A 55,697-nucleotide genomic window follows, 5' to 3' on the forward strand; every position below is an offset into this window, starting at 1 on the left:
CGGGCACGGCACTGGTGAAGTGAATGCCGAAGGTCTGGCGTGGCTCAAGCGCCGGCTGTTCAAACTCGGCGATGTCGACAAGATCGATTTCGAAGGCATCAAGCCTGATCGCCGGGCAATTTTCCCGGCAGGTCTGGCGATTCTCGAAGCGATCTTCGACGCCCTTGAACTGCAACGCATGGATCACTGCGACGGTGCGCTGCGTGAGGGCGTGCTCTACGACCTGCTCGGTCGCCATCACCACGAAGACGTGCGCGAACGCACCCTGACCTCGCTGATGGAGCGCTATCACGTCGACCTGGAACAGGCCGCGCGGGTTGAACGCAAAGCCCTGCACGCCTTCGATCAGGTGGCTGCGGACTGGGAACTGGATGACGGTATCTGGCGCGAACTGCTGGGCTGGGCTGCGAAAGTGCACGAAGTCGGCCTCGACATCGCCCACTATCACTACCACAAGCACGGCGCCTACCTGATCGAGCACTCGGATCTGGCCGGGTTCTCCCGCGAAGATCAGCAAATGCTCGCCCTGCTGGTGCGCGGCCATCGCCGCAACATTCCCAAGGACAAGTTTGCCGATTTCGGTGACGACGGCGACAAGCTGATCCGCCTCTGCGTGTTGCTGCGCTTTGCCATTCTGTTCCACCACATTCGCGGCACGCAGGCGATGCCGCAGGTGGTTTTGCATGCGAAGGGCAACACTCTGGATGTGGAATTCCCGGAAAACTGGCTGGATGAGAATCAGCTGACTCAGGCGGATTTCGGGCTTGAGGCGGATTGGTTGACGCGGGTTGGCATCGTCCTCACCGTCCACTGATAACCCTTGTGGCGAGGGGATTTATCCCCGATGGACTGCGGAGCAGTCCCAGCTTTTTTTGGGGAAAAAGACCGGGGCCGCTTCGCGCCCCATCGGGGATAAATCCCCTCGCCACAGGTGAGTGAACGGCAGGCACAAAAAAGGCGATCCCGTGGGATCGCCTTTTTTATGGGCTGAAGGTCAGCTGCTCACCGGCAAAATCGGGCTGCCCAACCGCTCCAGCAACGTCGCCTGCGCACTGCGCGGGTTCTGGTTGCCGGTTGGCGTGTTGCGGATGTAACGACCATCCGACTGCAAGCTCCAGCTGTGGGTGTTGTCGGTCAGGTACAGCTCCAGCTCTTTCTTCACCCGGGTCAGCAGTTTCTTGCCTTCCACCGGGAAGCAAGTCTCGACGCGCTTGTCGAGGTTGCGTTCCATCCAGTCGGCACTGGAGAGGAACATCTGCTCCTCGCCGCCATTAAGGAAGTAGAACACCCGGGTGTGCTCAAGGAAGCGGCCGATGATCGAGCGCACATGAATGTTGTGCGAAACCCCGGCAATGCCCGGTCGCAGGCAGCACATGCCACGCACCACCAGATCGATGCGCACGCCGGACTGGCTGGCCTTGTACAGCGCGCGAATGATCTTCGGATCGGTCAGCGAGTTGAACTTGGCAATGATGTGCGCCGGTTTGCCTTCGACGGCGAACTGGGTTTCGCGGGCAATCATGTCGAGCATGCCCTTCTTCAGGGTAAACGGCGCATGCAACAGCTTCTTCATGCGCAGCGTTTTACCCATGCCGATCAACTGGCTGAACAGTTTGCCGACGTCTTCGCACAAGGCATCGTCGGAGGTCAGCAAGCTGTAGTCGGTGTAGAGCTTGGCGTTGCCGGCGTGATAGTTACCGGTGCCGAGGTGCGCGTAACGCACAATCTCGCCGGCCTCGCGACGCAGGATCAGCATCATCTTGGCGTGGGTCTTGAAGCCGACCACGCCGTAGATCACCACCGCGCCCGCTGCTTGCAGACGGCTGGCCAGTTGCAGGTTGGATTCTTCGTCAAAACGCGCACGCAGTTCGATGACCGCCGTGACTTCCTTGCCGTTACGCGCGGCATCCACCAGCGCATCGACGATTTCCGAGTTGGCGCCGGAGCGGTACAGCGTCTGGCGCACGGCCAGAACGTGCGGGTCTTTCGCCGCCTGGCGCAGCAGGTCGACCACCGGGGTGAACGACTCGAACGGGTGCAGCAGCAAAATGTCCTGCTTGCTGACCACGCTGAAAATGTTCTCGCTGTTTTGCAGCAGTTTCGGGATCTGCGGGGTGAACGGCGTGTATTGCAGCTCCGGATGACTATCCAGACCGGTGATGCTGAACAGACGCGTCAGGTTGACCGGGCCGTTGACCTGATACAGCTCGGTCTCGCTCAGGTTGAACTGCTTGAGCAGGTAGTCAGACAGATGTTTCGGGCAGGTGTCGGCGACTTCCAGACGCACCGCGTCACCGTAACGACGCGAGAACAACTCGCCACGCAGGGCACGGGCCAAGTCTTCAACGTCTTCGGAATCCAGCGCCAGGTCGGCGTTCCGGGTCAGACGGAACTGGTAGCAGCCTTTTACCTTCATGCCCTGGAACAGGTCATCGGCGTGGGCGTGGATCATCGACGAGAGGAACACATAGTTGTCGCCGGCGCCGCCGACTTCTTCCGGTACCTTGATGATCCGTGGCAACAGACGCGGTGCCGGGATGATTGCCAGACCGGAATCGCGACCGAAGGCGTCGATGCCTTCGAGCTCGACGATGAAGTTCAGGCTCTTGTTTACCAGCAACGGGAACGGGTGCGTCGGGTCGAGACCGATCGGGGTGATGATCGGCGCGATCTCGTCGCGGAAGTAGCGGCGCACCCAGGTTTTGATCTTGGTCGTCCAGTGGCGGCGACGGATGAAACGCACCTGATGCTTTTCCAGCTCCGGCAGCAGGATATCGTTGAGGATCGCGTACTGACGGTCAACATGACCGTGGACCAGCTCACTGATCCGCGCCAGCGCTTGATGCGGTTGCAGGCCATCGGCGCCGGCCTGTTCACGGGCGAAGGTGATCTGCTTTTTAAGGCCGGCAACGCGGATTTCGAAGAATTCGTCGAGGTTACTGGAGAAGATCAGCAGGAACTTCAGCCGCTCCAGCAACGGATAGGACTCGTCCAGCGCCTGCTCCAGCACGCGGATGTTGAATTGCAGTTGCGAAAGCTCGCGATGGATATACAGGCTGCTGTCATCCAGGCCGGGAATCGCTATCACCGGTGCCGCCGCAGCAGGTTCGGTGACCGGCGCGGGTGGCGCAGGCTCCAGTTCCGGCGGGGTTTCGGTGATTTGCTCCACCACCGGCTGAGCTTCTTTTACTGCAACTTCTGTGAGTCCTTCGGTATTCATCGAATGTTCCTGGGAGGGCTATTTCTGCTCTCGTAACAATTGAGCGGCGCGGACAGCAAAGTAAGTCAGGATGCCATCAGCGCCGGCACGTTTAAAGGCGGTCAGTGATTCAAGAATCACCGCCTCGCTCAACCAGCCATTCTGGATCGCCGCCATGTGCATGGCGTATTCGCCGCTAACCTGATAGACGAAGGTCGGCACTTTGAAGGCATCTTTTACCCGGAAAAGAATGTCCAGGTACGGCATGCCCGGTTTGACCATGACCATGTCCGCGCCTTCAGACAAGTCCGCGCCGACTTCGTGCAGCGCTTCGTCGCTGTTGGCCGGGTCCATCTGATAGGAAGCCTTGTTCGCCTTGCCCAGGTTCGAAGCCGAACCCACGGCATCGCGGAACGGGCCGTAATAGGCGCTAGCGTACTTGGCTGAATAGGCCATGATCCGCACATTGACGTGTCCGGCAATCTCCAGCGCCTCGCGGATCGCCTGGATACGGCCGTCCATCATGTCCGACGGCGCAACCACTTGAGCGCCAGCCTCGGCATGGGACAAGGCCTGGCGGACCAGTGCGTCGACGGTGATGTCGTTCTGCACGTAGCCGTCTTCGTCGAGAATGCCGTCCTGACCGTGGGTGGTGAACGGATCGAGGGCGACGTCGGTGATCACCCCCAGTTCCGGAAAGCGATCACGCAACGCGCGCGTCGCACGCTGGGCGATGCCTTCAGGATTCCAGGCTTCGGCAGCGTCGAGGGATTTCAGTTCAGGTGGCGTCACCGGGAACAGCGCCAGCGCCGGAATCCCCAGCTCGACCCATTTCGCCGCTTCTTCAAGCAGCAGGTCGATGGTCAAACGCTCTACACCCGGCATCGACGCCACGGCTTCGCGACGGTTTTCACCGTCGAGCACGAACACCGGCAGGATCAGGTCATCGACCGTCAGCACATTTTCCCGCACCAGCCGACGCGAAAAATCATCACGGCGATTGCGGCGCAGGCGCGTGGCTGGGAATAAACGGTTGGCAGGGGTAAAGCTCACGGCAGACTCCTGAGCCCGCGCAAACGGGCGAGCGTGACAGTTATAGACGGCCATTATGACTAACAGATGACAGTTGTGTGAGACCCGTGACATGTAGCCGCATTCCATTCTCAGTGTAGGAATTGTTCACGTCGAGACACATTTCGACACTTTCATGAATGTGTCCGAAGGGTTAGGCTGCGCGTTCATTTCGCCAGCACCCAGACAATGCTCCAACAATTTCTGCATGACTTTGGCTACTTTGCCTTGTTCCTCGGCACGTTCTTCGAAGGCGAAACCATCCTGGTGCTCGCGGGCTTCCTTGCGTTCCGTGGCTACATGGACATCAATCTGGTGGTGGTCGTGGCGTTCTTCGGCAGCTATGCCGGCGATCAGCTGTGGTACTTCCTGGGCCGCAAGCACGGGCGCAAATTGCTCGCGCGCAAACCGCGCTGGCAGCTGATGGGCGACCGCGCGCTGGAGCACATCCGCAAGCATCCGGACATCTGGGTTCTGAGCTTCCGCTTCGTTTACGGCTTGCGCACGGTGATGCCGGTGGCGATCGGCCTGTCGGGTTATCCGCCGGGACGTTATCTGCTGCTCAACGGGATTGGCGCAGCGATCTGGGCCACGGCGCTGGCCGCCGCCGCTTATCACTTCGGCGCGGTGCTGGAAGGCATGCTCGGCAGTATCAAGAAATACGAGCTGTGGGTACTCGGGGCGTTGCTGGTACTGGGCGTTGGCCTGTGGCTGCGTCGTCGCTTCAAGAACGCCCGTCTGGCGAAGCAGGTCTACGCCGACGAGCAAGCCGCGAAAGCCGCACAGCTGCACCAGGCTGAACAGGCCAAAGCCGCCGAACCTAAGACGCCAGCCGAGTAATTCGCTGGCGACAGCCATACAGCCCGATGCCACTGAGCAGGCTGTAACCGAACAGGCCGGCCCACACCAACGGGCTGGCCGGCCATAGCCCGACCAGCGGCGCCAGCCACACCAATGGCAGGTTCAACGCCAGCCGCAGCAGTTCTACTTTCAGCGCCCACGGGCGATTCTCCAGGGTTACGCCCAACCCAAACACACCGAACGCCACCGCGCCCCAGCCGAGCAACAACGCGGCAGGCGGCAAACTGCGCTCCAGGTTCATCAGATAGCTGCCTAACGCGATATATGCGCAGAACTGCAGCGCCACGTACCACTGCTGGCGGCGCTCAAGCGGCACTTCGAATTTACGGAACCGGGTCAGATCCGGTTTGCTCATCGGATACTTCGCCGCGACGTCCGCTGGCCGCCAACCCGTGCGCATGAACCAGATCCGCAGTTTGTCCCACCGACTCTCGGCCCGCCGCGCGTCATCCCACAACTGCGCATAAAACTGCAGATTCGCCCATAGCGGATTCCAGCTCGCCAGCGGCGTGGTCACGCCGAAAATCACCGGTTCGTTGTCGTCCTCTTCCTGAAACGTGCCGAACAGTCGATCCCAAAGAATGAACACCCCGCCGTAGTTGCGATCCATGTAGAGAGCGTTCTGTGCATGGTGAGCCCGATGATTGGATGGCGTGACAAAGCACCACTCGAACCAGCCGAGCTTGGGAATGTGCTTGGTGTGCACCCAGAATTGATAAAGCAGGTTCAGCGCCGCGACGCTGACGAACACCAGCAGCGGCACACCCAGCACGGCCATCGGCAGGTAAAAAATCCAGCCGAGCAGAAACCCGGTACTGGTCTGGCGCAGCGCAGTAGAGAGGTTGTACTCCTCGCTCTGGTGATGCACCGAGTGCGCCGCCCAGAGGATGTTGCGCTCATGCCCCATGCGGTGCAGCCAGTAGTAGCAGAAGTCGTAGAGGACGAAGGCAAAAACCCAGACCCAAGGGCTGTCTGCCGAAAGCTTGAACAACGCCAGATGCTCCAGGGCAAAGGCGTACGTCAGGAGGCCGACCCCTTTGGTCAAAAGGCCGGTGGTGGTCGACAGCACGCCGGTGCTGATGCTGTTCACCGCGTCGGCCAGGCGATAGTTGCTCACCCCGCGCAAACGGTCGGCGATCAGCTCGAGCACAATCAACACCAGGAAAAACGGCACCGCATACAGAATGAAGTCCATGACGCGTCCCGACTGGAATACCAAGGACAGATCCTAGGTGTAGCCGCCCCTTAACCCTATGGCAACACGCGACAAATTAGTGGACATTTAGCGCCATGAATCTGGAGAGAAACCCATGAGCAAAAAAGTTGCAGTGATCCTGTCCGGCAGTGGCGTATACGACGGCGCCGAAATCCACGAGAGCGTCATCACCCTGCTGCGCCTCGATCAACGCGGCGCGCAGGTGCAGTGCTTCGCGCCGAACATCGCGCAATTGCATGTGATCAATCACCTGACCGGTGAAGAAATGCCCGAGTCGCGCAATGTGCTGGTGGAATCGGCACGCATCGCTCGCGGCAACATCAAGGACATCCGCGAGGCCGATGTCGACGACTTCGATGCGCTGATCGTGCCGGGCGGTTTTGGCGCGGCGAAAAACCTTTCAAACTTCGCCGTCGAGGGCGCGGGTTGCACCGTGCAGCCTGAGGTTCTGGCGTTGGCCGAAGCGTTCGCCGAAGCGGGCAAACCGGTCGGTCTGATGTGCATCTCGCCGGCACTCGCGGCAAAGATCTACGGCCCGGGCGTGACCTGCACTATCGGCAATGACGCCGACACCGCCACGGCGATGAACAAGATGGGCGCGACCCACGAAGACTGCGCGGTGACCGACATCGTCGAAGACAAGGCGCGCAAACTGGTGACCACCCCGGCGTACATGCTGGCGCAGAACATCAGCGAAGCGGCGTCGGGGATCAACAAACTCGTCGACCGCGTACTTGAACTGACCCACGAGAACGACGCCTGACCTTAATTGCTAAACCCGTTGTGGTGAGGGGATTTATCCCCGATGGCCTGCGCAGCAGGTCCCCATCTTTTCAAGATCAAGAGGGGCCCGCTTCGCGAGCCATCGGGGATAAATCCCCTCGCCACAGATGTTCGGATGAATCAGGATTGCCGTGAAAGACGGGTGAGAATCCGGTCCAGCGCATTGGCGAACGCCTGCTTCTCGCGATCGCCGAACGGTGCGGGGCCGCCACTCATCTGACCCTGCTCACGCAGATCGGTGAACAGGTTGCGTACGGCCAGGCGTTCGCCCATGTTCTGCGCATCGAACTCCTTGCCGCGCGGATCCAGCGCCGCCACGCCCTTCTTCACCAGCCGATCGGCCAGCGGGATATCGCTGCAAATCACCAGCTCACCAGGCACCGCGTGCTCGACCAGATAATCGTCCGCCGCATCCGGGCCGCTCGGCACCACGATCAGCTTGACGATGGCCAGCCCCGGTTTGGTCTGCGGCTGCCCGGCCACCAGCACCACCTCGAACTGGCGCTTGAGGGCAAACTTCACCACCAGATCCTTCGCCTGCCGAGGGCAGGCGTCGGCATCGATCCATACACGCATCATCTTTTCCTCTTCCCAAAAAGCATCGCGGGCAAGCCCGCTCCCACAGGTTACGCGCAAATCCTGTGGGAGCGGGCTTGCCCGCGAATGTGAGCGCAGCGAATGCGGTTAAGCGGTGACCCGCTTCTTCTCGGCCACCCAACTGCGCCCGTACAGCACAACAATCGCCAGGATCGCCACAGCCTGCGCCGTCAGCGAATAGGCATCGGCGTGAATCCCCAGCCAATCGAACTCGAAGAACGCCACCGGCCGCGTGCCGAAGATCCCGGCTTCCTGCAACGCCTTCACGCCATGCCCGGCAAACACCACCGACAGCGCGCACAGCAGCGCGGCGTTGATGCTGAAGAACAGTGTCAGCGGCAGTTTCGCCGAACCGCGCAGGATCACCCACGCCAGACCGACCAGCAGCACCAGCGCCGTCGCCCCACCGGCGAGCACCGCGTCATGCCCGGCAGGACCGGCCTGCAGCCACAGGGTTTCGTAGAACAGGATCACTTCGAAGAGTTCGCGATAGACCGAGAAGAACGCCAGGATCGCGAAGCCGAAACGCCCGCCGCCGCCCACCAGGCTGCTCTTGATGTAATCCTGCCAGGCCGCGGCGTGACGACGGTCATGCATCCACACGCCGAGCCACAACACCATCACACTGGCGAACAGCGCCGTCGCACCTTCCAGAAGCTCACGTTGCGAACCGCTGACATCAATCACATACGCCGCCAGCGCCCAAGTGCCGAGGCCGGCCAGCAACGCCAGGCCCCAACCGACGTTGACGCTGCGCACCGCCGATTGCTGACCGGTGTTGCGCAAGAACGCGAGGATCGCCGCCAGCACCAGAATCGCTTCCAGACCTTCACGCAGCAGAATCAGCAGGCCGGAAATGTAGCTCAGCGACCAGCTCAGACCATCGCTGCCGAGCAACCCGGCGGACTCTTTGAGTTTGGCTTTCGCCGCGTCCAGACGTTGTTCGGCCTGCGCCACCGGCAGGCCGTCCTGCAACGACTGCCGGTAAGCCATCAACGACTTCTCGGTGTCCTTGCGCACGTTGGCGTCAACGTTATCCAGCGAACTTTCAACCAGTTCGAAACCTTCCAGATACGCCGCTACCGACAGGTCGTAGGCCTGATCATGTTCTCCGGCACGGTAAGCCGCGAGGCTCTTGTCCAGGGTTGCTGCGGTGTAGTCGAGCAACTGCGCCGGGCCGCGTTTGACCTGCGGCGGCTGTGCACGTTGGGCACGGAACGTCGCAGCGGCTTGCGGACCTTCGGCGGCCTGCACTTCGGCCGGCGTCTGGCGAGCCAGATCGGCGATGTTGTAGGTTTTCTCGGAGGTGGCCGCCGCGGCGTCGGCGCTGAAGCCGGCGATGTAGGTGGCCAGATCCCAACGCTGACGATCATCCAGTTGATCGGCAAACGCTGGCATGTCGGTGCCTTCGACGCCTTGGCCGAGGGTGTTGTAGATCGCGTACAGACTCAGGTGATCCAGACGCGCCGCATCACGCAGATTGGCCGGCGCTGGCGTCATGCCCAGACCTGCCGGACCGTCGCCGGCGCCGCTGGCGCCGTGGCACACCGAGCAGTTTTGCGCATACAGCGGCGCGCCACGGGTCGGATCCGGGGTGATGATCGGCGCCTGGCTGACTTCATACGCCACGGCCAGTTGTGCGCCCAGTTGCCGGGCCTGACGGGCAACGTCGGCGCCGTCCTGCTTCGCCGTGATCGCCGCGTGCAGCGCTTCGATACCCTGCTCCAGCGCCGCTTTCTCGGGTTTGGCCGGCATGTCAGCGATCAAGCCTTGCAGCGCCTGAGTGAACTCGAGCTGCTCGCGATATTCGGAGTCGTCGACGACTTTGCCCGCCGCGACCGTCTGCGGGTAGTCGGCGCTGATGTAATCAAGCAGGTGCAGCGCTTGCGGTGCGCCTTCTACGGTATCGGCCAGCAGGTTGAAGCTGCTCAGGGCGCACAACGGAAACACCAGCCAGGCCAGAAATCGGGACGAGGCAGTCATGAAGAGGTCTCAAGTGGAAATGCGAAGTTACATATTGTTCACTTCGAACACGTTTCCCTCAAGCTTTGTCGGCGTTTCGGCGTTTTTAACGCGTGGGTGTGCTCAGGTTCCGGTAATGCTCGGTCATGAAATCAACGAACACTTTGACCTTCAGTGCGACATGTCGGGCATGCGGATACAGCGCGTAATAATGCCGCTGGCCGAGGGTGCAGTTGGGCAGGATCTGCACCAGCCGCCCGCTCAACAAGTCGTCCTGCACCGTGGCCCGGGTGAATGAGGCGATGCCGACACCGGCCAGCGCGGCAGCATGCAGTGAGCTGATCGAGTTCGCCTTGAAGTGACCTTGTGCCCTGAGCGGCGTGGTTGCTCCGCGCGCATCGGACAACAACCAGTCGCTGCCACCGGCAAACGCCAACAATTGATGCCCGGTCAACTCCCGGGCCTGACGCACCAGACCATGGCGCGCCACATAAGCCGGCGATGCCACCAGCAACATGTCCGAGACCGTGAGCAATCGCGCCACCAATGACGAGTCCGCCAGTGGCCCGCAAATGCGCAGCGCAACATCGAAACCTTCGGCAATCAGATCGACGAAGCGATCATCGCAGGACAGATCAACTTCAATGTCGGGGTAACGCTGCTGAAACGCCGGGAGCCAGTTCGCCAGCTCCAGCGTGCCGATCACCATCGGTGCGCTGATACGCAGGACGCCGCTGGGACTTTCATGGGCCTGACCGACTGCGATGGCGGCTTGATCCAGTCGATCAAGAATGTCCACGCACGCGGCGTAATACTGCTGCCCGGCGGTGGTCAGGCTGAAGCGCCGGGTGTTGCGGTTGATCAAGCGCGTGCCGAGCTCGGTTTCCAACTGCTGCAACTGCCGGGAAACGGTCGAGTGCGTGGTGTCGAGTCGCTCGGCGGCGGCGCTGAAGCCGCGACACTCGACGATGCAACGAAACGCACGCATGGCCAGCAGTTGATTCATTGAAGTCCCGGACTCAGTGAAAGACAGGTGGCCAAGGCTAGCTCAATCCACTCGGCCATCCCACCTGTAACCGTTGCAGGGCACGAAGTGTCGGCGCAAAACAGAGCAGCATATGGCCACTACTCACCTCTATACTGCGTCGACTTGTCGTTTTTCTGCTCAAGGATGACCCCTTCCAATGCGCCAATGCCTGTTGCTGCCCCTGATGATCGCGACCCTTGTGCAACTGGCGGGATGCGGCGCTTACCGCAATTACGACCTGGAACTGCAACAGACCACCGACCAGCTCAAGTCCGGCAACGTCGACGGCTCACTCGCACTGATCGAAGCGCACAACCCCGATGCCGAAAAGGATTTGCTCTATTACCTGGAGAAAGGTGCAGTCCTCAGTGCCGGCGGTGAGCTGCCGCAGAGTCAGGTGGCGTGGCGCAGTGCCGAACAGATGATCATTCAGCGTCAGGACACTATCGAAACCACCGGCGATAAATTGCTCGCCGCGATGGGCGATCACTGGGGCGGCATCATCAACGACAAGATTCGCCGTTACGATGGCTACGACTACGAAAAGGTCATGCTGACCACGCAAATGGCCCTCAACCAGTTGTCCGCGAATGACTTCGACGGCGCCCGTGCCGACATCAAGAAAACCCACGAGCGGGAAACGCTGATCGCCCGTCAGCGAGAGCTGGAATACGAACGCGTCGAAGCAGCGGCCAAGGCTCAGGGCGCGCGCGTGCACTACAAGGATCTGCAAGGTTACCCGATAGTCATGCTCGATTCGCCCGCCGTCATTGCGTTGAAAAACGGTTATCAGAGTGCGTTCAGCCACTATCTCGCCGGGTTCACCTACGAAGCGCTGGGTGAAAAGGATCTCGCGGCACCGGGTTATCGTCAGGCCATTGAGCTGCGCCCGGACATGGCGTTTTTCCAGCAAGCATTGCGCGACCTCGACAGCCCCGGACTCAAAGCCGACGAAAGCGACGTGCTGATCATCGTGCAAAGTGGCCTGGCGCCCGCGCGCAGTTCGGTGCGTGTGCCCTACCCGGTGAAGCTGGCGGACGGGCAAGTCATCGTTGCCAATATCTCCTTCCCGGTGATGGTGCCCGACACCTCCACCCAGCCAATCAGCCAGGTCAGCATCGACGGGCGCCAGAAAAAGCTGATCTCGGTCAACAACATCACTGACATGTCCTTGCGGACGTTGCGTGACGATATGCCGGGGATTATTCAGCGCACCACCTACCGGGCATTCCTCGCAGCAGACGTTCAGGGCACCGACAATCGCCGCGATCCGAGCAAGGCCTCATACGTGACTCACTGGGATGGTTTCGAGCAGGCCGATACACGCACTTGGCGCACCCTGCCCAATCTCACACAGGTCGCGCGTTTGCGCCTGAAAAAGGGCGATCACCTGATCAGCCTGCCGAATGCCACTGCGCCGCTGAAAATCCGTATCGATCAGAACCGTCAGATGATTGGTCTGCGCGTGCTGGGAGACCGTATCTTCGCGAATGGCAGCGCTTTTCAGCCCGGAGCTTCTGCGGACAACCGCGTATCCGGCCTGAAATAACTAATGGCACGAAACTAACAAATGCAATTAAAAAGCTATTACATAGCCAGCACCGCCCGCCTATAATGCCGCGCCCTCGCTATTGCGAAACGGCATTAAAGCTCCTCTGGTTATGAGGAATTGGCAGGAGGCCAACGCCACTGTCGATGGGTCACACCAGCCCGACCAGCATCCGCGGCTGTAGTTACTCCAGGGAAGAAGTACCCCCATGGCATTCCGCGCTCCCACTCTGATCGCGCTCAGCGCCGTCACTCTGCTGTCCGGCTGTTCGGCGTTTCGCAACTACGACTCCGAACTGGCACAGACCAACCAGCAACTGGCCTCCGGCAACGTCGACGCCGCGCTGACCTTGCTGGAAAAGAACAACACCGGCCCTGACAAAGACCTGCTCTATTACTTCGAGAAAGGTGAACTGCTGCGCGCCAAGGGCGACCTGTCCGGCAGCCAGAACGCCTGGACCAGCGCCGATGTAGTGGTCGGTCAGTGGGAAGATTCGGTCAAGCTCGACACCGGCAAATACCTCGCTCAGTTCGGCAGCTTCGTCGTCAACGACAAGGTTCGCCGCTACGAAGGTTACGACTACGAAAAAGTCATGCTGACCACGCAGATGGCCCTGAACCTGCTGGCGGTGAATGACTTCGACGGCGCACGCACCGCGATCAAGAAGACTCACGAACGCGAAGCGGTGATCGCCGACCTGCGTGACAAGGAATACCTCAAGAGCGAAGAAGAGGCCGAGAAAGAAGGCATCAAGACTCAATACAAGGATCTGCAAGGCTATCCGGTCGCCAGCCTCGACGCGCCGGAAGTGGTCAGCCTGAAAAACAGCTACCAGAGTGCGTTCAGCCATTACCTGGCCGGCTTCGTCTATGAAGCCCTCGGTGAAAAAGATCTGGCTGCGCCGGGCTACCGCAAGGCAGCCGAACTGCGCCCGAACACGCCGCTGCTGGAACAGGCGCTGGTCAACCTCGACAAGCCGAGCAAAAGCGACGACAGCGACATCCTGATCGTCGTGCAAAGCGGCCTGGCGCCGTCCCGTGATTCGATTCGGGTGCCGCTGCCGTTGCCGATCTCCAACAACGTGGTGATCACCCCGCTGTCGTTCCCGATCATCAAGGCTGACACCTCCACCGCGCCATTCGCGCAGATCGGTGTCGACGGCCAGCAGGTCAATCTGACCGCCCTCAACAGCACCACCGCCATGTCCCGCCGCGCCTTGCGCGATGACATGCCGGGGATCATCGTGCGCACCACCGTGCGCGCGATCACCAAAGGCGTAGCGCAGAAGAAGATCAACGAATCCAACCCGCTGGCAGGTCTCGCGGTCGGTATTTCTTCAGCCGTGCTCGAAGGTGCCGATACCCGTACGTGGCGCACCCTGCCGGACAACACCCAAGTAGTGCGTCTGCGCCTGAAAAAGGGTGAGCATCAGGTTACCCTGCCGAGCGCCGTGGGCGGTTCGGTGGTCAAGGTCACCGTTGACCAGCGCTATCAAGTGATCAGCCTGCGCGCCGTCGGCAATCAGGTGTTCGCTGGCGGTCTCGCCGCCAATGTCATCCCGAGCGCCGACGCGACCAACGTTGCCAGCCTCAAACAACCTTAAGAACGGAGTCTTTGCATGCGCTTCAAACTCATCGCCGTCGCCGCCCTCGCCTTGCTGGCGAGCGGCTGCGCCACCCCGCCGCCACCTGAGCCGGGCAGCGCCGCGAGCAAAGTCGTGGCCATGGGGCCGCAGAAACACATCGTCGTCGGCGCCATGCGCGTCGCCCGCGAAAACGGTTTCATGACCGTCAACGTGCAGTTGAGCAACACCCTCAACAGCAACAAGACGTTCTACTACCGCTTCGCCTGGCTCGGCCCGGAAGGTTTCCCGATTGCCGAGGAAGAAGTCTGGAAGAGCCAGATGATGTATGGCGCCCAGACCAGCTTCATCCAGGGCATCGCCCCGACCCCGAAAGCCGTGGACTTCCGTCTGGAACTCAAGACGCCGTAAGCCCGCCACCCTATTTCTGATTTAGAGAACACTGCCATGTTTGTACGCTTTTCCTGCATCGCCGTTATCGCCCTGCTGGCCTCCGGCTGCGCCAACACCTCGCCGACCCTGGGCAGCAAGAACATCAGCTACGGCGACACCAAAGCGGTTGAAACCGTGACCAACGAATTCGGTTCGACCGACCTGCAAATGATCGCCGAGTCGATGACCCGCTCGCTGGCTCAGTCCGGCATTCTGCAGAACCGTCCTGTGGTTCAGGTCTACGACGTGAAAAACAAGACCAGCGAGTACATCGATACCCGCGAAATCACCACCAGCATCAAGACCCAGCTGATGAAAACCGGCGTTGCGCGTTTTGCCAGCGACAACAATGCGATGCAGAGCCAGGTTGACCAGCTGAAGCTGCAAAACCAGAGCGGTCTGTACAAGAAGAGCACCGTGGCCAAGACCGGCAACATGGTGGCTGCCAAGTACCGCATCGAAGGTTCGATCAGCTCGATCGTCAAGCGCAGCAGCGATTACAAAGACGTCTTCTACAAATTCAGCCTGCAATTGATTGACGTGGAAAGCGGTCTGGCCGAGTGGATGGACGAAAAAGAGATCCGCAAAACCACGGAGCGTTAATCGATGCGCGCATGGATTGGCATGATGGCCCTGGCTTGCGCGTTTGGCGCGCAAGCGGCCCCGAAAGTCGCGGTGACGGATCTGGCGTACCAGGAGCGTGTGGAGCAATACATCCACATCGTTTCGGCCCAGAGCAATCATCGCGAGAGTTATTACAGCGCCAGCGGTTCTTCGAGCTACAACGAGATCGAAGCGACCACCAGCTACATCGAACAGGGCGAGCTGCGCAAATTCACCGGCGACATCAAGGGTGAAATTCTGCGTACCGGCATGTTCCAGCTGGTGCAGGGCACGCCGTACACCGCGTCGTCCAAGGGCGATGTCTATGACGTGATCAAACGCATCAAGGCCGGCAACTTCAAAGGCGCCGACTACGTACTGTTTGGCACGGTGTCGGACATCGACTTCACCCAGGACATGAACGAGCTGGCGCACACCGACAGCTATTCGGCGGTACTGGGCCTGACGCTGGTGGCGGATTTCAGCCTGATCAACACCAAGACCTTCGAAATCACTTCGGCCTTCACGGCAATGGGTGAAGCGCAGGACACCAAACTGGTGAACGGCCGCGACATCAAGATCTCGCTGAACCGCCCACGGGTGGTGCGTGAGGTGTCGAAGGCGCTGGGCGAAGACGTCGCCGGGCAACTGAGCCAACAGCTCGGTGGTGGCGGCTACGAGCAGCCGCGTGAAGCACCGCAGCGCAACAATCTGCCGCGTGATACTGCGCCGGTGATCTTGCGCTGATTGATTTGGAGAAATGCTTTCCTGTGGCGAGGGGATTTATCCCCGTTGGGCTGCGAAGCGGCCCTTTCTTTTAAGATCAAGAGGGCCCGCTGCGCGAGCCAACGGGGATAAATCCCCTCGCCACAAAAGCTCACTCCAGAAAGGGCAATAAAAAAGGCGACCTCACGAGGTCGCCTTTTTTCTGGCCGGGGCTTTTAGACCGCCGCTTTACGCAATGTCGCCATAAACGCCGCCGCGCCAATGAACAAACCGGCAAAGGTGCGGTTCATGCGTTTCTGCTGCGTTGGCGTGCGCAGCAGGCGCAGCACTTTCGACGCCAGTCCGGTGTAGCCGGCCATGACGACCAGGTCAACGGCGATCATGGTCACGCCGATCACCACGTACTGGATCAACAGCGGTGCATGCGGATTGATGAACTGCGGCAGCACCGCCAGCATGAACACCAGTGCCTTGGGGTTGCTGATGTTCACCAAAAAGCCACGGAACACCAGCGCCAGCGGCTTGCCGATCGGCCGCACTGCCGCGTCGTCGCTCATGTCCATGGGCAGTGCGCGCCATTGCTTGATCGCCAGATACACCAGATAGGCCACGCCGAACCATTTGATCGCATGGAACGCGGTGGCTGAAGCAGTGAGAATCGCGCCGACACCGGCGCCGACAATCGCAATCTGCACCGCGAGGCCGATTTGCAGGCCCAGGGCATTCCAGTAGCCACGCCAGAAGCCGTATTGCAGACCGCTGGACATCGACGCAATAGCGCCGGCGCCCGGAGAAAGACTGATCACCCAGCAGGCGGCGAAAAACGCCAGCCATGTTTGAAGCTCCATCGCACACCTCGACTCTGAATCGTCACAGACGTCCAAGCTAATGCGGTTTGGAATGGTTGACCATTAATTTTTTGCAGGATGGTGCAGCAATCACGGCTGGTGGACCTTTTCGCGAGCAGGCTCGCTCCCACAGGGAAACGCATTTCAAATGTGGGAGCGAGCCTGCTCGCGAAAGCGTCAGAACAGACGCCCCGAAATCTACTTCTCGAAGCCGCTCGACGGAAACACATCCGTCCCGCGCCAACGCCGCACCGAGCGCTGGAAGAACAAACTGTTCGGCACCTGCACCATCGCGCTACCGGTGCCCAGTTCCTCAGCCTCGATCAGCGTGGTGTAGAGCAGATTGATCGCCACCACTCGCCCCTTCACACCGGGCTTGTCCGTGGTGTCGACCAACTCGACGATATCCCCCAGGCGAAACGGCCCGACGGTGAAGATCAGAATCGCGCAGAGCAGGTTCGACAGCACACTCCACATCGCGAAGAACGCCACCGCCGCCACGGCAACAAAACCGGACAACGCCGTCCACAACACCGTGGCCGAAACACCGAGGCGCTCAAGCACAAAAATCACCGCACTGCCCATGATCAGCCAGCGCAGCACGCCTCGCAGTGGCATCAGCAACTGCGGCGGGAACGGATAACGCTCACCCAGACGGGTCAGGCATTTGGCGACAAAGCGCTGGGCAATGTAACCGGCCAACAGAATCAGCAGAATCTGTACGCCGAGCCAGATCGGCTCGACCCACATCGCCGGCAGCGGCAGCTTGAACGCTTCCATCAGGACAGCGCCTCCAGCTCCGCCTGCATGCTTTCCAGCGTTTCCAGGGCTTGCATCCACGCCTCTTCCAGTTCGCCTTCGCGAACCTTCAGCTTGGCCTGCTCGGCCAGCAGATCACGCAATTCGTTCTTGCGCGCCGGCTCGTAGATGTCGCTGTCGCCGAGGCTGGCATCGACCTTGGCGAGTTTCTCGTGGAGCTTGCCCAGTTCGGCTTCCAGCTTGTCGGCTTCGCGCTTGTGCGGCGCCAATTGCTGACGCAACGCAGCAGCAGCCTGACGCTGCGCCTTCTTGTCGGTCTTGTCCGGGTTGACCGGGGTGTTGCTGACCGGCGCGTTGCGCTGACGGTATTCGACCAGCCAGCGCGCGTAGTCTTCGAGGTCGCCATCGAACTCTTCAACCTTGCCGTCAGCGACCAGGTAGAAGTTATCGGTGGTGCTCTTGAGCAAGTGACGATCGTGAGACACCACCAGTACCGCACCGCTGAATTCCTGCAGCGCCATGGTCAGCGCCAGGCGCATTTCCAGGTCGAGGTGGTTGGTCGGTTCGTCGAGCAGCAGCAGGTTCGGCCGTTCCCAGGCGATCAATGCCAAGGCCAGACGCGCCTTTTCACCACCGGAGAAATTCAGCACAGGCTCATCAATGCGCGCGCCACGGAAGTCGAAACCACCGAGGAAGTCGCGCAGGGTCTGCTCACGTTCGGTTGGCGCCAAGCGCTGCAAGTGCAGCAGCGGACTAGCCTTGGCGTCCAGCGAGTCCAACTGATGCTGGGCGAAGTAGCCGACCACGGTGTTCTCGCCACGGGTCAGGCGCCCGGCGATCGGTGACAGCTCGCCGGCGAGGTTCTTGATCAGCGTCGACTTACCCGCGCCATTCGGACCAAGCAGGCCGATCCGCGCACCTGGGGTCAGTTGCAGCTTGACCTTCTCCAGGATGGTTTTATCGCCGTAGCCGAGACGTGCATCGGAGAGGTCGATCAGCGGGCTGGAGATCTTGGTCGACTCGCGGAACACAAAGTCGAACGGCGAATCGACGTGGGCCGCCGACAGCTCTTCCATACGCTCCAGCGCCTTGATCCGGCTCTGCGCCTGACGGGCCTTGGTGGCCTGGGCCTTGAAGCGGGCGATGTAGCTTTCCATGTGCGCACGTTGCGCCTGCTGCTTCTCGTAGGCCTGTTGTTGCTGGGCCAGACGCTCGGCACGGGCGCGTTCGAACGCGGTGTAGCCGCCGCGATAGAGGGTGATTTTGCGCTGATCGACATGGGCGACGTGATCGACGACTTCGTCGAGGAAATCACGGTCGTGGGAAATCAGCAGCAAGGTGCCCGGGTAGCTTTTCAGCCACTCTTCGAGCCAGATGATCGCGTCGAGGTCGAGGTGGTTGGTCGGTTCGTCGAGCAACAACAGGTCCGAGGGGCACATCAAGGCCTGCGCCAGATTCAGGCGCATCCGCCAGCCACCGGAGAAATCGCCGACCTGACGATCCATCTGCTCGTTGGTGAAACCCAGACCGGCGAGCAACTTGCGCGCTCGCGCATCGGCGGTGTAACCGTCGGCGCTGTCGAGCTCGGCGTGCAGACGGGCCTGAGCGGCACCGTCATGCGCTGCTTCGGCGGCCGCGAGGTCACGTTGCACCTCGCGTAGACGCAGGTCGCCGTCGAGCACATAGTCGACGGCAAGACGCTCGAGCGTCTCGATCTCCTGGCGCATGTGAGCGATGCGCCAGTCGGCCGGCAAATAGCAGTCACCCGAATCAGGGTGCAGCTCACCCCGAATCAAGGCGAACAGGCTGGATTTGCCGGCGCCATTGGCACCGATGAGGCCGGCTTTGTGGCCGGCGTGCAGGGTCAGCTCGGCGTCTTCTAGCAGACGTTGCGGGCCACGCTGTAAAGTCAGGTTCTGAAGTCGGATCATAATGGCGGCGGAGTCTACCAGCTTCGCTCACAACTGGCGCGAGTAGCACGATGTCCTCTGACCTGTGGAGCTTTTCCCTTGCCACTTACGCCCGCCCGGGCGTGGAAGACGCCTGCCTGCAACTGCAAACGGCGGGGGCCAATGTGTGTCTGCTGTTGTGCGGTTTATGGCTGGAGCAACGCGGGGTGACGTGCGATGAACAACGCGTACGGCTGCTTCAGGCGTTGACCGAGCCTTGGGATGTCGAGGTGGTGCAGCCGCTGCGAGCAATGCGCATGCAATGGAAAGCGCGGGCGATTGATGATGCGGTGCTGAAAGGCATGCGCGAGCAGATCAAATCACTCGAGCTTGAGGCTGAGCGAGCGTTGCTGTCACGGCTTGAGGGTCTGGCGCAGGAGTGGACGCGAAACGGCGCAGGTTCAAACACCTGGCTGGAAGGCTTGGCCGGTGCGACGGCCAGTCCGAACCGCGACGCGCTGCAAGTGCTGCGCGTCGCGGCAACCGGCACTTAGGAAGCGCTGGTCGGGTTGCTGGTGACGCTCGACACGGCGGCTGGCGTTGGCGCAGTCGAAGGGGTCGAGGTAGAGGCGGCAGGTGCCGGTGCAGCCGAAGTTGCTGGCGTGGCAGGCTTGGCCGTCGGCGCGGTTGCCGGTTTGACGGCGGCTGGTTTGGCAGCGGCTGGCTTTTTCACGGCTGGGTTTGCGGCTGGCTTGGCAGCTGGTTTTGCAGCAGCAGGCTTGGCGGCAGCAGTCGCTGGCTTGGCAGCGGCGGCCGGTTTCGCGGCAGGCTTGGTTGCCGGTTTGGCGGCGGCTTTCACGGCTGGTTTGGCAGCCGGCTTGGCAGGCGCTTTTGCAGCTGGTTTGGCTGCAACCGGTTTGGCAGCAGTCTTGGCGGCTGGTTTGGCAGCGGCGGTTTTAGCAGCAGGTTTTGCCGCTGGTTTTGCCGAAGCTTTGGCAGAGGGTTTAGCGGCAGGTTTGGCGGCTGCGGTTTTCGCTGGAGCTGCTTTGGCAGCGGCTGGTTTTGCAGCAGGTTTTGCTGCGGCAGGTTTGGCAGCTGGCTTGGCGGCCGCTGGTTTTGCAGCGGTGGTTTTAACTGCCGGTTTTGCAGCGCTCGCGGCAGCCGGTTTTTTCGCTGCAGGTTTTGCAGCGGTTTTGGCAGCAGGTTTGGCAGCCGCTTTCACCGGTGCTTTGGCCGCAGGTTTGGCTGCAGTTTTAGCAGCCGGTTTGGCCGCTGCGGTTTTCGCCGGGGCTTTGGCCGCAGCAGGTTTTGCAGCTGCTTTCTTCGCCGGTGCCGCTGCCGGTTTGGCTGCGCGAGTGGACAATACTTTACCCACGGCTTCTTGAACGCGACCAACACCCTGGGCCAGTTTCAGGCTTTCCTGAGCATCGCGCTTGAGTTGCAGAATGTAGCTGCGAGTGTCGGACTGACGATCCTTCAACGCATCGAGCAGGTCTTCCAGTTCTTTCACTGCGCCTTTGGCCTTGGTCTGCGCCTTGGCTTTACCGGCGGCCGCTGCATCCTGCAATTTGGTGCGGGATTTGTGCAGTTTTTCTTGCGCCTTGCCGCGTTGCTTTTCCAGTTTGGCGAGCAGTTTTTCAGCATCAGCCAAGGCTTGGGAGCAAGCGTTTTCCAGATGCTCGAGCAAGCTGCCCGAGAGTTGTTGGAGTAAGTGCAACGGAGTATTTACAGGCTTCTTGGTGGCCGACATGGTTTACCTCCTGGCTGACGTGAGTGCGGCTCATACTAGACCTCTGCAGTTACCGCCGCTAGGTCATCTTGACAGTATCGAAACGGTTGCGTTGCAACGAAGTGAAAATGTTCTGCACGAAGTCAAAAGCAGTTCACCGTTGCAGACGTTCGCGCTGGCATAATCCCCCGCATCTCAGGACGGAGAGTGCCCATGTCGCGCTACCTTTTTTTATCCCTCTGCATGATCTTTTCGGCCGCCCACGCTGACGAAAAAACCACCGCGAACGATGCACATGATCTGGCTTACAGCCTTGGTGCAAGTCTGGGTGAACGGCTGCGCCAAGAGGTTCCGCAGTTACAGATCCAGGCACTGATTGATGGTTTGCAACAGGCCTATCAAGGCAAGCCACTGGCGTTGAGCGAGGCACGTATCGAGCAGATTCTGGCAGATCATGAAGCGCAAAATGCCGAGCACTCCGCACAGCCTTCGAGCGACGCCGCGATGGAAAACGAACAGCGTTTTCTGACCGCTGAAAAAGCCAAACCGGGCGTCAAGGAACTGGCCGACGGCATCCTTCTGACCGAACTGGTACCGGGCACTGGCATCAAAGCCGGGCCGGATGGAAAAGTGCAGGTGTTGTACATCGGTCGGTTGCCCGACGGCACGGTGTTCGATCAGAACACTCAGCCGCAATGGTTCAATCTCGACAGCGTGATTGCCGGCTGGCGTACAGCCCTGCAAAACATGCCGGTGGGTGCGAAATGGCGGCTGGTGATTCCATCGGATCAGGCCTATGGCGCCGACGGTGCCGGGGACTTGATTGCACCGTTTACACCACTGGTATTTGAAGTGGAGTTGCGTGGCGCGACGAGTTGAGCAGGCAATAAAAAACGGTGCGCTTTGGGCGCACCGTTTTTTTGATCAGAAAAAAGGATCAGGCCTGCACCGGATCTTCTTCCTTGTGTGCTGTGTGCAGCACTTCAATCAGGCAATCTTCCAGTTCGAAGCGTTCGTGAAGCAGGCCACCGAGCTCCTTGAATTTCTCGGCAACGCATTTGCCTTCATCGCAAAGGTCATTGAAGGCGAGCAGCTTCTCGGTGATGACGTCGATACGCGGATAGATCGTCTCGGCGAGCTCCAGGCCACGCTTGTCGTTGAACGCCTTGGCTTCGCCAGTCAGCTGTTCGTAGATTTCGAAGTGCCCGGCCGAAACGTAATCGACCAGCACGCCGCAGAACTCCTGCAAGGGTTTGCGGTTCTCGGACAACGCCTGAGGTTGTGCACCGAGGTTGTCGTAGGCGCCGATCAGCTCTTCACGCTCTTGCAACCAGCGGTCGATCAGCAGATGAACCCCACCCCAACGTTCCTGAGCATTCTGACAACTTTCGAGCATGGCGATCTCTCTTCCCTTGTGGGTCATGCTGCTCTACACCCGCGCCCTCTCTTTTTGGCTTGGGGGCGATCGGGCAGAGCGTCATCGAGCAACATAAATCCAATGACACGTGCGGGCCAGATTATGCCCGCACGCTTATGGCTTCAAGGTACGCAGGAGATAAAGTTCATACAAGTGTTTAATCCCGCAGTGGCGCCCGGTGCGACGCTTCGCCGCTGAGCGGTCGCTGCAAGGCGTTCCAGAGCAGGCGCAACAATTGATACACGGCAAGAATCGACACCGCGACAAAGAACAACAGGCTCCACTCCGGGATGCTCAGATCGAACAGCGTCCAGGAGATTTCGGCGCAATCGGCACCACCGTCAAACATCTTTTGCAACGCACAGATCCAAGGCAGCCCGCTAAACAGCGTCTGCGGATCCGGGGTACATCTGATCAATTGCAGCACCGGATCACTCTGGATCAACACTTGCCGCCAGGCTGCGGTGGTGCCACCCAGACTCGCACCCAGCGCGAGTAGCCAGTAAAGCCACAAGCCGCCACGACCGGGGCCGTGCACCGCCGCCAGACCGCAGGATGCGCACAGCAACGTCAGGAACAGCCGCTGCACCAGGCACAAACTGCACGGCGTCAGGCCGACCACGTATTCAAGATAATAGGAAGCTCCCAGAGCAAAGGCACCCGCAGTGAAAACCATGAAGAACAAGGAGCGTGAGCAGGCCAACGACATGGCTTTTCCGTAACTTTAGAGACAGGCGGTTACGGTAGAGGAAAGCGTGTCAGCCTTTCAAGGCAAGGCCCTGCCGACAGTTCACCAGAGGTGTAGGGAAAACCCGACAGGTTCAGGAGGAAAAGGTGTAGCACGCTGTAGGACTTCGCCCCAGACACCCAAGGAAGGTGAATTTTCGTGCATCAAGGATGAACGAGGGAGCAATCTCCCTCGTGACTTCAGACGCGAGCCGGGACTGGCAACGGTGCGGCCAGCAAGCGCTCATCCAGCAAGCCGAGACCTTCCTGGAACAACTGATTGCTGCGCTCGGTATCACCCAATTGAGCGAGCAAACGTGCCAGCTCTGCACAGGCTTCCGGATTACGCTGCACGCGCAGACTGCTTTCCAGATAATCCCGTGCCTTGCCCCACAGACTGGTTTGCAGACACAGACGCCCCAGGGTCAGCAGCAGGCTCGGATCATTCGGATGATCCTTGAGCCAGCCTTCGGCGGTCTGCAATTGACGCGCCGGATCACTGCCTCGCACCAGGCCATACAGACGCGCCAGATGGCTGTCGTATCTGCGCTTGAGTGCCGTGCGCAGCACTTCTTCCGCCTGCACTTGCGCGCCCAACTGACGCAGCTGTTCGGCATAGGCCAGCACCAGCGGCGGTTCCTGACGTTGCGCCGAAGTGAGTTGTTGCCAAGCCCGATCAAGCGACTGCACGCCCACCGAGCCATCCTCCTCGCGCTGCGCCGCCAGCGACAGGTTTTCACCCCAGGCGCGGCGCTCAAGCTCAGCCAGTTCAGTGGCCGGCAAGACCTTGTCCTTGCGCAGTTCCGGCAATAGACGAATCACCGCCGACCAATCACCGCGCTGCTGATACAGACGGTGCAACTGGCGCAGCGTCTGCACATTGTGCGGATGGCGTTCATGCATGGCCTGCAATGTCACCAGCGCGCCGTCGGTATCGCCCCGGTCGGTCTGCAACTGTGCGTGGCTCAAGGCAATCGCCAGCTCCGCCTGTGGCTGACGCTCCAGCGCACGCTCCAGCAGGTGATCGGATTCTTCGTAATTGCCTTGCTCGTTCGCCGCGCGGGCGGCGCCGAGGTAATACAGCAACGGTTGGCGTTCGGCTTCGGCGGCCCGGTACAAATGACGCTGGGCGCTGGCCCAGCGACCTTCGGCCAGATCCAGTTGACCGTGTTCGATCGCCACTTGCACGCGCCGGCTGCGGTTGCGCCGCGACCATGGATTGACCACCCCGGTGGACGCCATGACCAGCTCGACCAAGGCCTTGATGCCCCAGATCAGCAACCACAACACCGCGATCAGCGCCAACGTCGCCCACAGGCTCGACTCATAACGGAAGGACTTGTAGGCGACCAGCACGTAACCGGAATGCTCGGCAATCGCCAGGCCCAGCGCCGCCGTCGCCGCGATCACCAGAAACACGATCACATAGAGGCGTTTCATGGCGTGGCCTCCTGCGCAGTGTTGGCAGCAGGTTTGGCGAAGGGTTTCACCGACTCTTCGGCGTTGACGTTACGCCGCTCGAGGTAGGCCTGCACCGCACTCAAAGTGCCGGTCAGATCCGGAGTCTTGACCGTGACCGGTTCCTTGCTCAGCTCACCCACCTGTTCGAGCATCACTTTGCTTTGCGGATTGTCCGGATTGAAGTTGCCTTTGAGCACGTCACGCGCCTCGGTCAGCGCCTGGGTGTAGACCGCCGCCTGACCGTTGAGCGCCGCCCACTGTGCCTGCTCCAGCGCCAGGCTCAGGGCCAGACGCACCTGGCTAAGACTCTGCCCGGCCAACAGCGGCTTCACATTCTTGTCGGCGTTGAAATCGATGCGAATGTAGCGAGAAACCTTGTCCCACCACTGCGCCCAGCGACTCGCGCCATCACCATCGGCGGTAAGGCCGAGCAGCGACTCGCCGCGATCCTTGTATTCCGGCGCCAGTTCGGTCAGGTCGATGACCTGATCACGCAGCGCGCCCAGACGCAGGAACAATCCGGTGCGATCCGGCTGCTCGGTGCTGCGCAGCGCGACCAGGGTTTTCGCCACTTGCTCACGGGCAGCGAAGGAACCGGGATCGTTCTGTTCACGCAGGATTTCGTCGGCGCCCTGCACCAAGGCCTGGGCGCTGCTGATGTCCTGCAACGCCGAAAGACGCAGGCTGGCCAGACGCAGCAAGTGTTCGGCTTCGGCCAGACGCCAGTCCTTGCGGCTGGCGCCGAGGACAGTTTCCAGACGCTGATTGAGGCGCTGTTGATCGCCTTGAAGCTGCGTCACCAGACGCTGGCGTTCGGCGAGTTCGTCAGCCCCCGGCAACTGCGCGAGGCGCTCGGTCAGACGCTGCTCGTTGAGCTTCAGGCTTTGCGCCTGATCGTTCAACGCCTGCACCTGACCCGACTGCTGTTGGGTGTTGGTTTGCAGGTGACGCACCTGCCAGACTCCCCAGCCACCGATCGCAACACCGGCAGCACCGAGCAGCAGGGCGACGATGGCCAGGCCATTGCCTCGGCGCGGCTCTTTGGCCGGCAGTGGAGTTTCAACCTGTGCATCAATCACCGGTTGGACGTCATCTTTTGGCAAGGCTGTTTCGCTCACGTATCCATCCTTTGCATTAGAGAACGGGCACGGGATGCTCCCGTAACGCCGTCAGCAAAGCCGCGGCACTCGCGCCGCGGCAATCCACAACTGTTTGAGCCCCGGCGGCATGTGCCAGCTCGGCAACTCTTGGGCTTGGAACAAACAACGGCAACCGCGCAATCGTCGGCCAGGCATCGCCGGCCAACTGACGCAAGTGCTCGAAACCCTGTCCACTGCTGACCACCAGCCCGTTCAAGCGTTCCGCTTCGATCCGTCGTGGCAGTGCTTGCGGCGCGTAGGCTGGCAAGTCACGTCGATACAATTCCAGATACTCGACACTAGCACCAAGCTCGCGCAGGCGCTCGGCGAGCAACTCGCGGCCGCCCACCCCGCGCAGGATCAACACCTGCGAACCGGGCTGAGTGACAGCCTCGCGCAGACGCGGTAATTGCAGCAAAGCCTCGCTGTCATCACCGCCGTCCGGGAAATGTGCGTCGAGGCCACGATCCTGAAGAATCTGCGCCGTCGCCGCGCCGACGCTGAACCACGGCATCGCCAGCGACTGCAACCCTTGAGCGTCGAGCAGTTCCACCGCAATGCGTGCCGCCGGCTTGCTGACCACAATCACCGCGCTACAACTCGGCAAGCGCGCGATCGCCTGACATATTTTGTCAGAGACCGGCAGCGGCGCGATTTCCAAAAGCGGCAGGCAACTGCTGAAAATCCCCTCGGCGGCCAACGTCGCGGCAAGCGCCGCACAGTCATCCGCAGGGCGCGTCAGCAGCAGGCGCCAACCGATCACTCGTGACCTGCCTCGCCATAGACTGCCTTGAGAATTTCTTCGGCGCCCTGACCGAGCAATTCTTCGGCAACTTTCACACCCAGCGCTTCGGCATCGGCGCGTGGCGCGCGGGCTTCGGCGCTGATCAAACGACCGCCACTCGGCTCGCCGACCAGACCGCGCAACCACAATTGCTCGCCTTCGAGCACCGCGTAGCAGGCGATCGGCACTTGGCAGCCACCATTCAAATGCTTGTTGAGCGCACGTTCAGCGGTCACCCGCGAAGAGGTATCGGCGTGATGCAGCGGCGCCAGCAAGGCGTGAATTTCAGTGTCGGCACTGCGGCATTCGATGCCGACTGCGCCCTGGCCACCGGCCGGCAGACTGTCATCGACGCTGATGGCCGAGGTGATGCGGTCTTCGAAACCGAGACGGATCAGGCCGGCCGCCGCGAGGATGATCGCGTCGTACTCACCGGCATCCAGCTTGGCCAGACGGGTATTGACGTTGCCGCGCAGGAAACGGATTTCGAGGTCCGGACGACGGGTCAGCAACTGTGCCTGACGACGCAGGCTGGAGGTGCCAACGATGCTGCCGGCCGGCAACGCTTCAAGGCTTGCATAGGTATTGGAAACGAAGGCATCACGCGGGTCTTCGCGCTCGCAGATGCAGAACAGACCGAGGCCTTCAGGGAAGTCCATGGGCACGTCTTTCATCGAGTGAACGGCAATGTCCGCTTCATTTTCCAGCAGCGCGGTTTCCAGTTCCTTGACGAACAGTCCCTTGCCGCCGATTTTCGACAGTGGCGAATCGAGCAACTTGTCGCCGCGACTGACCATGGGCACCAGCGTCACCAGCAAGCCCGGATGGGCCGCTTCCAGACGGGCTTTGACGTATTCGGCCTGCCAGAGGGCCAGCGCACTTTTACGGGTGGCGATGCGGATTTCGCGAGAGGACATGGATCAATCCGTACTGAATAGATACGGCGGATAATAACAGCTCAGCCAAATCCACTTTGACTTGAATCAGAAACGGCGCGGCCTCCCTGGCCTGCGATGCCTGGTGAATAGACTGAAGAATCGCCCGGGAAGACCGGGTTACAGGCCCTGCATCATCTTGCGCACACCCGCCACATGCCGACGGCTGACGATCAGCGCATCACCATTAAGGCCTTTGAGGAACAACTGGAAATGCCCCAGCGGCGTACGTTGCAGACGTTCGATGCGGTCACGGGCGACCAGCGCATTGCGGTGGATGCGCACAAAGCGCTCGCCGAATTCGTCTTCGAGGGCCTTGAGCGGCTCGTCCAGCAGCACTTCGCCGGCTTCATGGCGCAAGGTCACGTACTTGTGGTCGGCAATGAAATAGACCACCTGATCCAGCGGGATCAGTTCAATGCCTTTGCGGGTACGCGCACTGATGTGACTGCGCGGGCCATTGCCGCTTTCAGCGGCGGGACGGGTCAGGGCCGAGAGTTGCGCCCGATTGGGACGTTCAGCCTTTCTCAAGGCGTCATGCAGATGTTCGGTTCGCACGGGTTTCACCACATAGCCCACGGCGCTGGCCTGCAGGGCTTCCACGGCAAATTCATCGGGACTGGTGCAAAACACCACGGCAGGCGGCGTTTCACGCTCGCACAGACGGGCAGCGACCTGCAGGCCATCCAGGCCCGGCATGCGGATATCGAGCAGCACGATATCCGGCTTGTGGCTGTCGATCAGCGCCAACGCCTCTTCGCCATTCGTGGCGCTGGGCTCCAGGACTGTGTAACCCTCGAGCTCGCTCACCATTCGGCTAAGGCGCTCGCGAGCCAGTGGTTCGTCATCAACGATCAGGACATTCATATTGCGCTGGATTCCTGCGTGAGTCTCGCACAAGGATAGCGTAGACAGGTGAAGTGACGTCCGTCACCGCGATCCACGCTAAGACTAGCCCGAGCGCCAAAAAGTGCCGTACGTCGGCCAGCAATATTTGCCAGTGTCCGGGTCGTACTGCTCGAAGCCCGCTGTTTCCTGCGCTTTGCGCGGGGTTTGCCCAAGGACAATACACCCACCCCCTCTTCTTATAGTCGGCAGCCAGACCTTTGCGCGATCCGACTTGCACCGACCCTTATGTCCAACTGTAGACGTTCGTCGGGCCGATATTGCTCAATCGAAAAATATCCTTACGCAAATTCCCCCGGGGAACACGCTGACTATGAAGGACACGATGAGAAAAAAACGTATCGACCGGTGTCAGCGACAGGATTGGCAACCCTGTTATTATCCGCGCCAGCGTTTCACGCCTTCTTTCTTCAAGCCGATACGAGCGAATTCATGAGCACTGACAAGACCAATCAGTCCTGGGGCGGCCGCTTCAGTGAACCCGTCGACGCCTTCGTCGCCCGCTTCACCGCCTCCGTCACTTTCGACCAGCGCCTGTATCGCCACGACATCATGGGCTCGATCGCCCACGCCACCATGCTGGCCAAGGTCGGCGTGCTGACCGATGCCGAGCGCGACAGCATCATCGACGGCCTGAACACCATTCAGGGTGAAATCGAGGCTGGCCAGTTCGACTGGCGCATCGACCTCGAAGACGTGCACATGAACATCGAAGCACGCCTGACCGACCGCATCGGCGTCACCGGCAAGAAACTCCACACCGGGCGTAGCCGCAACGACCAGGTCGCTACCGACATCCGCCTGTGGCTGCGTGACGAAATCGATCTGATCCTCGCCGAAATCACCCGTCTGCAAAAAGGCCTGCTGGAGCAGGCCGAGCGCGAAGCCGCGAGCATCATGCCGGGCTTCACCCACTTGCAGACCGCACAACCCGTGACCTTCGGGCACCACATGCTGGCCTGGTTCGAAATGCTCAGCCGCGACTACGAGCGTCTGGTCGACTGCCGCAAGCGCACCAACCGCATGCCGTTGGGCAGCGCCGCGCTGGCCGGCACCACCTACCCGATCGACCGTGAATACACCGCGCAACTGCTGGGCTTCGACGCCGTCGGCGGCAACTCGCTGGACAACGTGTCCGATCGCGACTTCGCCATCGAATTCTGCTCGGCCGCGAGCATCGCGATGATGCACCTGTCGCGCTTCTCCGAAGAGCTGGTGCTATGGACCAGCGCGCAGTTCCAGTTCATCGATCTGCCGGATCGCTTCTGCACCGGCAGCTCGATCATGCCGCAAAAGAAAAACCCGGACGTGCCAGAGCTGGTGCGTGGCAAGACTGGCCGTGTGTTCGGTGCACTGATGGGCCTGCTGACCCTGATGAAAGGCCAGCCACTGGCCTACAACAAGGACAACCAGGAAGACAAGGAACCGCTGTTCGACGCCGCCGACACCCTGCGCGATTCGCTGCGCGCGTTCGCTGACATGATCCCGGCGATCAAGCCGAAACACGCAATCATGCGCGAAGCAGCACTGCGCGGTTTCTCTACTGCGACCGACCTGGCGGACTACCTGGTACGTCGCGGCCTGCCGTTCCGTGACTGTCACGAAATCGTTGGCCACGCCGTGAAGTACGGCGTCGACACTGGCAAGGATCTGGCCGAGATGAGCCTGGAAGAATTGCGTCAGTTCAGCGACCAGATCGAACAGGACGTGTTTGCCGTGCTGACCCTGGAAGGCTCGGTGAATGCCCGTGACCATATCGGCGGCACCGCGCCGGCGCAGGTCAAGGCAGCCGTGGTTCGTGGCCAGGCGCTGATCGCCAGTCGCTAAAAGCATCGCTGGCAAGCCAGCTCCCACAGGGGTCTTTACTGGAACACAATTTTGCGTTCGACCCAAAGACCTGTGGGAGCTGGCTTGCCAGCGATGACTGACTTCAGAACGCTAGAAAACTCACTTCTTGGCAGCGATCATCGCCAAAAACGTCGGCATCGCCGCCTCTTTATCCGCAGCGATTTTCTGCACATGCGGATTCTGCTCAAGCCGCTCCAGCAGCGCTTTCGCCTTCGGCATCTCTGCCAGCAAATCCAGATCGAACAACTTCTTCCCGACCGCGCACGCCAACGGCACGCTGTAGAGGAAGTACAAGTCAGCAATACTCAGACTGTCGCCCGCCACATACGGGGCGAATTTTCCGTGACGGCCCAGTGCGGCAAAACCCAGCAGCAGCTCGGCCTTGGTCTTTTCCTTGATCGCCTCCGGCAGCGTTGTGCCGAAAAACGCTTCGCCATAACAGGCACGCCCCGGCAGTTCGATGTACAGCTCGATTTCCTTGGCAATCGCCAGCACCTGCGCACGCGCAAACGGATCGCTCGGCAGCAGCGGTGTGCCTTTCTGGGTCTGTTCGAGGTATTCGAGGATGATCGCGGTTTCGTTGATGAACCCCGCGTCCACGCCCAGTACCGGCACCTTGCCACGCGGGCTGATGGCCAGGGATTCCGGGGTCGGCGTCGGGTAGAACGTGACTTCTTCGAACGGCAGGCCCTTTTCCAGCAGCGCCAGTTTGACCATGTTGTAGTAGTTGCTGACAGAGAATCCGTAGAGTTTGAGCATCACATTGCCTCCAAGGCCGTGCGGGGTGGGCGGTGTCTGTTTATAGATCGCCCGGGCGATTCCTGCCAGCAGCATCATGGCGCTGAATGCGGGTAAACTGGCGCCTTTCCTTGAGGAGCCTGCCATGAGCGAGCCGACAGACATCGACAACGACGAAGAAGAGTTCACCGAGAGCACGCTGATCGAAGCGATCGAGAACCAGATCGAAAGCGACAACCCGCCGGCAGCCAAAGCCACGCTAAACAAGCTGACCCTGGTCGGTGTCGAGCGCGAAGAGATCCTCAATCTGATGGCTCACGTACTGGCCTACGAGATTGACGCGATGCTTGATGAAGACCGCCCATTCAACACCGAATGGTACGAAGCGGCACTGCGCGCACTGCCAGAGCTGCCGCCCGAAAAGCAGTAACAACACAATCCCCTGTGGGAGCGAGCCTGCTCGCGAATGCGGTGCATCAGAAAAAACACGCTCAATGACACACCGTATTCGCGAGCGGGCTCGCTCCCACAAGGTTTGTTACGTATCCGGCCAGCCATCTCACTGACCCCGACTACACTGGAATCCGCCTCAAGACAAAATCCCTGATCTGAGCACTGGACACGCCGCAAAAGCGGGTTCACCTTAGGGACGCTGTCGTCCAATTCCTAGAAAGTCTGGAGTCCTTATGTCGCTTACCCCTGAGCTGGTTGCCGAACTGGAAGTCCTCGCACTCTTCAACCTGGACAGTTCCCAGGAAGGTTTGAAAATTCATCAGACCGCTGCCCCGAAGCACATCGCTGCTGCCCAACGCCTCTTTGAAAAAGAACTCACCGACCAGCCCGATGGCGGTTATCTGACCAGCCTGGGCCGTGACGCCGCGCAAAATGTGCAAACCGTGCTGACCATTCTGAGAGAGCAAGAAACCGCCTGATCCCCCTGACTTTGCCCACGGGAACTCCTGCCACGGGATTTCCGCGGGCCCACCAAGTCACCCCGCGATAAAAATCTGACGTCAAAAAACAAATTCAGCTTAAAAGTCCCATTGCGCAAAGGCTAAACTCCCCCACATTCCGAGACCCTCTACGTCCGAGCCTGCGAGCCGGTTTGAGCTGACATGACGCGCACCCATGAAATCCGCCCCGATCTGGACGAGGGAATCGACCGCAAGGTCCTCAGCCAGTTGCGCGCACGTTTTCTCAAACTCAACGAAGGTCGCCTGGGCCGTGCAATGGAGGGGCTGTCGACACGCCAGCAAGGCGTTTTGACGCTGCTGCCGCTGTTCTTCCACGTCAATCATCCGCTGCTGCCAGGCTATGTCTCGGGCAGCACGCCGGCCGGCCTGTCGAATTACGAGCCGGATGCCAGCGCCCTCGCTGAAGCCCAGCGCCTGACCCGTTCCTTTTCCTACAAGCCGCGCCACGGCAGCAATCCGCCGCGAGCGATTCACGGGCTGTTCCTGATGGGCAGCCTCGGCACCCTGGCCCAGGCCGATCAGAGCGACATGGACGTGTGGGTCTGTCATGCGCCGGACCTGACTGAAAGCGAACTGGCCGAGCTGAGCAAGAAATGCCAGCTACTGGAAACCTGGGCCGCGAGTCAGGGCGCCGAGGCGCATTTCTTTCTGATAGACCCGGTGCGCTTCGTCAAAGGCGAACGCGACACCCAACTCAGCTCGGAAAACTGCGGCACCACTCAGCACTATCTACTGCTGGACGAGTTCTACCGCACCGCGATCTGGCTGGCCGGGCGCACACCGATCTGGTGGCTGGTGCCGGTCTACGAAGAAAACGCCTACGACCTTTACACCCACACGCTGCTGTCGAAGCGCTTCATCCGCGCCGACGAAACCCTGGATCTCGGCCATCTGGCGACGATTCCGCCGGGAGAATTCATCGGTGCCGGACTGTGGCAGCTGTTCAAGGGCATCGAGTCGCCGTACAAGTCAGTGCTCAAACTGCTGCTGACCGAGGTTTACGCCAGCGAACACCCAAAGGTGCAGTGTCTGAGCCTGCGCTTCAAAAAAGCCGTGTTTGCCAATCAGCTCGATCTTGATGAGCTCGACCCGTACATGGTCGTGTACCGGCGCATCGAGGAATACCTCATCGCGCGCAACGAGCCGGAACGTCTGGAGCTGGTGCGCCGCGCGCTGTACCTGAAGGTCAATCGCAAGCTCACCGGCAGCAGTCGCAGCCAGGGTTGGCAACGTTCGCTGCTGGAACGGTTGGCCAACGAATGGCATTGGGATCAGCGACAACTGGCGCTGCTCGACAGTCGCAGCCAGTGGAAAGTCCGTCAGGTCAGCGCCGAACGTCGTGCGCTGGTGAGCGAGCTCAATTACAGCTATCGCTTCCTGACCCAGTTCGCCCGCACCGAACAAACTGTCAGCCTGATCAACAAGCGCGATCTCAATGTGCTCGGTCGCAGGCTTTATGCCGCGTTCGAGCGCAAGGCCGACAAGGTCGAGTTCATCAACCCAGGCATCGCCCCCGATCTGGCTGAAGACACCCTGACCCTGGTGCAGTCGCGCAACAAGAAGGAACCCGGGCAAACCCAGTGGGGCTTGTACAACGGCAGCCTCACGGCGCTGGAATGGGAACACTTCGCGCCGATCAAGCGCAGCCGCGAATTGCTCGAACTGCTGACCTGGTGCCATCGCAACGGCGTGATCGACAGCAGCACCCGCTTGGCCCTGCACCCCGGCACCAGCGACCTGAGCGAGTTCGAACTGTTCAATCTGCTCGGCAGCCTGCAACAGTGCATCGCCCTGCCCTTGCCCACCGTGGCTGAAGAACCGCTGTTGCGCGCAGCCGTGCCGAGCGAAGTGCTGATGCTGGTCAACGTCGGCGTCGATCCGCTCAAGCATCACCGCGACCTCAATATTCTGATGACCACCGAGCGCACCGATTCGCTGAGTTACGCCGGGGTGCGCGAAAACCTCGTGCTGACCCTCGATCAGGTCACGCTCAACAGCTGGAACGAAGTGCTGGTTAACCGCTTCGACGGCCCCCACGCCCTGCTCGACTGCCTGCGTGACTACCTCAACAATCTGCCGCGCGGGCCGTTGCAACCGTCGTTGAAGGTGCGCTGCTTCTGCCATAACCGTGCGCAGTTCATCGCCCGTCGCGTGGAAGAAATTGTCGATACCGCGCAGAACCTGCTGCTCAGCGAATTGAATCACCGCTACCTGATTCAGGTGCAGCAGCACTACCACGTTCTGGAACTGGTGCCGGGGCAAGTCAACCACGTCGCCCTCGCGACACTGCCGGCATTGCTCGATTACCTCGGCGAAGAACAGCCGCGCTACAGCCCACTGCACCTGGACCCGATGGCGCTGGAGGATCACGACCTCGCGCTGATCCTGCCAATGGGCCAGCCGGAAAGCATTCAGGTGTTCTACAGGATCACCGAACAGCAAGCCGAGCTGTACGTGCTGGATGAATTCAACGCGCTGTGGCAGCAGCATTTGCCGTATCACGATGAGCAAAGTCTGCTGGTGCCCATGCAGCGTTTCCTGCAATCGATCCAGTATCGACGCGAAGCGTCGCTGCCGATGGACGCCGCGCCTTCGGCAAGCCTTGAGACTTTGTATTACCAGTTATTACCTTCGGGGCCGGGACGGGCGCGACGGGTCGAAGCGCGGCCGGCACCGCAGACGCCAGTGAACAAACCGTTCTACGACGTGCAGGCGATCGTCGGCAAAGCCGCACCGGGGGAAGTGCAGGTCACTTTGTATTGCAATCAACGGGAATTCAGTGAGCTGGAACATGGCGACCAGCTGTTCAGCGTGGTCGCCCGGGAGATCGTCGAGCAGCGCCGCGAGACCGAGCGCTATCGGTGCTACATCACCGATCTGGACCTTTCGGGCCTGCTCGGTGACGGGCAAAGTTCAAGCAATCTGTATCTGCGCTACAAGGCCGACCTGGAGCGCGCCCTGAACGAGGCGCTCGAACAGGTCTGAGGCGGGTCACTCGCGAAAATCACCACCGTTGGCCGGTTGCGATTCGACTTCCAGCAAGGTCAGCTTCAGGGTCTTGCCACCGGGAGCCGGCCAGTCGATGTGTTGACCGACCTTCAGGCCCAGCAGCGCGCTGCCGACCGGCGCCAGAATGGAGATCTTGCCTTCATCGGCGTTGGCATCCTTGGGATAGACCAGCGTCAGGTGGTAATCCTTGCCACTGCCTTCTTCGCGGCAATGCACGCGGGAATTCATCGTCACGACATCGGCGGGGACTTCATCGTGACCGACCACTGTATCGGCGCGGTCCAGTTCGGTTTGCAGCGCAATCACGCCCGGCAGCGAGTCATCCAGGCTGTCGATCAGGCGCTCCAGACGTTGTACGTCCAGACGGGTAAGGGTGATGGAAGGTGCGGTCATGATCCGGGCAGACTCCTTTCTTCTGCACAAAAAAAGCAAAACCCCGCCAAAAAAGACGGGGTTTTCACCGAGCCTCGGTGGGTTGAGGCGTGTTCGGACACTATCACAGCTCAAAAAATATACAAGCCACCCACTTTTGATCTGGCAAGAACCCCCTGTGACGAGGGGATTTATCCCAGATGGGTCGCGCAGCGGCCCCAAGCTTTTGAGACTGCTGTGCAGTCTGTCGGGGATAAATCCCCTCACCACAGGGTCAAGTCAAGTCAGGGATTTTCGTGCGGCAGCCTGCTGACAGATGATCCGCCGCCGCTCGTCGTCTGCCGAGCGCCATTCGCGAATGTCCTCAACATGCCGGAAACAACCGAGGCAAACCCTCTGTTCATCCAGTCGGCACACGCCGCTGCACGGCGAAGGCACGGCCGGGCTGACGTTGCTGTAAAGCGGCTTGGGCGGACGAACAGGAGCGGTGTCAGTCACGGAATCACAGACCTTCGAAATCGAAATCAGCGCCGGCCTGCTGCTTGACGATGCGCTCAAGCATTTCGCCTAGCTGCTCTTCGCTCTTGTCGCACATCCAGCGTTCGCTCTCTTCGTCGTAGTCGAAGTGGAAACCACCGGACACCGCCGCCAGCCACAGCTGACGCAGTGGCTCCTGACGGCTGAAGATCAGCTGCGAGCCGTTTTCGAACTTGACGGTGAGCACACCGGCCGAGTTCTCCATGTCGATATCCAGGTCGCTTTCGTCAAAGATGTCTTCCAGTTTTTCCTGGGTTTCATCGACCAGATCGTGGAAACGGGCTTCGGACAAACTCATTGCGGCAACCTCAAAAAATGTCTGATCAGGCTCAAGCGCCGAAAGATACGGACGCCGCTGGCCGATTGCAAAGATTAACGACCAAGCACCTCTATGGCACTGTAAACACCGTACCTGTGGGAGCGGGCTTGCCCGCGATGAGGCCGGCAAATTCAACATCAATGTCGACTGAACCACCGCAATCGCGGGCAAGCCCGCTCCCACAGGGTTCTACGTACTGGCGGACGAGCCCCGCCGGACGGGTGGGCCATCACATAGGCAAGCCGCCGGGTGGCCGGTATACTCCGGCGCAATTAACGCATTTTCAAGGATTTCGCCATGAAGCGCCTGATCTCTTCCCTTGCTGCGCTCGTCGCGGTTGCCTGCCTCGTTTCGGCCTGCGGTCAAAAAGGCCCGCTGTACCTGCCCGATGACGATCAGGACCCGGCCGAGCAAGCCCAGTCTTCGCAAAAGCAGCCTGCCTCCAAGGCACACAAGCACGACGTTTACTAAGGGATCGCCATGGACGCTTTTAACTACCGTGGCGGGGAGCTGTTCGCGGAAGGTGTGGCGCTGTCCGCCATCGCCGACCGTTTCGGCACGCCCACCTATGTTTACTCGCGCGCGCACATCGAAGCCCAGTATCTGGCCTACGCCGATGCGCTGGCCGGCATGCCGCATCTGGTGTGCTATGCGGTCAAAGCCAACTCCAACCTCGGTGTACTGAATGTCCTGGCCCGTCTCGGCGCCGGTTTCGACATCGTTTCCCGTGGTGAGCTGGAGCGCGTACTTGCCGCTGGCGGCAGCCCTGACAAGATTGTGTTTTCCGGTGTCGGCAAGACCCGAGACGACATGCGTCGTGCGCTGGAAGTCGGCGTGCACTGCTTCAACGTCGAATCCACCGACGAGCTCGAGCGTCTGCAAGTGGTTGCCGCCGAACTGGGCGTTCGCGCACCGGTTTCGCTGCGTGTGAACCCGGATGTCGATGCTGGCACCCACCCGTACATTTCCACCGGTCTCAAAGAGAACAAGTTCGGCATCGCCATTGCCGACGCCGAAGACGTGTACGTGCGCGCCGCGCATCTGCCGAACCTGGAAGTGGTCGGTGTCGACTGCCACATCGGTTCGCAACTGACCACCCTGCCGCCGTTCCTCGATGCCCTTGATCGCTTGCTCGATCTGGTTGATCGCTTGGGCGATTGCGGCATTCACCTGCGCCACATCGATCTCGGTGGCGGCCTGGGTGTGCGTTATCGCGATGAAGAGCCGCCACTGGCTGCCGACTACATCAAAGCCGTGCGTGAGCGTCTGCACGGTCGTGATCTGGCGCTGGTGTTCGAGCCGGGCCGTTTCATCGTCGCCAATGCCGGCGTACTGCTGACGCAGGTCGAGTACCTCAAGCACACCGAGCACAAAGACTTCGCCATCGTCGACGCGGCGATGAACGACCTGATCCGCCCGGCGCTGTATCAGGCCTGGATGGATGTCACTGCGGTCAAACCGCGTGACACTGCTGCGCGCAAGTACGACGTGGTCGGCCCGATCTGCGAGACCGGCGACTTCCTCGCCAAGGACCGCGAGCTGGCACTGGAAGAAGGCGACCTGCTGGCGGTTCATTCGGCCGGTGCCTACGGCTTCGTGATGAGTTCCAACTACAACACCCGTGGCCGTGCCGCTGAAGTGTTGGTAGACGGTGATCAGGTATTTGAAGTGCGCCGCCGCGAAACCGTGGCCGAGCTGTTTGCCGGCGAAAGCCTGCTGCCGGAGTAACCCATGCTGCTGCGTTTTACCAAAATGCACGGCCTGGGCAATGACTTCATGGTTCTCGACCTGGTCAGCCAGCACGCGCATATTCAGCCAAAGCACGCCAAGCAATGGGGCGACCGGCACACCGGTATCGGCTTCGACCAGTTGCTGATCGTCGAGGCGCCGAGCAACCCGGACGTGGATTTCCGTTATCGGATCTTCAACTCCGACGGTTCCGAAGTGGAACAGTGCGGCAACGGTGCGCGCTGCTTCGCACGTTTCGTGCTCGACAAGCGTCTGACCGCCAAGCGCCAGATCCGCGTCGAGACCAAGGGCGGCATCATCGAGCTGGACGTGCGTAACGACGGCCAGATCGGCGTGAACATGGGCGCCCCGCGCCTGGTGCCGGCGGACATTCCGTTCGAAGCACCGGCGCAGGCCGCAAGCTATCAGTTGGAAGTCGACGGCACCACGGTCGAACTGGCGGCGGTGTCGATGGGCAATCCACACGCGGTGTTGCGCGTGCAGGACATCAACAGTGCTCCGGTGCATGAGCTGGGGCCGAAGATCGAACACCACCCGCGCTTCCCGGCACGGGTCAATGTCGGTTTCCTCCAGGTCATCGACCGCAACCGCGCGCAATTGCGCGTGTGGGAACGCGGCGCCGGGGAAACCCAGGCCTGCGGCACCGGCGCTTGTGCGGCGGCTGTCGCAGCAATCAGTCAGGGGTGGATGGATTCGCCGCTGTTGATCGACTTGCCCGGCGGGCGTCTGTCCATTGAATGGGCAGGCCCTGGCCAACCGGTGCTGATGACCGGTCCGGCAGTGCGTGTATACGAAGGACAAGTGCGTCTTTGAGTGAGCAGAAGCCATGACCGATAAGCCTCAGGTACCCGCCCGACAGTCCGACGAATCAGCGTCCGAGAGCCTGGAGGCGGCAGCGGTTGCCGCGTACCTGGAGGCTCATCCGGACTTCTTCGTCGAACATGAAGAATTGCTCCCGGCCTTGCGTATTCCGCATCAGCGCGGCGACACCGTATCGCTGGTCGAACGGCAAATGACCATCCTGCGCGACCGCAATGTCGAGATGCGTCACCGCCTCTCGCATTTGATGGATGTCGCCCGTGACAACGATCGGCTGTTCGACAAGACCCGCCGCCTGATCCTCTCGCTGATGGACGCCGCCAGCCTGGAAGACGTGGTCATCAGCGTTGAAGACAGCCTGCGTCAGGACTTTCAGGTGCCCTTCGTCAGCCTGATTCTGCTCGGCGACAACCCGGCTCCGGTCGGTCGCTGGGTGACCCACGCCGACGCACAAACGGCCATCGGCGGTTTGCTCACCGAAGGCAAAAGCGTCAGCGGCAACCTGCGCGAACATGAACTGGATTTCCTCTTCGGCGAAGAACAGCGCAAGCAGATCGGTTCGACCGCCGTGGTCGCGGTCAGCCATCAAGGCATCCACGGGATTCTGGCGATTGCCAGCCGTGATCCGCAGCACTACAAGAGCTCGGTCGGCACACTGTTCCTGAGCTACATCGCCGAAGTCATGGGCCGCGTGCTGCCACGGGTCAACAGCTCCCTGCGCTCGGTACGCTGAGCATGGAACGACAACTGGACGCTTACTGCGAACACCTGCGCAGTGAGCGGCAGGTGTCGCCGCACACGCTGTCGGCCTACCGCCGCGACCTCGATAAAGTCCTCGGCTGGTGCATCAAGCAGAACATCGGCAGCTGGGCCGCGCTGGATATTCAGCGCCTGCGCAGTCTGATCGCCCGCCTGCACGCGCAGGGCCAGTCCTCGCGCAGCCTCGCGCGACTGCTCTCGGCGGTGCGCGGGCTCTATCACTATCTGAATCGCGAAGGCCTCTGCGACCACGATCCGGCGACCGGTCTGGCGCCACCGAAAGGCGAACGTCGCCTGCCAAAAACACTCGACACCGACCGTGCACTGCAACTGCTTGAGGGCGCGGTCGAGGATGATTTTCTGGCGCGACGCGATCAGGCGATTCTGGAGTTGTTCTATTCCTCCGGCCTGCGCCTTTCCGAACTGACCGGACTCAATCTTGATCAACTCGACCTCGCCGATGGCATGGTTCAGGTACTCGGCAAGGGCAGCAAAACCCGTCTGTTGCCGGTCGGTAAAAAAGCCCGTGAAGCCCTCGAACAATGGCTGCCTTTGCGGGCCATGACCAACCCGGCGGACGACGCCGTGTTCGTCAGCCAACAAGGCCGACGCCTCGGCCCACGGGCAATTCAGGTGCGGGTCAAACTGGCCGGCGAGCGTGAACTGGGGCAGAACCTGCACCCGCACATGCTGCGTCATTCCTTTGCCAGCCATTTGCTGGAATCCTCGCAGGACCTGCGCGCGGTGCAGGAACTGCTCGGACACTCGGACATCAAGACCACGCAGATCTACACCCACCTGGACTTCCAGCACCTGGCGGCGGTCTACGACAGTGCCCACCCACGGGCCAAACGCATGAAAGGCGATGATTCATGAGCATCCAGTTGATCACCTTCGACCTCGACGACACCCTGTGGGACACCGCCCCGGTGATCGTCAGCGCCGAAGCCGTATTGCGCGAATGGTTGAGCGAACATGCACCGAATCTGGGTGCGGTACCGGTGGAGCATCTGTGGGCGATTCGTGAGCGTGTATTGGCAAACGAGCCAGGGCTCAAGCATCGGATCAGTGCGTTACGCCGGCGGGTGTTGTTTCATGCGATGGAAGACGCTGGATACGCCCATGGCGAAGCCAACGACTTGGCAGACAAGGGTTTTGAAGTGTTTCTGCATGCGCGACATCAGATCGAAGTATTTCCTGAAGTTGAGCCGGTGCTGGAGATTCTCGCCAATCATTACTCGCTTGGCGTGGTCACCAATGGCAACGCCGATGTGCGCCGGTTGGGGCTGGCGGATTACTTCAAGTTTGCGTTGTGCGCGGAAGACATCGGCATCGCCAAACCGGATGCGCGGCTGTTTCATGAGGCGTTGCAACGCGGTGGCGCCACCGCCGAAACCGCCGTGCATATCGGTGATCACCCGGGCGATGACATTGCCGGCGCACAGCAGGCGGGCATGCGCGCGATCTGGTTCAACCCGGCGGGCAAAGTCTGGGAAGCCGAGCGTCTGCCGGATGCCGAGATCCGCAACCTGACCGATTTGCCAGCGGTGCTCGCACGCTGGAATGCCAGGGCCTGACACAATCCGTGTGGAAACCATGTGGCGAGGGGATTTATCCCCGATGGGCTGCGAAGCAGCCCCAAATGCAGCGCATCGTGCTTTCCTGACACTCCGCCCAAGCTGACTTTACGACTGCTTCGCAGCCGATCGGGGATAAATCCCCTCGCCACACAAGCCTCTCTTACAGGGCGTCCCTGTTATTTCAGGCATGAAAAAGCCCGCAGCGACGGCGGGCTTTTTCAGCAAGCAAGCGGCAGGCCTCAGATAGGGCGGCTACCGTACTTGTTGTCCGGCTTCTTCGGAGGATCGGCGACCACGTTGGCCTCCACTTCCTGCACTTTTCCGCCGCGCGACAGGAACTCTTCCATGGCCTTGGCCAGGGCGTCGCGCTCCTTGTTCTTGGCTTCAATGCTCGGCAACTCGTCTACCGACACCGCAGCCTTGGCTTTGCCTTTGGCAGCCGGCGCCGGCGTATCGTCACCGCCATCGTCGTCAGCAACGTCTTCCGCTGCTGCTTCCAGGCCTTCCTCGGCCTCGTCTTCGTCGCCTACTTCGAGGTCGTCGTTTTCCAGATCATCGTCGCTCATGTTCTACCTCATGACTTGCGAAAAGCAGATTAGTTATAGACCAGCTTTGGCAACTGTCGAAAGTCGCCGTTAAAAAATCAGTAACCATTGGTGACCAACGGTTTATGCCCCTTCACCGTGCAAGGTGGCGAGGACTTTTCGAGCACCGCCATGATCACGGTGCTCGCCCAGATAAACGCCTTGCCAGGTGCCCAGTGCCAAACGGCCTGCCGAAACCGGCAGACTGATCTGACAGCCAAGCACGCTGGCCTTGAAGTGCGCCGGGAGGTCGTCCAGGCCTTCGTCGTTATGCTCATAGCCGTCTGTTCCTTGTGGGATCAGACGATTGAAAAATCGTTCGAAGTCGCGACGGACCGCCGGATCGGCGTTCTCGTTGATGGTCAACGACGCCGAGGTATGCTGCAGCCACAAATGCAACAGACCGACCCGGCACTCCCTGAGTTCAGGCAGGCCTTTGATCAACTCGTCCGTTACCAGATGAAAGCCCCGGGGCCGTGCCCGCAGGGTTATCAGAGTCTGTTGCCACATACAGTTCTCCGCACGTTCGGGGCGCATTCTAGCGCGCTCTGGGAAAAAACAAAGGCCCTAATATTCCTGCAATCATGTAAGCCATTGCCCGCAGAAAAACACCCGTCGTAAACACGACCAAAGGCGTACGAAAAATCCTTTCAGCTGTATCGTGATCGACAAATTCCAGACAAAAAAAATGCCCGGCGAGCCGGGCAAATTTTTTCAATGCGCGTACTTACAAGTTGTAGCCGCGTTCGTTGTGTTGTGCCAGATCGAGGCCCACCGACTCTTCTTCCTCGGTCACACGCAGACCCATCACAGCATCCAGAACCTTGAGGATGATGAAGGTGACGATCGCGGTGTAGATCACCGTGAAGCCGACGCCTTTGCACTGAATCCACACTTGTGCGGCGATGTCGGTGACGGTGCCGAAGCCACCCAGCGACGGTGCGGCGAACACACCGGTGAGGATCGCGCCGAGGATACCGCCGATACCGTGCACGCCGAACGCGTCCAGGGAGTCGTCATAACCGAGTTTGCGTTTGAGGGTGGTGGCGCAGAAGAAGCACACCACGCCCGCCGCTAGACCGATCACCAGTGCGCCCATCGGGCCCACGGTACCGGCAGCCGGAGTAATCGCTACGAGGCCGGCAACCACACCCGAGGCGATGCCCAGTGCGCTTGGCTTACCGTGAGTGATCCACTCGGCAAACATCCAGCCCAGTGCAGCAGCAGCGGTAGCAATCTGGGTAACCAGCATCGCCATACCGGCAGTGCCGTTGGCCGCAGCAGCAGAACCGGCGTTGAAGCCGAACCAGCCAACCCACAGCATCGCCGCGCCCATCAGGGTGTAACCCAGATTGTGCGGAGCCATCGGGGTGGTCGGGAAACCTTTGCGCTTGCCCAGAACCAGGCAGCAGATCAGACCGGCAACACCGGCGTTGATGTGCACCACGGTGCCGCCCGCGAAGTCGAGCACGCCCCAGTCCCACATCAGACCGCCGTTACCGGACCAGACCATGTGCGCGATCGGTGCGTAAACCAGGGTGAACCAGATGCCCATGAAGATCAGCATCGCGGAGAACTTCATCCGCTCGGCGAACGCACCGACGATCAACGCCGGGGTGATGATCGCGAAGGTCATCTGGAAGGTGACGAACACTGCCTCAGGAAACAACGCCGCAGGCCCGGTCAGGCTGGCTGGCGTGATGCCCGCGAGGAACGCCTTGCCGAAGCCGCCGACAAAGGAGTTGAAGTTGACGACGCCCTGCTCCATGCCGGTGGTGTCGAACGCGATGCTGTAGCCGTAAATGACCCACAGGACGCTGATCAGACCGGTAATGGCGAAGCATTGCATCATCACGGAAAGAATGTTTTTCGAGCGAACCATGCCGCCGTAGAACAGCGCCAGGCCCGGGATGGTCATGAACAGCACGAGGGCTGTCGAGGTGAGCATCCAGGCAGTGTCGCCGGAATTGAGGACCGGGGCCGCCACTTCGTCTGCCGCCATAGCAAGGCTTGGCATTACGATGGACAACAGGGCTCCTAGCCCTGCGAATTTACGCAGAGTCATATTGTTTTCTCCTGGGGCGTTGGGGTTTGTGGCGGCGTTTAAATCGCGTCGGTATCGGTTTCGCCGGTACGGATGCGAATCGCCTGTTCCAGATTGACCACGAAGATCTTGCCGTCACCGATCTTGCCGGTGTTGGCCGCCTTGGTTATCGCCTCGATAACCCGATCCAGATCTTTGTCGTCGATGGCCACGTCGATTTTCACCTTGGGCAGAAAATCGACCACATATTCCGCGCCGCGATACAGCTCGGTGTGACCCTTCTGCCGGCCGAAGCCTTTGACTTCAGTAACGGTAATGCCCTGCACGCCGATTTCGGACAGCGACTCGCGCACGTCGTCCAACTTGAACGGCTTGATGATGGCAGTGACTAGCTTCATGAAACTCTCTCCCGAATTGGTGGACTTGCCCCAGGAAAACAAACCCGACTCAAGTCTAAGCGCAGTGCCTGGCTTTGTAACGCATCGCTGACGCCAGCTAACCGCATCAGACGAAACTCCCCGCTTCGCCTGCCGCACTGCATTCGTCACAGCGACTGCATCAGTGCATGGGTCGAAGGTGACTAAGCAGAAACCTTGCCATCTCGCCAAAATCCCCTGATTTCAATCCCTTGGCCGCTGCCGCAAGCCATCCCGCGCAAAAGGCCCAGCGGATACGCACAACAACGGTGCGTCGCCGTCCGTCTGCCTGCGCGAAAAGCGTGCATCCCTGACCACGAGATTGACTATAGACACTGCGTGATACACTGCCGGCCATTGTTTCCAGGACATCCACCATGCTCGCGCCCAAAGACTTCCTCGACGCCCTGAGTGGCACCGCCTCCCGTCTGTTCAGCGGCGACACCCCGCTGCCGAAAGCCGAAATCGAAAGCCAGTTCAAGATGCTGCTGCAGAGTGCCTTCAGCAAACTCGATCTGGTCAGCCGTGAAGAGTTCGATAGTCAGATGGTTGTACTGGCCCGCACACGAGCCCGCCTCGAAAGCCTAGAAGCCAAGGTTGCCGAGATGGAAGCCAAGCTGACACCGCCCGCTGAATAATCCGCGCCCCCTGTAGGAGCTGCCGAAGGCTGCGATCTTTTGATCTCCAGCCCTTCAACCATCCCGGCAACGTCCTACAACCTGCACCACCGCCGTCCGATTGCGCCGAAAAGCCCAGGTTTCTAAGCTCATCCGATGCTGAATGTTCAGCACCGGGTTTGGCGACCTGGACAGCTTAAGGCGCACGACAACCATGATGGCGGCTACATTTACCGCCACATCGTTTCATGGCGGTTGTGCGTGGGAGACCTTCGGGTCTGCCGGGTTCCTTTTGCTCCGGTTCGCCAACCCGCGTACAACTGCCACCCAATCGTTTGGCGACGATTGAGGGCAGCCCCTTAAGCAAGAGGAACTGCTCAATGAATCAAGAAGAGACTTATCTAAAACCTTACATCTTCACCCGCCACAAACTCCCCCTCCACGCCCTCCTCATCCAGAACCAACCCTGGTTCTGCGCCCGAGACCTGAGCCGCCTGCTGCATATCTACCTCAACGAACGCATGCTGCGAAAACTCGATCCCGACCAATACCAGACCCGCAAAACCCTGATCCACAATCAAATCGAAAACACCCTGCTGATCAGCGAATCCGGCATCTACGCCCTCCTCGTCTACCACTACTGCCCCGAATACCGAGCGCTACGCGAATGGCTCACCCACCAGGTCATCCCCACCCTGCGCGACGCCCAACACCCCACCACAAACGAACGTCCACACCTGAGCCTGCTCAGTTGGCCGGACATGACGTTGAGTTTGTTGCACTGGAATAACCAGCCGTGGATTCGGTTGCAGGATGTGCCGCTGATGGTCGTGGAACGGGAAAAGCCGAAACGCTCAGAGGCAGGACCTTGGTGGAAAAGGGCTACACGGATGTTGCAATCGCTATAAACCCGCATGCCTGATCTGAGCCCTGCGCAAATCGTAAGTCGATTGGAGATTCATCCAGAACTCAGGCGTAGTGTTGAGATGAGTGGCAAGTCTGATTGCCAGGTCGGCGCAGATCCTCAGCTGGCATTTCACAAGCTTTTCGATCTCACTTTCGGGCCAGTTCGTGGGCATGGCCAGATCCATGACGGTCATGCCCAACGGCTCCATGAATTCCTTATTCAGAACCTCGCCCGGATGAATCGGGCGCATACCATTGCGGTCCATTTTTCGCCTCCAGAGACTGCATCGAGCGGCCAAACTGGAGCATAGGACACAGAGATACAAGACCGTCGAAAGCCTTTCGCCGGCGTCCTACAACTATTAGGGCATGGCCCTACAAAAATCAGCGTCTGCGCCTGATTACGCGACCTTTCCTCCTTGTACTACGGTGACCAGCGAAGCATTTGTCACCCGAAAAACGAGGCCTCAATGAAAGACAAAAAGAGAAGGAAAAAGCTAGAAGAGATTGTTGGATATCACGCTGAAGCACTTCGGTTAGCCGGAGGTATTTCAGCCAATCAGCGTCGTTTTATTGAGGTAGCGGCCAATTACGGTAAAGAACTCGAACCGGATGGTTGGTTGGCCGGGGGAGGAAGCCAAGTAAGAAATCCCGAAGAAGAAAACTAATGTGGCGCCTCTACTGAACGTGGAAGGGCACCTTGGCAACATCCAGTGAAGGTTTGCCCTCGGATCCGTGTCGCCTGGATTCGCTCTCCCAACTACCCTTCAAAAACCCGCAGGAAGCGGCTCCCCGATTCAGCTCAAGGAACGACCATGTCCCTCTCCATCGTCCACAGTCGCGCCCAGATTGGCGTGGAAGCCCCCGCCGTCACCGTCGAAGTTCACCTGGCCAACGGTCTGCCGTCGCTGACCATGGTCGGCCTGCCCGAGGCGGCGGTGAAGGAGAGCAAGGATCGGGTGCGCAGCGCGATCATCAATTCCGGGCTGCAGTTTCCGGCGCGGCGGATCACTTTGAATCTGGCGCCGGCGGATCTGCCCAAGGACGGCGGGCGGTTTGATCTGGCGATTGCCTTGGGGATTCTGTCGGCGAGTGTGCAGGTGCCGTGTCTGACGCTGGATGATGTGGAGTGTCTGGGTGAGTTGGCGTTGTCCGGCGCAGTACGAGCAGTGCGCGGTGTGTTGCCGGCAGCACTGGCGGCGCGCAAGGCCGGACGGGCGCTGGTGGTGCCGCGGGCGAATGCCGAGGAAGCATGTCTGGCCTCGGGTTTGAAGGTGTACGCGGTGGATCATCTGCTGGAAGCGGTGGCACATTTCAACGGGCACACGCCCGTCGAGCCTTATGTATCGGACGGCTTGATTCATGCCGCCAGACCCTATCCCGATCTCAACGAAGTGCAGGGGCAAATGGCAGCCAAACGTGCGCTGCTGATCGCGGCGGCGGGCGCGCACAACCTGTTGTTCAGCGGGCCGCCGGGAACGGGCAAGACATTGTTGGCCAGTCGATTGCCGGGACTGCTCCCGCCATTGTCCGAATGCGAAGCACTGGAAGTGGCCGCCATTCAATCCGTCGCCAGCGGCGTGCCGTTGACCCATTGGCCGCAACGTCCTTTTCGCCAGCCACACCACTCGGCATCAGGCCCGGCACTGGTCGGCGGCAGTTCGAAACCGCAACCCGGCGAAATCACCCTGGCCCATCACGGCGTGCTGTTTCTCGATGAGCTGCCGGAGTTTGATCGCAAGGTGCTGGAGGTGCTGCGCGAACCGCTGGAGTCCGGCCACATCGTGATTGCACGAGCCAAGGACGGCGTGCGCTTTCCAGCGCGCTTTCAATTGGTGGCAGCGATGAACCCGTGTCCCTGTGGATATCTGGGTGAACCAAGTGGCAAGTGTTCGTGCACGCCGGACATGGTTCAGCGTTATCGCAACAAGCTGTCGGGCCCCCTCTTGGACCGGATCGACTTACACCTGACGGTGGCGCGGGAGGCAACGGCGCTGAACCCTGCGGTCCAGCCAGGGGAAGACAGCGCCAGTGCCGCCGCGCTGGTAGCCGAGGCCCGCGAGCGACAACAGAAACGTCAGGGATGTGCCAATGCGTTTCTTGATCTGCCGGGGCTGCGTCGCCACTGCAAGTTATCCACAACCGACGAGACCTGGCTGGAATCAGCCTGTGAACGACTGACCTTGTCGCTGCGCTCGGCGCACCGACTTCTCAAGGTCGCCAGGACGTTGGCCGACCTAGGGCAGGAAGAAAACGTCCGGCGCGAGCACTTGGCAGAGGCGTTGCAATATCGGCCGGCAACACAGTGAGAATGACAGCGCTACTCGCAAATGGGCGGGGCAAAAAATAAACATCCGAGTGCCGATGGCCATAGACCGAGATGTGATATAACGGCGACGCTCTTTTTATTAGTTATCCGTCCATCGTCAAGACATAGAGCATTTTCAGCGTAGAAATGGAGGCTGGACATCATGGAGAAGATATCTATTGCTTATCGGGCAAAGCCGTCAATCAACCAGTGTAGTCATTACTCAAGCCAAACTTGGCTTGCATGCGTTTACCTGGTCGTCAATTTAAATCCAGACAACTACAAAGTCCTTGCCCAGCATTATTACCCGGCTTGACATCGACCTTATTTAAACAAACTTTAAAAGCGCAACTTCATAATGAAAAACGTTTACTTGCTCAGCAACGTGGTGGATGGTGGCAAAACATATCTCGAGTATCTGATCCCCGCGCTCAATTCGCTTCGAGAAAAGTATAACTGTGTCGTACTCAATACTGATCGTACCGGCTTAAGCCGAGAGGAAGTCGAAGCCGTCCTCGATTTCCCGGTAAAGCAGGTTGGCAATGACTTCATTGCAAGCCTGAAATCGCAGGTTGTCATTTCAAATGATGCCTATGCCGGGCGTCTGCTGGACGATTCAAATTTTGGCATCTTCATCAGCCACGGCAATGTCGGCATGCCGACCAAAGACAAGTATTACTACGCAGAGCTGACTTCTTACTGGGATGCGATCATCGCTTCTTCCCGGTCGGGCTTCGATTTGATTACGGCCGGAATGCAGGCATACCGTCGCGACAGAAAGGCTCTGAAAACAATGCTGATCGATGGACTGGCGTTGCGTTCGGACATGCGCAAAACCAGCCCGGTGGCTACGCTGCCCGTGAAGATTCCGGGCATTTTTGAATCATCACCGCCTTCGAAAAAAACTTCCGACGACTATGTCGTAGGGCTTCTGCCGACCCAACTGGGTATCTGCCCGAACGGGGCGACACTGTATGAAAACCTGCAGACCGTCATCAATGCAGTCAAATCGCAAATTCCCCACGCAAAATTCATCCTGCGTCCGTACATGGCCGAACTTTCCCATCCGACCGTAAAGGCTCTGTGCGAAGAACTGTCTGCCTATGACTGGATAACCATCGACAAGGCCGGCACCAGCAGCACGGCTTTCTACGCACAATGCGACACGGTCATCACCGATGCATCTACCGGTGGTGTTTCGTTCATGCTCAATACCTGCAAGCTGCCGATTTATTACGTGCCCTTTACCGAAGAAAGCAATCTCACGGTCGACGCCTGGCTAAAGCAAATGGATAACCTGTTGCCAATTGCCAGAAGCAGCAATGAGCTCAGAGACATGGCGCTAGGGTTCAGCCTGCTGGCACGAGAAGACAGTTATTACATATACAACAAGTTCTACCAGGCACAATACAGCGACTTGCCCCTGCCTCAGGAAGTGTTCCACGACCTGATTGAATACCGGCACGAGTCGAAGTATTGCCCACTCTCGATTGACTCTTTCGGCGACATTAACGAGCGGGACAAACATTAAAATAAAGCACGCCAGCCCTCATGCGAGGAAACAGCCTGCCGATACACTCGAATCGAACACGAGTCAGAACACTATGAAATGTGATGCTGATGGACAGGTAATCTGGATTACGGGCCTTTCAGGTGCGGGCAAGTCAACGCTGGCCCGTGAACTCGTTGCCAGACTGCGTACTGAAGGACGATCGGTGGTCATGCTCGATGGCGATGAGTTGCGCGAAGTATTCGGCGCAGCCGCCGCCAACTCACAGAACCATGGCCGTGACGGACGACTGGCGCTGGCGATGCAATATGCCCACCTGTGCCGAATGATTGCCGCGCAAGGCCAGACCGTGGTGATTGCAACGATTTCGCTGTTTCGCGAAGTCCATGCATGGAACCGCGCCCACCTGCCCGGCTATTTCGAAGTTTATTTGAAGGTCCCGGTCGAGGAATTGCGTCGCCGCGACCCGAAGGGGATCTACCGTCGATACGATGCCGGGGAACTGCACAATGTTGCCGGGCTTGATCTGACCATTGATGAACCGCAAGCGGCAGACTGGCTTGTAGAGTTCGACCCGCAGCGCTCCAGGCAAACCCTGGCAGAAGATTTGATCAATAAAATTTATGGAAGGAACTGAGTATGAAAACCGAATGGGACTACACCACTCTGGCCGATGCCTATTTGAAGCGCCCTGACTACGCCGATGCCGCCATTGACGCCATGCTCTCGATCGCTGGCGCCGAGCAAGGCGACAAGTTCTGCGACGTCGGCGCGGGCGTTGCACACTTGACGCTGATGCTGGCCGCCCGTGGCCTGGATGTCACCGCGGTAGAACCCAACGATGCAATGCGCGCCAACGGCATCAAGCGCACCGCCGCGCTGGCCAATGTCAAATGGCACGAAGGCACCGGTGAAGTGACCGGGCAAGCGGCGCAGGCATTCGACATGGTCACGTTCGGCAGCTCCTTCAATGTCTGCGACCGTCAGCAGGCACTCAAGGAAACCGCGCGCATTCTCAAACCGCGCGGCTGGTTTGCCTGCATGTGGAACCACCGCAATCTGGAAGATCCGATTCAGGCGCGAATCGAAGCCATCATCAAAGAGCGCGTCGCCGGCTATGGCTACGGCACCCGTCGTGAAGACCAGACTGCCGTGATCGACGCCAGCGAGCTGTTCGGCCCGGTCGTGCATCTGGATGCGCGGGTCATCCACGAGCAATCCATCGCAGAGTGCCTGGAAGCCTGGCGCTCCCACGCCACGCTGGAACGTCAGGCGGGCGCGAAATTTCACGAAGTCATCAGCGCCATCGACGATTACCTGCAAAGCCTGCAGACGCCGTCGATCGAGATCCCGTACTCGACGAATATCTGGGTCGCTCAGCTGAGATAACGCCTGATGGCCCTGCATTTCTCTACCAAGGCCGGCACCTTGTCGCGCCTGAAAGGGCGGCTCGCGTCGGCACGCATTGCGCCGCTGCTCGCGTTTACCGTGGAGCAGTGGCACGCGGATCGGCGCGCCTGCATTCAGGATCTCCGCGGGCGGCTGCCTGCCCCCTCCTGGATCGTGCGCTCCAGCTGTGGCCGCGAGGACAGCGCCGAGGCTTCTTTCGCCGGCGCCTTTCTCTCGGTGCCGAATGTCGAAGAAGCAGGGCTTGAGTCGGCGGTTGAGCAGGTCATCGCCAGTTATGGCGAGACGCATCTGAGCGACGAGGTGCTGATTCAACCCATGCTCGGCAACGTGATCCGTTCCGGCGTGGCGTTTTCCCACGACCCGAATACCTGCGCGCCGTACCGTGTGGTGAACTGGTCGGAAGGTGACGACACCGCATCGGTCACCGGCGGCATGGGCGGACGGTTGTGGCAGCAGGCGGCGCACAGCCCCGTTTCACCGCCCGCAGCCCTCTCACCGATCATTGCTTTGCTTGAGGAGCTGCTGGAGCTGTTCGGCGGTGGCCCCGTCGACTGCGAGTTCGCGGTGACGTGCGAAGCCGAAGGCGAGGCCTTGTGGCTGTTGCAGGCCCGGCCGTTGATTCTGCCTGCCCGGGCAGAGTCCGAAGCCGCGCAGGCTGCCCGCCTGCAAAGTATCGAGCAGAAAATCGCTCGCGGCATGCGCCCGCATCCATTCCTGATCGGCCAGCGCACGGTCTACGGCGTGATGCCCGACTGGAACCCGGCAGAGATCATCGGTATCCGCCCCAAACCGCTGGCGCTGTCGCTGTATCGCGATCTGGTGACCGACTCCATCTGGGCTTACCAGCGTCACAACTATGGCTACCGCAACTTGCGCAGCTTCCCGCTGATGCCGCACTTTTTCGGTTTGCCATATATCGATGTGCGCCTGTCGTTCAACTCGTTCATTCCGGCAGACCTCGACGAGGGACTGGCCGGGCGACTGGTCGACTACTACATTGATCGGTTGCTGGCAGAGCCGACCCTGCACGACAAGGTGGAGTTCGAGATCGTTTTCTCCTGCTACACCCTGGACCTGTCGCAACAACTGGAGCGCCTGGCCAGTGCAGGCTTTTCCGCGCACGAACTGGAGGCCATCAGTTCCAGTCTGCGCAAACTGACTAACCGCATCGTGCATCCCAAGGATGGTTTGTGGCGCAGCGACGCCAACAAACTCGATGTGCTCAATGCCCGCCGCGAAGAGCTGCTGGCCTCCAACGCCGATCCGCTGGAGCGCATCTACTGGCTGCTGGAAGACGCAAAACGCTACGGCACCCTGCCCTTCGCCGGCCTGGCCCGTGCGGGTTTCGTTGCGGTGCAGATGCTCAGGTCACTGGTCAGCGTGGGTGTTTTCTCGCAAGCCGACTACGATGCGTTCATGGCCGGCGTCTCAACCGTCAGCGGTCAGTTGGCGCGTGATCGGGCGACACTCGACAAGACAACTTTCCTCGCACGCTACGGGCACCTGCGCCCCGGCACCTACGACATTCTGTCGCCACGTTACGATGAAGCACCGGAACTCTACTTCGACTGGGACCAGCGACCAGCAGCCCCCGAGCCACTGCAACCGTTTTCGCTGACGCTGCCACAGATGCGCGAGATCGTGAAACTGCTCGAGGCCCATGGCCTGCAACCGGATCCGGTAGGGCTGCTGGACTTCCTGCAAAACGGCATCGAGCTGCGCGAACTGGCCAAGTTTCATTTCACCCGCAACCTGTCGGATGCCCTCGCGCTGATCGCGCAAGTCGGCGCCGAGTACGGCATCGACCGCGAAGAACTGGCTTATTGCGATATCAGCGCCTTCCAGGAACTGCACGTTGCCGCTGCCGACCCAAAAGACGTGCTGCTGCGCAGCATCGAACAAGGCAAGGCGCGCTACGCAGAAACACTGAAGGTGTCCCTGCCACCCGTCATCACCTGTCCGGAAGATGTCTGGAGCTTCGAGTGGCCGGAAACGGCGCCCAACTTCATCACGCAAAAACGTGTGACGGCACCCGTGGTGCAATGCGATGACCGGGAAAAGCTGGCCGGGGCGATTGTCTGCATTCCCAACGCGGACCCCGGTTTCGACTGGTTGTTCGCTTATCCGATTGCCGGGCTGATTACCGCGTGGGGCGGAGCCAATTCGCACATGGCGATTCGCGCCGGTGAACTCGGCCTGCCGGCCGTCATTGGCGCTGGAGAAGTGCTTTACCGGCGCTGGTCGACAGCAGATATCCTGCATCTGGACTGCCCGGGCCGCAGGGTGGAGATGATGACATGAAGCGGGTCGCTGTCAGTCAGAGAGTGGACCTGCATCCGGAGCGCGGCGAAAGCCGCGATGCCCTGGATCAACGCCTGATCGACTTTCTGCTGGCTGCGGGGTTCATCCCCCTGCCGGTGCCCAACGGATTGTTCGATGCCGGCCTCGAACACTGGCTGGCCGCTGTATCGCCTCAGGCATTGCTGTTGTCCGGTGGCAATGACATCGGCCAGTGCCTGGCCCGCGATCTCACCGAGACACGCCTGCTCGATCACGCACGCTCGCGCAATCTGCCAGTGCTGGGCATCTGCCGCGGCATGCAGATGCTGGGGCATTGGGCAGGTAGCGAACTGAAAGCGGTCAGCGGGCACGTGCGCACCCGGCATCGCCTGTCCGGGGAGATCGTCGCCGAGGTCAACAGCTATCACAGCCAGTCTCTGGCCAGTTGTCCGCAGGACTTTGAAGTTCTGGCGCGCAGTGAGGACGGCGAAATCGAAGCGATCCGGCACCTGTCTCGCCCTTGGGAAGGCTGGATGTGGCACCCGGAGCGCGAGACGGACTTTGCATCCCACGATATTCAGCGCATTCGCCAGCTGTTCGGCGAAACCGATTCCACTCAAACAACTCAAGGGACCGATGTGTCGTGAAAGCCATTATCCTGGCTGCCGGACGTGGCAGCCGCATGAAAAGCCTCACGGATGATTGCCCCAAATGCCTGGTGGAGTTGCGTGGCAAGCCGCTGCTCGAATGGCAACTAGAGTCGTTGCGTGCAGCGGGTATCAGTGAAATCGCGGTGGTCACCGGCTACAAACGCGAATTACTGGCCGACCGCGGCCTGACCGAGTTTCATAACTCTCGCTGGGCAGACACCAACATGGTGTCATCACTGGCCTGCGCCGAAGCCTGGCTTGAAGGCCAGCCGTGCATCGTCAGTTATTCGGATATTTTTTACAGCCCGGACGCCGTCAGGTCGTTGATGACCAGCGAAGCGTTGCTGGCCGTCACCTACGACCCCAACTGGCTGGAACTGTGGACCCAGCGTTTTGGCGATCCACTGCTGGATGCTGAAACATTCCGGCTCAATAGCGACAACACGCTGGCCGAAATCGGCAACAAACCGCAATCAGTGGGGGAAGTCGAAGGCCAGTACATGGGGTTGCTGCGCTTCACGCCCGCAGGTTGGGCAGAAGTCGTGCGGCTACGGGATGAGTTAACCTCAAGCCAGTGCGACAAGATGCACATGACCAATACCCTGCAGCGCGTCATCGACGCCGGTCGGGTAGCGATCCAGGCCGTTGCCTATTCAGGGGAGTGGGGAGAGGTCGACTCCAGCGAAGACCTCTCCGCGTACCAATAACCGGCACGCCGTATCAGCGGAAACGATCAACCTCGGAGCGCAGATCGGCGGCCAGCTTCTCCAGTTCCCTGGCGGTGACCGCCAGGTTGGAAACCACTTCTCGCTGCTCACTGTTGGCCAGCGCAATGCTCTGCAAATTGCTGCTCAGCAACGTCGCGGTACTGCTCTGCTCCTGAGTCGCCGTGGTGATTGCGGCAAACTGCTGCCCCGCCGAACGGCTCTGTTCATCAATGCGCGCCAGCGCCGACGCGACATTGGCGTTACGCGACAGGCCTTCCTGCATCAGCAGATTGCCCTGCTCCATGGTGCTGATCGCGTTGCCGGTTTCCTGCTGGATACTGTGAATCATGCCGGAGATTTCATCGGTCGCCTGACGGGTGCGCGATGCCAGATTACGCACTTCATCCGCCACTACCGCAAAGCCGCGACCTTGTTCACCGGCACGGGCCGCTTCGATCGCGGCGTTGAGCGCGAGCAGATTGGTTTGTTCGGCGATCGAGGTGATCACGCTGACGATGCCGCCGATTTCCTGGGAACGCTGACCCAATGTGTTGATCACGGTGGCGGTGGTGTTCAGCGCGCCGGCGATTTGCTCCAGAGAGGAAGACGCCTCGTCCATCGAGGTACGACCGATCTGCGTCTGCTGAGCGTTTTCCTGCGCCAGGCGCTGGGTGGCGCCCATGTTGTCGGCAATGTTCAGCGAGGTAGCACTGAACTCTTCCACCGCGCCGGCCATGCTGGTGATTTCACCGGACTGTTGCTCCATGCCTTCGTAGGCGCCGCCGGACAAACCGGACAGTGCCTGCGCACGGCTGTTGACCTCTTCCGAAGAGCGACGAATGTGCTCGACCATGGTCGACAGCGCCTGGCTCATCTGGTTGAACGCGCGGGACAGCTGACCGATCTCATCATTGCTCGACACGTTCAGACGCACGCTCAGATCACCGGCACCCAAAGCTTCGGCCTGCCGTACCAGATCGCTCAACGGCGCGAGTTTGCTGCGCAGCAGCCACACCACCGAACCCACCGCCAGCAACATCGCCAACAGGCTGCCGATCGCCAATTGCGTACCGACGCTCCAGGTCACCGCACGAATCTCGGCTTTCGGCATGCTCGCCACTACCGACCACGGGCCGCCGTCAAATGGTACGGCGATGCTGTAGAAGTCTTCCGAGGTATCGCTCCAGAACTCACCCTTGCCCGGTTTCGCAGCCAAGCCCTTGATCACCGGTACGGCTTGTTCCGGGGCCTGCACACCCGCCGGCGCCACCAGCCATTTATTCTGCTCGTCGAGCAACGCCAGCGACCCGCTCTGGCCGATGCGGAAACGCTTGAGATTGTCGAACTGAATGTTCTGCGC

At 60.2% G+C, this 55,697-nt stretch carries 57 protein-coding genes (2 of these 57 cut by a window edge); 30 read left to right on the top strand and 27 right to left on the bottom strand.

The window, feature by feature from the left end:
• Positions 1–814: the 3' portion of an exopolyphosphatase gene (gene ppx, locus ACVVH8_RS28690; protein ID WP_103302525.1), read on the top strand. The gene continues 689 nt to the left of window position 1, outside the view; the window shows 814 of its 1,503 coding nt (coding positions 690–1,503); its start codon lies beyond the left edge, outside the window; it ends in the stop codon at positions 812–814.
• 180 nt (positions 815–994) lie between these two features.
• Here ppx and ppk1 read toward each other — a convergent pair whose 3' ends face one another.
• Positions 995–3,220: a polyphosphate kinase 1 gene (gene ppk1 / locus ACVVH8_RS28695; protein ID WP_103302526.1), complete on the bottom strand. Its 2,226-nt coding sequence runs from the start codon at positions 3,218–3,220 to the stop codon at positions 995–997.
• A gap of 18 nt (positions 3,221–3,238) precedes the next feature.
• Positions 3,239–4,252 (bottom strand): porphobilinogen synthase, encoded by a 1,014-nt coding sequence (gene hemB / locus ACVVH8_RS28700; protein ID WP_103302527.1) that lies wholly within the window; start codon positions 4,250–4,252, stop codon positions 3,239–3,241.
• 207 nt (positions 4,253–4,459) lie between these two features.
• Between hemB and ACVVH8_RS28705 the strand changes: the two genes are divergently transcribed.
• Positions 4,460–5,110, top strand: a complete 651-nt coding sequence (locus tag ACVVH8_RS28705; protein WP_103302528.1) for a DedA family protein — start codon at positions 4,460–4,462, stop codon at positions 5,108–5,110.
• On the opposite strand, the gene ACVVH8_RS28710 is transcribed toward ACVVH8_RS28705, so the two are convergent.
• Positions 5,091–6,326, bottom strand: a complete 1,236-nt coding sequence (locus tag ACVVH8_RS28710; protein ID WP_475227564.1) for a sterol desaturase family protein — start codon at positions 6,324–6,326, stop codon at positions 5,091–5,093. The two genes, ACVVH8_RS28705 and ACVVH8_RS28710, sit on opposite strands and share 20 nt — an antisense overlap.
• 115 nt (positions 6,327–6,441) lie before the next feature.
• On the opposite strand from ACVVH8_RS28710, the gene elbB reads away from it, so the two are divergent.
• Positions 6,442–7,110 (top strand): isoprenoid biosynthesis glyoxalase ElbB, encoded by a 669-nt coding sequence (gene elbB, locus ACVVH8_RS28715; RefSeq protein ID WP_103302530.1) that lies wholly within the window; start codon positions 6,442–6,444, stop codon positions 7,108–7,110.
• Between the two features lie 140 nt (positions 7,111–7,250).
• Here elbB and ACVVH8_RS28720 read toward each other — a convergent pair whose 3' ends face one another.
• The 3 genes from ACVVH8_RS28720 to ACVVH8_RS28730 form a co-directional block, all read right to left on the bottom strand.
• On the bottom strand, positions 7,251–7,706 hold the full coding sequence (locus tag ACVVH8_RS28720) for a YaiI/YqxD family protein (RefSeq protein WP_315445066.1): 456 nt from the start codon (positions 7,704–7,706) through the stop codon (positions 7,251–7,253).
• A gap of 108 nt (positions 7,707–7,814) precedes the next feature.
• Positions 7,815–9,710 carry an FTR1 family protein gene (locus ACVVH8_RS28725; protein ID WP_475227566.1) on the bottom strand — a complete coding sequence of 632 codons (1,896 nt, stop codon included), beginning with the start codon at positions 9,708–9,710 and terminating at the stop codon, positions 7,815–7,817.
• A gap of 85 nt (positions 9,711–9,795) precedes the next feature.
• Complete coding sequence (locus tag ACVVH8_RS28730) at positions 9,796–10,695, bottom strand: LysR family transcriptional regulator (RefSeq protein ID WP_475227568.1); 900 nt, start codon at positions 10,693–10,695, stop codon at positions 9,796–9,798.
• A 178-nt stretch (positions 10,696–10,873) separates the two neighbouring features.
• Here ACVVH8_RS28730 and ACVVH8_RS28735 point away from each other — a divergent pair, with 178 nt between their 5' ends.
• The 5 genes from ACVVH8_RS28735 to ACVVH8_RS28755 all read left to right on the top strand — a co-directional run bounded on the left by ACVVH8_RS28735 (position 10,874) and on the right by ACVVH8_RS28755 (position 15,629).
• Complete coding sequence (locus ACVVH8_RS28735) at positions 10,874–12,265, top strand: COG3014 family protein (protein WP_475227571.1); 1,392 nt, start codon at positions 10,874–10,876, stop codon at positions 12,263–12,265.
• Between the two features lie 208 nt (positions 12,266–12,473).
• Positions 12,474–13,868: a COG3014 family protein gene (locus ACVVH8_RS28740; RefSeq protein ID WP_475227573.1), complete on the top strand. Its 1,395-nt coding sequence runs from the start codon at positions 12,474–12,476 to the stop codon at positions 13,866–13,868.
• A gap of 15 nt (positions 13,869–13,883) precedes the next feature.
• The gene (locus ACVVH8_RS28745) at positions 13,884–14,258 is read left to right on the top strand and encodes a YcfL family putative periplasmic lipoprotein (RefSeq protein WP_011336502.1); all 375 of its coding nucleotides are present in this window, start codon (positions 13,884–13,886) and stop codon (positions 14,256–14,258) included.
• A 36-nt stretch (positions 14,259–14,294) separates the two neighbouring features.
• Positions 14,295–14,882: a penicillin-binding protein activator LpoB gene (lpoB, locus tag ACVVH8_RS28750; protein ID WP_103302536.1), complete on the top strand. Its 588-nt coding sequence runs from the start codon at positions 14,295–14,297 to the stop codon at positions 14,880–14,882.
• 3 nt (positions 14,883–14,885) lie between these two features.
• Positions 14,886–15,629: a penicillin-binding protein activator LpoB gene (locus tag ACVVH8_RS28755; protein ID WP_213026927.1), complete on the top strand. Its 744-nt coding sequence runs from the start codon at positions 14,886–14,888 to the stop codon at positions 15,627–15,629.
• A 194-nt stretch (positions 15,630–15,823) separates the two neighbouring features.
• Here the strand turns inward: ACVVH8_RS28755 and ACVVH8_RS28760 are convergent, their stop codons facing one another.
• The 3 genes from ACVVH8_RS28760 to ACVVH8_RS28770 form a co-directional block, all read right to left on the bottom strand.
• A complete protein-coding gene (locus ACVVH8_RS28760) occupies positions 15,824–16,456 on the bottom strand; it encodes a LysE family transporter (RefSeq protein ID WP_103302538.1) in 633 nt (210 codons plus the stop codon).
• Positions 16,457–16,654: 198 nt separating this feature from the next.
• A complete protein-coding gene (locus ACVVH8_RS28765; RefSeq protein ID WP_213026928.1) occupies positions 16,655–17,236 on the bottom strand; it encodes a mechanosensitive ion channel family protein in 582 nt (193 codons plus the stop codon).
• Complete coding sequence (locus tag ACVVH8_RS28770; RefSeq protein WP_103302540.1) at positions 17,236–19,146, bottom strand: ATP-binding cassette domain-containing protein; 1,911 nt, start codon at positions 19,144–19,146, stop codon at positions 17,236–17,238. Before ACVVH8_RS28770 ends, ACVVH8_RS28765 begins: the two co-directional genes overlap by 1 nt.
• Positions 19,147–19,196: 50 nt before the next feature.
• Here ACVVH8_RS28770 and ACVVH8_RS28775 point away from each other — a divergent pair, with 50 nt between their 5' ends.
• Entirely contained in the window at positions 19,197–19,658 is a 462-nt protein-coding gene (locus ACVVH8_RS28775) for a TIGR02444 family protein (protein ID WP_103302541.1), read from the top strand.
• On the opposite strand, the gene ACVVH8_RS28780 is transcribed toward ACVVH8_RS28775, so the two are convergent.
• The gene (locus ACVVH8_RS28780; protein ID WP_475227577.1) at positions 19,655–20,854 is read right to left on the bottom strand and encodes an AlgP family protein; all 1,200 of its coding nucleotides are present in this window, start codon (positions 20,852–20,854) and stop codon (positions 19,655–19,657) included. The two genes, ACVVH8_RS28775 and ACVVH8_RS28780, sit on opposite strands and share 4 nt — an antisense overlap.
• Before the next feature lie 192 nt (positions 20,855–21,046).
• Here ACVVH8_RS28780 and ACVVH8_RS28785 point away from each other — a divergent pair, with 192 nt between their 5' ends.
• Entirely contained in the window at positions 21,047–21,712 is a 666-nt protein-coding gene (locus tag ACVVH8_RS28785; RefSeq protein ID WP_475227580.1) for an FKBP-type peptidyl-prolyl cis-trans isomerase, read from the top strand.
• Positions 21,713–21,770: 58 nt separating this feature from the next.
• Here the strand turns inward: ACVVH8_RS28785 and rsd are convergent, their stop codons facing one another.
• From rsd to ACVVH8_RS28820, 7 genes are all read right to left on the bottom strand, one after another.
• Positions 21,771–22,229 (bottom strand): sigma D regulator, encoded by a 459-nt coding sequence (gene rsd / locus ACVVH8_RS28790; protein WP_103302544.1) that lies wholly within the window; start codon positions 22,227–22,229, stop codon positions 21,771–21,773.
• 178 nt (positions 22,230–22,407) lie between these two features.
• Positions 22,408–22,959, bottom strand: coding sequence for a disulfide bond formation protein B (locus tag ACVVH8_RS28795; RefSeq protein WP_103302545.1), 552 nt, complete (start codon positions 22,957–22,959; stop codon positions 22,408–22,410).
• A gap of 218 nt (positions 22,960–23,177) precedes the next feature.
• A complete protein-coding gene (locus tag ACVVH8_RS28800; protein ID WP_315445061.1) occupies positions 23,178–24,416 on the bottom strand; it encodes a heme biosynthesis HemY N-terminal domain-containing protein in 1,239 nt (412 codons plus the stop codon).
• Entirely contained in the window at positions 24,413–25,555 is a 1,143-nt protein-coding gene (locus ACVVH8_RS28805; protein ID WP_103302547.1) for a uroporphyrinogen-III C-methyltransferase, read from the bottom strand. Before ACVVH8_RS28805 ends, ACVVH8_RS28800 begins: the two co-directional genes overlap by 4 nt.
• Positions 25,556–25,571: 16 nt before the next feature.
• Entirely contained in the window at positions 25,572–26,339 is a 768-nt protein-coding gene (locus tag ACVVH8_RS28810) for a uroporphyrinogen-III synthase (protein WP_475227582.1), read from the bottom strand.
• Positions 26,336–27,277, bottom strand: a complete 942-nt coding sequence (gene hemC, locus ACVVH8_RS28815) for a hydroxymethylbilane synthase (protein WP_475227584.1) — start codon at positions 27,275–27,277, stop codon at positions 26,336–26,338. Before hemC ends, ACVVH8_RS28810 begins: the two co-directional genes overlap by 4 nt.
• A gap of 138 nt (positions 27,278–27,415) precedes the next feature.
• On the bottom strand, positions 27,416–28,162 hold the full coding sequence (locus tag ACVVH8_RS28820) for a LytR/AlgR family response regulator transcription factor (RefSeq protein ID WP_103302550.1): 747 nt from the start codon (positions 28,160–28,162) through the stop codon (positions 27,416–27,418).
• A 471-nt stretch (positions 28,163–28,633) separates the two neighbouring features.
• Between ACVVH8_RS28820 and argH the strand changes: the two genes are divergently transcribed.
• Positions 28,634–30,028, top strand: a complete 1,395-nt coding sequence (argH, locus tag ACVVH8_RS28825) for an argininosuccinate lyase (RefSeq protein ID WP_008084559.1) — start codon at positions 28,634–28,636, stop codon at positions 30,026–30,028.
• 120 nt (positions 30,029–30,148) lie between these two features.
• Here argH and ACVVH8_RS28830 read toward each other — a convergent pair whose 3' ends face one another.
• Positions 30,149–30,808, bottom strand: coding sequence for a glutathione S-transferase family protein (locus tag ACVVH8_RS28830; RefSeq protein ID WP_213026934.1), 660 nt, complete (start codon positions 30,806–30,808; stop codon positions 30,149–30,151).
• Positions 30,809–30,932: 124 nt separating this feature from the next.
• Between ACVVH8_RS28830 and ACVVH8_RS28835 the strand changes: the two genes are divergently transcribed.
• The 3 genes from ACVVH8_RS28835 to ACVVH8_RS28845 all read left to right on the top strand — a co-directional run bounded on the left by ACVVH8_RS28835 (position 30,933) and on the right by ACVVH8_RS28845 (position 34,746).
• Positions 30,933–31,217 carry a hypothetical protein gene (locus tag ACVVH8_RS28835; protein ID WP_103302551.1) on the top strand — a complete coding sequence of 95 codons (285 nt, stop codon included), beginning with the start codon at positions 30,933–30,935 and terminating at the stop codon, positions 31,215–31,217.
• A gap of 256 nt (positions 31,218–31,473) precedes the next feature.
• On the top strand, positions 31,474–31,719 hold the full coding sequence (locus ACVVH8_RS28840) for a TIGR02647 family protein (RefSeq protein ID WP_039757399.1): 246 nt from the start codon (positions 31,474–31,476) through the stop codon (positions 31,717–31,719).
• 183 nt (positions 31,720–31,902) lie between these two features.
• The gene (locus ACVVH8_RS28845; RefSeq protein WP_475227587.1) at positions 31,903–34,746 is read left to right on the top strand and encodes a class I adenylate cyclase; all 2,844 of its coding nucleotides are present in this window, start codon (positions 31,903–31,905) and stop codon (positions 34,744–34,746) included.
• A 6-nt stretch (positions 34,747–34,752) separates the two neighbouring features.
• On the opposite strand, the gene rnk is transcribed toward ACVVH8_RS28845, so the two are convergent.
• From rnk to cyaY, 3 genes are all read right to left on the bottom strand, one after another.
• On the bottom strand, positions 34,753–35,163 hold the full coding sequence (gene rnk, locus ACVVH8_RS28850) for a nucleoside diphosphate kinase regulator (protein ID WP_103302553.1): 411 nt from the start codon (positions 35,161–35,163) through the stop codon (positions 34,753–34,755).
• 258 nt (positions 35,164–35,421) lie between these two features.
• Positions 35,422–35,640 carry a DUF1289 domain-containing protein gene (locus ACVVH8_RS28855; RefSeq protein WP_475227589.1) on the bottom strand — a complete coding sequence of 73 codons (219 nt, stop codon included), beginning with the start codon at positions 35,638–35,640 and terminating at the stop codon, positions 35,422–35,424.
• A gap of 4 nt (positions 35,641–35,644) precedes the next feature.
• A complete protein-coding gene (gene cyaY / locus ACVVH8_RS28860; RefSeq protein ID WP_008084571.1) occupies positions 35,645–35,977 on the bottom strand; it encodes an iron donor protein CyaY in 333 nt (110 codons plus the stop codon).
• A 318-nt stretch (positions 35,978–36,295) separates the two neighbouring features.
• Between cyaY and lptM the strand changes: the two genes are divergently transcribed.
• The 6 genes from lptM to ACVVH8_RS28890 are packed head-to-tail and all read left to right on the top strand — an operon-like array spanning position 36,296 to position 40,902.
• Positions 36,296–36,469, top strand: a complete 174-nt coding sequence (gene lptM / locus ACVVH8_RS28865; RefSeq protein WP_042561715.1) for an LPS translocon maturation chaperone LptM — start codon at positions 36,296–36,298, stop codon at positions 36,467–36,469.
• A gap of 9 nt (positions 36,470–36,478) precedes the next feature.
• Positions 36,479–37,726 (top strand): diaminopimelate decarboxylase, encoded by a 1,248-nt coding sequence (lysA, locus tag ACVVH8_RS28870; RefSeq protein ID WP_103302556.1) that lies wholly within the window; start codon positions 36,479–36,481, stop codon positions 37,724–37,726.
• 3 nt (positions 37,727–37,729) lie between these two features.
• Positions 37,730–38,560, top strand: a complete 831-nt coding sequence (gene dapF, locus ACVVH8_RS28875; protein ID WP_103302557.1) for a diaminopimelate epimerase — start codon at positions 37,730–37,732, stop codon at positions 38,558–38,560.
• Between the two features lie 13 nt (positions 38,561–38,573).
• Positions 38,574–39,299 (top strand): DUF484 family protein, encoded by a 726-nt coding sequence (locus tag ACVVH8_RS28880; protein WP_103302558.1) that lies wholly within the window; start codon positions 38,574–38,576, stop codon positions 39,297–39,299.
• A gap of 2 nt (positions 39,300–39,301) precedes the next feature.
• Positions 39,302–40,201: a tyrosine recombinase XerC gene (gene xerC / locus ACVVH8_RS28885; protein ID WP_039757393.1), complete on the top strand. Its 900-nt coding sequence runs from the start codon at positions 39,302–39,304 to the stop codon at positions 40,199–40,201.
• Entirely contained in the window at positions 40,198–40,902 is a 705-nt protein-coding gene (locus ACVVH8_RS28890; RefSeq protein WP_475227591.1) for an HAD family hydrolase, read from the top strand. The genes xerC and ACVVH8_RS28890 overlap by 4 nt, the downstream gene beginning before the upstream one ends.
• Positions 40,903–41,144: 242 nt before the next feature.
• Here ACVVH8_RS28890 and sutA read toward each other — a convergent pair whose 3' ends face one another.
• From sutA to glnK, 4 genes are all read right to left on the bottom strand, one after another.
• Positions 41,145–41,471 (bottom strand): transcriptional regulator SutA, encoded by a 327-nt coding sequence (gene sutA, locus ACVVH8_RS28895; RefSeq protein ID WP_007920420.1) that lies wholly within the window; start codon positions 41,469–41,471, stop codon positions 41,145–41,147.
• Between the two features lie 102 nt (positions 41,472–41,573).
• A complete protein-coding gene (locus tag ACVVH8_RS28900; protein WP_102901435.1) occupies positions 41,574–41,999 on the bottom strand; it encodes a secondary thiamine-phosphate synthase enzyme YjbQ in 426 nt (141 codons plus the stop codon).
• Between the two features lie 217 nt (positions 42,000–42,216).
• Complete coding sequence (locus ACVVH8_RS28905; protein WP_103302560.1) at positions 42,217–43,554, bottom strand: ammonium transporter; 1,338 nt, start codon at positions 43,552–43,554, stop codon at positions 42,217–42,219.
• 38 nt (positions 43,555–43,592) lie between these two features.
• Positions 43,593–43,931 (bottom strand): P-II family nitrogen regulator, encoded by a 339-nt coding sequence (gene glnK, locus ACVVH8_RS28910; protein ID WP_002555808.1) that lies wholly within the window; start codon positions 43,929–43,931, stop codon positions 43,593–43,595.
• A gap of 395 nt (positions 43,932–44,326) precedes the next feature.
• Here glnK and ACVVH8_RS28915 point away from each other — a divergent pair, with 395 nt between their 5' ends.
• Both ACVVH8_RS28915 and ACVVH8_RS28920 read left to right on the top strand, forming a co-directional pair.
• Positions 44,327–44,587, top strand: coding sequence for an accessory factor UbiK family protein (locus tag ACVVH8_RS28915; protein WP_007920416.1), 261 nt, complete (start codon positions 44,327–44,329; stop codon positions 44,585–44,587).
• A gap of 359 nt (positions 44,588–44,946) precedes the next feature.
• The gene (locus tag ACVVH8_RS28920) at positions 44,947–45,474 is read left to right on the top strand and encodes a BRO-N domain-containing protein (RefSeq protein WP_475227594.1); all 528 of its coding nucleotides are present in this window, start codon (positions 44,947–44,949) and stop codon (positions 45,472–45,474) included.
• On the opposite strand, the gene ACVVH8_RS28925 is transcribed toward ACVVH8_RS28920, so the two are convergent.
• Complete coding sequence (locus ACVVH8_RS28925; protein ID WP_475227596.1) at positions 45,469–45,738, bottom strand: HigA family addiction module antitoxin; 270 nt, start codon at positions 45,736–45,738, stop codon at positions 45,469–45,471. The two genes, ACVVH8_RS28920 and ACVVH8_RS28925, sit on opposite strands and share 6 nt — an antisense overlap.
• Before the next feature lie 204 nt (positions 45,739–45,942).
• On the opposite strand from ACVVH8_RS28925, the gene ACVVH8_RS28930 reads away from it, so the two are divergent.
• From ACVVH8_RS28930 to ACVVH8_RS28965, 8 genes are all read left to right on the top strand, one after another.
• On the top strand, positions 45,943–46,140 hold the full coding sequence (locus ACVVH8_RS28930; RefSeq protein ID WP_401301115.1) for a protein-tyrosine phosphatase family protein: 198 nt from the start codon (positions 45,943–45,945) through the stop codon (positions 46,138–46,140).
• 147 nt (positions 46,141–46,287) lie between these two features.
• Positions 46,288–47,781 carry a YifB family Mg chelatase-like AAA ATPase gene (locus ACVVH8_RS28935; RefSeq protein ID WP_475227598.1) on the top strand — a complete coding sequence of 498 codons (1,494 nt, stop codon included), beginning with the start codon at positions 46,288–46,290 and terminating at the stop codon, positions 47,779–47,781.
• 357 nt (positions 47,782–48,138) lie between these two features.
• Complete coding sequence (locus ACVVH8_RS28940; protein WP_475227601.1) at positions 48,139–49,311, top strand: hypothetical protein; 1,173 nt, start codon at positions 48,139–48,141, stop codon at positions 49,309–49,311.
• 73 nt (positions 49,312–49,384) lie between these two features.
• A complete protein-coding gene (locus ACVVH8_RS28945) occupies positions 49,385–49,927 on the top strand; it encodes an adenylyl-sulfate kinase (protein WP_213026944.1) in 543 nt (180 codons plus the stop codon).
• A 2-nt stretch (positions 49,928–49,929) separates the two neighbouring features.
• On the top strand, positions 49,930–50,679 hold the full coding sequence (locus tag ACVVH8_RS28950) for a class I SAM-dependent methyltransferase (protein ID WP_103302567.1): 750 nt from the start codon (positions 49,930–49,932) through the stop codon (positions 50,677–50,679).
• Between the two features lie 6 nt (positions 50,680–50,685).
• The gene (locus ACVVH8_RS28955; RefSeq protein ID WP_475227603.1) at positions 50,686–53,001 is read left to right on the top strand and encodes a PEP-utilizing enzyme; all 2,316 of its coding nucleotides are present in this window, start codon (positions 50,686–50,688) and stop codon (positions 52,999–53,001) included.
• Positions 52,998–53,627: a gamma-glutamyl-gamma-aminobutyrate hydrolase family protein gene (locus tag ACVVH8_RS28960; protein WP_475227606.1), complete on the top strand. Its 630-nt coding sequence runs from the start codon at positions 52,998–53,000 to the stop codon at positions 53,625–53,627. The genes ACVVH8_RS28955 and ACVVH8_RS28960 overlap by 4 nt, the downstream gene beginning before the upstream one ends.
• Positions 53,624–54,337: a phosphocholine cytidylyltransferase family protein gene (locus ACVVH8_RS28965; protein ID WP_401301040.1), complete on the top strand. Its 714-nt coding sequence runs from the start codon at positions 53,624–53,626 to the stop codon at positions 54,335–54,337. The genes ACVVH8_RS28960 and ACVVH8_RS28965 overlap by 4 nt, the downstream gene beginning before the upstream one ends.
• Positions 54,338–54,350: 13 nt before the next feature.
• On the opposite strand, the gene ACVVH8_RS28970 is transcribed toward ACVVH8_RS28965, so the two are convergent.
• Positions 54,351–55,697, bottom strand: partial view of a methyl-accepting chemotaxis protein gene (locus tag ACVVH8_RS28970; protein ID WP_103302571.1) — the 3' portion only. Its footprint extends 630 nt past the window's final position; only the last 1,347 of its 1,977 coding nucleotides appear in the window; its start codon lies off the right edge, out of view; its stop codon occupies positions 54,351–54,353.

The organism is Pseudomonas trutticola BRTCR10 (assembly GCF_056155105.1).

Bases quoted from the DNA above. Each gene is read 5' to 3' on its own strand.
- ppk1 (WP_103302526.1), bottom strand. From the start codon at position 3,220: ATGAATACCGAAGGACTCACAGAAGTTGCAGTAAAAGAAGCTCAGCCG.
- ACVVH8_RS28705 (WP_103302528.1), top strand. From the start codon at position 4,460: ATGCTCCAACAATTTCTGCATGACTTTGGCTACTTTGCCTTGTTCCTC.
- ACVVH8_RS28710 (WP_475227564.1), bottom strand. From the start codon at position 6,326: ATGGACTTCATTCTGTATGCGGTGCCGTTTTTCCTGGTGTTGATTGTG.
- elbB (WP_103302530.1), top strand. From the start codon at position 6,442: ATGAGCAAAAAAGTTGCAGTGATCCTGTCCGGCAGTGGCGTATACGAC.
- ACVVH8_RS28720 (WP_315445066.1), bottom strand. From the start codon at position 7,706: ATGCGTGTATGGATCGATGCCGACGCCTGCCCTCGGCAGGCGAAGGAT.
- ACVVH8_RS28725 (WP_475227566.1), bottom strand. From the start codon at position 9,710: ATGACTGCCTCGTCCCGATTTCTGGCCTGGCTGGTGTTTCCGTTGTGC.
- ACVVH8_RS28730 (WP_475227568.1), bottom strand. From the start codon at position 10,695: ATGAATCAACTGCTGGCCATGCGTGCGTTTCGTTGCATCGTCGAGTGT.
- ACVVH8_RS28735 (WP_475227571.1), top strand. From the start codon at position 10,874: ATGCGCCAATGCCTGTTGCTGCCCCTGATGATCGCGACCCTTGTGCAA.
- ACVVH8_RS28740 (WP_475227573.1), top strand. From the start codon at position 12,474: ATGGCATTCCGCGCTCCCACTCTGATCGCGCTCAGCGCCGTCACTCTG.
- ACVVH8_RS28745 (WP_011336502.1), top strand. From the start codon at position 13,884: ATGCGCTTCAAACTCATCGCCGTCGCCGCCCTCGCCTTGCTGGCGAGC.
- lpoB (WP_103302536.1), top strand. From the start codon at position 14,295: ATGTTTGTACGCTTTTCCTGCATCGCCGTTATCGCCCTGCTGGCCTCC.
- ACVVH8_RS28755 (WP_213026927.1), top strand. From the start codon at position 14,886: ATGCGCGCATGGATTGGCATGATGGCCCTGGCTTGCGCGTTTGGCGCG.
- ACVVH8_RS28760 (WP_103302538.1), bottom strand. From the start codon at position 16,456: ATGGAGCTTCAAACATGGCTGGCGTTTTTCGCCGCCTGCTGGGTGATC.
- ACVVH8_RS28765 (WP_213026928.1), bottom strand. From the start codon at position 17,236: ATGGAAGCGTTCAAGCTGCCGCTGCCGGCGATGTGGGTCGAGCCGATC.
- ACVVH8_RS28770 (WP_103302540.1), bottom strand. From the start codon at position 19,146: ATGATCCGACTTCAGAACCTGACTTTACAGCGTGGCCCGCAACGTCTG.
- ACVVH8_RS28775 (WP_103302541.1), top strand. From the start codon at position 19,197: ATGTCCTCTGACCTGTGGAGCTTTTCCCTTGCCACTTACGCCCGCCCG.
- ACVVH8_RS28780 (WP_475227577.1), bottom strand. From the start codon at position 20,854: ATGTCGGCCACCAAGAAGCCTGTAAATACTCCGTTGCACTTACTCCAA.
- ACVVH8_RS28785 (WP_475227580.1), top strand. From the start codon at position 21,047: ATGTCGCGCTACCTTTTTTTATCCCTCTGCATGATCTTTTCGGCCGCC.
- rsd (WP_103302544.1), bottom strand. From the start codon at position 22,229: ATGCTCGAAAGTTGTCAGAATGCTCAGGAACGTTGGGGTGGGGTTCAT.
- ACVVH8_RS28795 (WP_103302545.1), bottom strand. From the start codon at position 22,959: ATGTCGTTGGCCTGCTCACGCTCCTTGTTCTTCATGGTTTTCACTGCG.
- ACVVH8_RS28800 (WP_315445061.1), bottom strand. From the start codon at position 24,416: ATGAAACGCCTCTATGTGATCGTGTTTCTGGTGATCGCGGCGACGGCG.
- hemC (WP_475227584.1), bottom strand. From the start codon at position 27,277: ATGTCCTCTCGCGAAATCCGCATCGCCACCCGTAAAAGTGCGCTGGCC.
- ACVVH8_RS28820 (WP_103302550.1), bottom strand. From the start codon at position 28,162: ATGAATGTCCTGATCGTTGATGACGAACCACTGGCTCGCGAGCGCCTT.
- argH (WP_008084559.1), top strand. From the start codon at position 28,634: ATGAGCACTGACAAGACCAATCAGTCCTGGGGCGGCCGCTTCAGTGAA.
- ACVVH8_RS28830 (WP_213026934.1), bottom strand. From the start codon at position 30,808: ATGCTCAAACTCTACGGATTCTCTGTCAGCAACTACTACAACATGGTC.
- ACVVH8_RS28835 (WP_103302551.1), top strand. From the start codon at position 30,933: ATGAGCGAGCCGACAGACATCGACAACGACGAAGAAGAGTTCACCGAG.
- ACVVH8_RS28840 (WP_039757399.1), top strand. From the start codon at position 31,474: ATGTCGCTTACCCCTGAGCTGGTTGCCGAACTGGAAGTCCTCGCACTC.
- ACVVH8_RS28845 (WP_475227587.1), top strand. From the start codon at position 31,903: ATGACGCGCACCCATGAAATCCGCCCCGATCTGGACGAGGGAATCGAC.
- rnk (WP_103302553.1), bottom strand. From the start codon at position 35,163: ATGACCGCACCTTCCATCACCCTTACCCGTCTGGACGTACAACGTCTG.
- cyaY (WP_008084571.1), bottom strand. From the start codon at position 35,977: ATGAGTTTGTCCGAAGCCCGTTTCCACGATCTGGTCGATGAAACCCAG.
- lptM (WP_042561715.1), top strand. From the start codon at position 36,296: ATGAAGCGCCTGATCTCTTCCCTTGCTGCGCTCGTCGCGGTTGCCTGC.
- lysA (WP_103302556.1), top strand. From the start codon at position 36,479: ATGGACGCTTTTAACTACCGTGGCGGGGAGCTGTTCGCGGAAGGTGTG.
- dapF (WP_103302557.1), top strand. From the start codon at position 37,730: ATGCTGCTGCGTTTTACCAAAATGCACGGCCTGGGCAATGACTTCATG.
- ACVVH8_RS28880 (WP_103302558.1), top strand. From the start codon at position 38,574: ATGACCGATAAGCCTCAGGTACCCGCCCGACAGTCCGACGAATCAGCG.
- xerC (WP_039757393.1), top strand. From the start codon at position 39,302: ATGGAACGACAACTGGACGCTTACTGCGAACACCTGCGCAGTGAGCGG.
- ACVVH8_RS28890 (WP_475227591.1), top strand. From the start codon at position 40,198: ATGAGCATCCAGTTGATCACCTTCGACCTCGACGACACCCTGTGGGAC.
- sutA (WP_007920420.1), bottom strand. From the start codon at position 41,471: ATGAGCGACGATGATCTGGAAAACGACGACCTCGAAGTAGGCGACGAA.
- ACVVH8_RS28900 (WP_102901435.1), bottom strand. From the start codon at position 41,999: ATGTGGCAACAGACTCTGATAACCCTGCGGGCACGGCCCCGGGGCTTT.
- ACVVH8_RS28905 (WP_103302560.1), bottom strand. From the start codon at position 43,554: ATGACTCTGCGTAAATTCGCAGGGCTAGGAGCCCTGTTGTCCATCGTA.
- glnK (WP_002555808.1), bottom strand. From the start codon at position 43,931: ATGAAGCTAGTCACTGCCATCATCAAGCCGTTCAAGTTGGACGACGTG.
- ACVVH8_RS28915 (WP_007920416.1), top strand. From the start codon at position 44,327: ATGCTCGCGCCCAAAGACTTCCTCGACGCCCTGAGTGGCACCGCCTCC.
- ACVVH8_RS28920 (WP_475227594.1), top strand. From the start codon at position 44,947: ATGAATCAAGAAGAGACTTATCTAAAACCTTACATCTTCACCCGCCAC.
- ACVVH8_RS28925 (WP_475227596.1), bottom strand. From the start codon at position 45,738: ATGGACCGCAATGGTATGCGCCCGATTCATCCGGGCGAGGTTCTGAAT.
- ACVVH8_RS28930 (WP_401301115.1), top strand. From the start codon at position 45,943: ATGAAAGACAAAAAGAGAAGGAAAAAGCTAGAAGAGATTGTTGGATAT.
- ACVVH8_RS28935 (WP_475227598.1), top strand. From the start codon at position 46,288: ATGTCCCTCTCCATCGTCCACAGTCGCGCCCAGATTGGCGTGGAAGCC.
- ACVVH8_RS28940 (WP_475227601.1), top strand. From the start codon at position 48,139: ATGAAAAACGTTTACTTGCTCAGCAACGTGGTGGATGGTGGCAAAACA.
- ACVVH8_RS28945 (WP_213026944.1), top strand. From the start codon at position 49,385: ATGAAATGTGATGCTGATGGACAGGTAATCTGGATTACGGGCCTTTCA.
- ACVVH8_RS28950 (WP_103302567.1), top strand. From the start codon at position 49,930: ATGAAAACCGAATGGGACTACACCACTCTGGCCGATGCCTATTTGAAG.
- ACVVH8_RS28955 (WP_475227603.1), top strand. From the start codon at position 50,686: ATGGCCCTGCATTTCTCTACCAAGGCCGGCACCTTGTCGCGCCTGAAA.
- ACVVH8_RS28960 (WP_475227606.1), top strand. From the start codon at position 52,998: ATGAAGCGGGTCGCTGTCAGTCAGAGAGTGGACCTGCATCCGGAGCGC.